We start from the raw sequence: 47,313 nt of genomic DNA on the forward strand, positions 1-47,313 counted from the left end.
CGAGTACCGCGCCCTCCTCGATGAAATCTTCACGAAATTGACCGACCGACTGAGTTTCGCAGGCTCGTGGATTGAGAATCATCTCAGCGGATTCATCCAGAAGTTACGTTAATCACTATCGGGCTGAATCTTGAACCCGTATCTCGTCACACCTTCCTGCGTGTAGATTCGGCGCATCGTCGTCGCAACCCGATCTCCGTTCTGGAGACTTCCGGTGTCGGTGCCGGTCACCTGCGCGGGGGCGCTCGCCACTTCGCCGTCCAGCCCGTCCAGCGCGACGACGGCAACGTCGAAGTCGCCCGACTGGGCCTGCTGTTCGGCGAACTCCGGCGGTGCACCGCCCTGCGAGATGGTCGTCACGGCTTCGACAGTCCCCGTCCCGGTCAACTGGACTTCGTCGTACTCGACCAGCGATTTACAGCCGTTGCACGCCCCTTCGGGCAGGAAGTTCAATGTGCCGCAATCTGAACATCGCCCGGCGAGCAGTCGGTGACGCTGGTCCAGTGTGCGCCGCCACGAGGGGACGCTGACGTAGGCACCACCGCCACTCGGTGGGCCGGAGGTGAGTTCGCCGCGCTTGCGGAGGTACTCGGCGTAGGTGATGGACTCGTCCCCATCGAGCGCCATCGACACTGGTACCTCGTCGGCCTCCACGAGCAAGGCGTCGGCACCCGCTCCGCTTCCGAACGACGCGGCGAGAATTCGCTCGTGACCCTCCTGGAGGGCTTTCGCCAGTCCCAGCAGGACGCTCGCCGCGCCCGTGTCGCCGAGTTCGTGGACGAGCGTTCCGGCTCGAATCTCTTCGGTGGTGACGCCGAGTGCGCCCGCCGCACGATAGGGGAGTTTCCCGTCCGGGGACTGAACCGCGGCGGCGTCGACGGCCTCGAACTCCAGTCGTTCGACCGCCCCGGCGAGCGTCTCGGAGAACGCACGCCGGTCGTAGCCGGTGACGCCGAGGCCCTCGACGGTGTCGTCGCCGGTTCGGCGGAAGCGCGTTCCGGGGAATTCGCTCGCGTACTCGGCCTGCTGGACGACGCTGGCGGGGCCGTCTTCTGCGAGGACGAACGCCGCCGCCCCCGCACCCGCGGCGTGGTCTTCGGCCGAGTCGGGGTCGCCGCGCGGGCAGTCGGCAGCGACGACCAACCCGACGCCGTCGTCCCACGGCCCAGCCGTCAGTCCGGCGGAGAGTGCGCGGGTTCCGGCCCGGGTGATCCCCGTGAAGACGTGTCGTGTCGCGTCGTTCGGGACGGAGAGCAGTCCACCGAGTCGAGCGGTCAGGTCTTCTTCGGCCACTGGCGGGGTGGTCGACGCGAACGCGAGAAATGCGACGTCCGGATTCCCGGCGGCGTCGAGCGCCCGGTCTCCCGCCTCGTAGGCCATCGTCAGGGCGTCTTCGTCGGCTTCCGGAACTGCTTTCTTCTCGATTCCGGCGGCGTGGAACTGTCCCCAGGCCTCGCGGAACTCGTCCGCCGAGATGCGGAATCGCGGGGCGTAGGCTCCGACTGCGACGACGTTCGTCATTCGGCCACCTCCCCTGTTCGTTCTAGCACGTGTACCACGGCCGCGCCACCGCTTCCGCCGACGTTGTGGGTCAGACCGCGAGTCGCGCCCTCGACCTGCCGGTCGCCCGCCTCGCCGGAGAGTTGTTTGTACGCTTCGACCAGTTGTCCGACCCCCGTCGCGCCGATGGGATGGCCTTTCGATTTCAACCCGCCGGAAGTGTTGACGGGGAGGTCGCCGCCGAGTTCGGTCGCGCCGGATTCGACGAGCGTTCCGGCCTCGCCGGGTTCACAGAAACCGAGGTCTTCGTAGGCCAGCAGTTCCGCGATGGCAAAGCAGTCGTGGACTTCAGCGAAGTCTACCTCCTCGGGGGTGACTCCCGCCATCTCGTAGGCGCGCTCGGCCGCCTCGCGGGAGGCCGGAACCGAGGTGTACGAATCGCGCTGGAAGAGGCCGACTCGGTCGCTCGCAGCACCGACGCCCGCGATTCGGATGGGGTCATCGGTGTACTCGTCTACGACGTCTTCGCTGACCACGAACGCGCAGGCCGCCCCGTCGGTCGTCGGACAGCAGTGATAGAGCGTAAGTGGGTCTGCGACGACGGGTGCGTTCTGGGCGTCCTCCAGCGAGCACTCGAAGCCGAGGTGGGCGTGTGGGTTCTTCGCGCCGTTAGCGTGATTCTTGACCGCCACACGCGATAGCTGTTCGCCGGTCGTGCCGTACTCGGCCATGTGGGCGTCCGCCATCTGGGCGTAGACGCCCGCGAACGTCGTCCCCGAGAGGCGCTCCCACTCGGTTTCGCCGGAGACGCCGAGCCAGTACTTCGTCGCGTCGCTCGACGTGTCGGTCATGACCTCGACACCGCCCGCGAGGGCGACGTCCGCCATCCCGCTTTTCACGGCCTGTACCGCGTGTCTGCTGGCGAATCCGCTGGCCGCACAGGCGTTCTCGACGCGAGTGCAGGGGATGCCATCGAGGCCGACGTGTTCCGTCACCGCGGGCCCCGAGAGGCCGAGTTGTCGCCCGCCGACACCGAGCGTGCCGACGAACGCCTCGTCTACGTCGTCCGAGTCGATGCCCGCCGGGACGCTGTCGCAGGCCGCCTCAAAGGCGGTGCGAAACAGCGACCGATAGCTTTCGTCGGGGAACGACCCGAAATCCGTCTGGGCCGCGCCGACGAGATAGGCGTCTCGCATATCACGAACTGGCGGTTCTGCAGCCAAATAACTGCCGTCACTCACGCACGCCACGTTCGACGTCACCGTAGACGGGTCTCCCGACGGTCTCGACTCCGTCATCAGCCGAACGGTCGACCGTCTCGTGGTTCTCGAAACGAGCGTCGGGAGGCGTCGATAAAAATAAGTGCTGACGAGTGGTAACAGTCATCATGGAGTTCTCCGAGAAACTAGAGTTCGGCCACGAGGACCGCAAGCGAATCTACGAGTACGTGGAGCGCCACGGAACTGCGGACGCCGACGAGGTACAGAAGACCCTCCACATCGACCCGAGCGGGTTCCGCCACCACATAGCCATCCTCCGGCGCGACGGGTACATCTCGGAAGACGACGGCGTCCTGACCGTCGCGCTCGAAACCGGGGCGGAAGAGGAGTACGACACCGACGACGTGGCCTTCATCATCCGCCCCGCGCGCCAGGAAGACCTCTCGGGCATCGTCGGTGCGATTCGACAGGTCGCAGAGGAGGGAACCTACATCGTCGCCGAGAGCGTCGCCGACGAGATCGACCACCAGGAGGCGCTCCTCCGGCACAACGAACTCCAATCGCGGATGTTCTTCGTCGCGACCGTCGACGAAGAAGTTGTCGGGTGGGTCCACCTGAACGCGCCGGAACTCGACAAACTCAGCCACACCGCCGAGTTGACGGTCGGCGTGCTAGACGAGTACCGAGGCCACGGTATCGGCAGTCACCTCCTCGAACGCGGCCTGGAGTGGGCCGGTTCGAACGGCTACGAGAAGGTGTATCAGAGCGCACCCTCGACCAACCAGAACGCCATCGACTTCCTCGACGCCCACGGCTGGGAGACCGAGGCGGTGCGTCAGGGCCACTACAAGATAAACGGCGAGTACGTCGACGAAGTGATGATGGCCGTCAAGCTGTAACGTGCGACGAGTCGAGACTATTTTCGAGCACTGAGGCTCTTCGAACGCGCTTCGAAAACGGAGGCACTGTGGCGATTCGTCCGCCGACCCCACCCCCGAGCTACTGCTCGTGAACGGGGAACGCGACTTCGACCGTGGCTTTGTAGTCTACGATCTGGCCGTCTTCGACGTTCGCCGTCCAGTCTTCGACCTCGATGCCGTGAATGTCATCGATGGTCTGGTTGGCCTGTTCGACCGCCTCGCGTGCGGCGTCTTCCCACGATTCCTCGGAGGTACCGAGCACTTTGATTATCTTCACTGCCGTCATGGCACACGTTCTACGCTAGGATGGGGGTAGCGTTTTGTGGCCGGTTACTCGACCACCTCGTCGCGCGGGAGTGAACGCAGTGAACGGCGCGCGAGGGACGAGCGACGAAGGAGCGAGGAGGTTGGGGAGGCGTGTGGCGTCTGCAGGGCGGATGCGGTAGATTTGGAGCCGGCACTAGCTAGTGACTGCTCGGTTACGTCAGTCACTCCTATACCTCTGGTCAGTCCGTGTCGCTAGCTAGTGCTGACTCCAAATAACCACACCTCGTCCTCCCCAGCCTCCTGGTTCGCTCCAGCCGAGCGAACCTCGGCCGGGTTCTCGGTCGCATACGCTCCCGAGAACGTCGCTCACTGCGTTCACTCCCGCGCGCCGGGGTTTAGTGTGTGGATTAGCGTAAACGTATTCCCCACATGCCCTGCCCCGAAAAACCGAAAGGTAGTTCCACGATACCCTGATAGGAATACGCATGATTTCCATCGCGCTGGCGGGCAAACCCAACGCCGGGAAGTCCACCTTCTACAAGGCGGCGACGCTGGCCGAGGTGGACGTGGCGAACTACCCCTTCACGACCATCGACGCGAATCGCGGGGTGAGCTACGTCCGCACCGACTGCCCCTGTCTCGAACGCGAGGAGCGCTGTGGCAACGAGAACTGCCACGACGGAAAACGCTACGTCCCCATCGAACTCCTCGACGTGGCCGGACTCGTGCCGGGCGCACACCAGGGCAGGGGACTCGGCAACCAGTTTCTGGACGAGTTGACGAACGCCGACGCCATCCTCAACGTCGTCGACGCCTCCGGAGGGACGAACGAGGAGGGTGAACCCGTCGAAGTCGGGAGCTACGACCCCGTCGAGGAGGTCGATTTCATCGAAGAGGAGATGAACCAGTGGCTCGCGGGCATCATCGAACGCAACTGGGAGAGCGTCGAACGCCAGTCTCGCTCGCCCGGATTCGACATCGACGAAGCCCTCGCGGAGATGCTGACGGGGTTCGGTGCGACCGAACACGAAGTGGCCGCCAGCCTCCGCGAACTGGACTACCCCGACGACCCCCAGCAGTGGACAGACGAACACCGGGAGGCCCTGGCCCGCGACGTCCGCGCTCGAACCAAGCCCATCATCCTCGTCGCCAACAAGGCAGACGTCGCCCCGGAGGAGAACATCGAACGACTCCGCGAGACTGGCAAACTCGTTGTCCCCGCGACCGCGGAAGGCGAACTCGCACTCCGACAGGGGGTCGAGGCGGGCGTCGTGGACTACGACCCCGGCGACGACGATTTCGAGGTGGTCGGCGACCTGAGCGACCAACAGCAGGCGGGACTCGAACAGATTCGGACCGTCGTGCAGGAGTGGGGTGGCACGGGCGTCCAGGACGCCCTCGATTCGGCTGTGTACGACCTACTCGACCGAATCACGGCTTTCCCGGTGCAGAACGAATCGAAGTGGACGGACGGGCAGGGCAACGTCCTCCCCGACGCGTTCTTGCTCCCACGTGGTTCGACCCCACCCGACCTCGCCTACGCAGTTCACAGCGACATCGGCGACGGCTACCTCCACGCCGTAAACGCGAAGACGAACCGCGACATCAGCGACTCCTACGAACTCGAAGAGGGCGACGTGATAAAAATCGTCAGCACTGCGAAATAGACGCTGGTCAGAAATCATACGATGACGAACACAGACGGCGACACCACCGATAGCGACGACGAAGCCACTGGCGACGATACTACCGACGACGACTTCCTCGCTCTGCTCGACGAACTCCGAATCGTGGCGCAGGTCGGACTGGAGTACGCCGACAATCCCTACGACGAGGAACGCTACGAACGCATCCTGACGCTGGTCAGCGAGTGGTACGGTCGCTCCGTCGATCTGCCGCCCGAAGACGTTCGAGCACGGTTCGCCGAGGAGGTGGGCTACGTCACGCCGAAAGTGAGCGCCGACGCGGCCATTTTCGACGACGAGGGCCGGATTCTCCTTCAACTGCGTGCGGACGACGACACCTGGTGTCTCCCGTGTGGTTTCTCCGACCCAAACGAGTCGCCCCGCGAAACCGCCGTCCGAGAGACGCGAGAGGAGACCGGACTCGTGGTCGAACCACGCGAACTCGTCCAGATCAACACCCGAAAACCCGGCGAGTACGGCCCGAACTGTCTCGTTGTTCACGTCTACCTCTGTACGGTCACGGGAGGCGAGATGGAAGTCTCTCACGAAGGCACCGACGTTGGTTACTGGCCCATCGAGGACGTGCCCGTGTGGCACAAAGACCACGAGGAGATGGCTCGCGCCGCCTATGACCACTGGCACGGTTCGCGTTGATTTTCCTCGGACAACAGTGCGGCGAGTTCAGGCGTCCACCAATCGAACGAAATTCTCGAAGACTCGTTCCGAAGTCACGTCGTCGAACGACAGGTCGTTTTCGTGCCAGCCGAAATCCGCCGCAATCTGCGGGAGAAGTGCCGCCGTGAACTCCGGGTGGAACTGCGTCGTCCAGAGCGGGGCCGCCCGATGTCGAGTGGCGAACTGGTCGCAGTGGTCCGTCGAGGCGATCGTCTCCATCCCGTCACCGCGTTCGGTCACGTGGTCGCCGTGGACTGCCGGAACGACGGGGTTCACCCCCTCGAACAGCGGGTCGTCTTCGAGTTCTGCGCGCACCAGTTCCGCCGTCAGTCCGCGATGGTCGACCGTCCCGCCGAGAGCGTGATTGACCAACTGGTGGCCGAAACAGACGCCGAGCGTGGAAATCCCACGCTCGACCAACTGGCGTATCAGCGCGGCCTCCTCGTCCATCCACGGGTAGGTGTCTCGCTCGTACACTCCCGCCGTGCTTCCGGCGACGACGACGCCATCCACGCCCGAGAGGGAGGGTTGGCCGCCCTCGTTCGCGTAGTCGTAGACTCTGTGTTCCGGGAGATACGTCCGCATCTCACGGACGAAGTAGCGAAACGCCTGGTTCACCTCGTTTTCCAGCACGAGCAGCATCAGATGAACGTCGGTCTGAACCGGCTAAAATCTACTCCTGGATGGCCCCGGACAGACGAATCCTACTCCTGAAGGAACTCGACCAGTAGTTCGTTCACTCGCTCTGGCCGGTCGTTTTGCACCCAGTGGCTTGCGTCCGGCAGTCGCTCGATTCGGATGTCTGGCACCCATTGTTCCAGCCCCTCGGTCAACTCGATTCCGAGTGCGGTGTCGTTTTCGCCCCAGACCAGCAGTGTCGGTACCCGAACCACGGACGAACGTGCGGAACGGGGGGACGAGTCGCCTCGCGATAGGTTGTCGAACAGATTTCGGAGTTCGGTGCGCGCCTGTTCGCGGAACAGCGCCCGATAGTAGTCGATGGCCGCCGTCAACGCACCCGGCTGGGCTGCGGCTTCGACGTACCGCCGAACGTCGGCCTCGCTGAACGCATCGGGATTCTCGGTACCCTCCCGAAACAGCTCCTCGACGAGGCGATAGTTGCGTGCCGAAAGGAATCGTTCCGGAAGCCACGGAAGCTGGAAGTAGAACATGTACCACGAGCGCCGCAGTTGCACGGGATTGCGGAGTTCGCGTCGAAACGCCTCGGGATGGGGTGCATTCAGGACGACGAGTCTGTCGACGCGCTCGGGGTGACGAATCGCCGTCTCCCACGCGATGGCACCGCCCCAGTCGTGCCCGACGACGTGTGCAGTCTCCGCGTCGAAGTAATCGAGGAGTCCGAGCACGTCGCCGACCAGCTGGTCGAGTCCGTACTGTTCTACCTCGCGCGGTTTCTCTGAGGCGTTGTAGCCACGAAGGTCCGGCGCGACGACGTGGAAACCGGCCTCGGCGAGCGCCGGTATCTGTTCGCGCCACGAGTACCAGAACTCCGGAAAACCGTGGAGGAGTACGACGAGTGGACCCGAGCCAGCCTCGACGTAGTGGAGTCGGACCCCGTCGACGACCGCCTCGTCGTGTGTCGTCTCGGTCATTGCAGTCACTTGCGTACCGACGGTGTTTTCGTGGATAAGCGTTGACGTGTTCTCGTGTCCGAACCGTTCGTCGTTCCGCTGGCCGACGTGCAACCCAGCCAGTTGTATGTGAACGGGCTGAAACTGTCCCTGGTCACGCAGTGGTTCGACTTCGAGTCGCCTAACTACGACCCGCTTCCGGTTCGGAAACTCGACGACGACTGAATGCTGACCGACGGCCACACCCGCGCGTTCGTCGCCTATCTCGCAGGCGCGGACGAACTCCGCGTCGTCCGGAATACGGACGATGTCTCGATGCCGGCGTACGAACGATGCGTCTCGTGGTGCGAAGACGAAGGCGTGACCGACGTGTCCGACCTCGCGGGGCGCGTGGTCACGAACGAGACGTTCGAGGAGCAGTGGGTCGAGCGATGTCGCTCGCTCGAAGTCTAATCAGTCGAGTATCCGGCCGAGATAGTCGTCCATATCTCGCGCGAGGGTCGACGCGTCGGGGCGAATCCAGTAGTAACTGTAGACGATGCCTTCGTCTTCGCCGTCGCCGGTGACGGTGTGTCGCCACTCGTCGCAGCTCTCGTCGGCTTCGAGATGGAAGAAGTGACGACGGTAGGCTTTCGGCTTCTCGTGGTGCTCCCACACGTCCGTCGTAATCGAGCGAACCGACTCGAAATCGGTTAAGCCACTCTCCTCTCTTACTTCCCGGATGACCGCCTGCCGGGGGTCTTCCCCGTCTTCGATGGTTCCTTTCGGCACCTGGACGCCGACGTCCTGGTTCGCGTGTTCGAAGACGAGCAGTTCTGTCTGTGTACTGGCGCGGGTAACGTAGGCGTATGCTTTCTCCGCAGTTACTGGAGGTTCGTTCACGGGTATATCCCCAAAACGACGAGGAGTGGTGTAAACGTTATCTCAGTCAGGTGTCCGATTCGGTCAGCGTCTCGGTCTCCCACTCGTCGTCCGGGATTTCGGCTTCCACCTCGATCTCGACCACAGCGCCGTCCACGAGGGATGCGACGCCGACCATCGTGCTCGCGGGGTAGTGAGGGAGTTCAAAGAGCGCCGAGCGAACCTCGTGTATCAGCGTCCGGTTTTCCGGCGTCAGCACGTCGTCTCGAACGAAAAATCGCAGCGACGTCACGTCGTCCATCGAACCGCCGAGGTCATCGCAGACGACTTCTCGGACGTATTCGAGCACCGTGCGCGTCTGGTCTTCGAGTCCGCCTTCGGGCCAGAGTGCACCCGAGAGGACGACCTTTCTGTACCCCTCGCGGTGGGTGACGACGCCGAGCGAGGATGCTGTCGTGTCGAGTTCGTCGGAGTCGATGTCGGCGTACTCGGGCGCGAGAACTGTCTTTTTCATACGGGCGTTATTGTTATCACTTTGATAAATATGCGCCGGTCGGGCCGGGAATATCAGGAGAGTGGTCGGAACCAGACCGCTGCCAGAAGAAGTGCCAGAAAGACGTACGACCCGCGGATGAGCAACATCGTGGCGAGTTCCGGCCCAGTTCGACGTGCGACTCCGCCGACGACCGCGAACGCCAGCACCGCGATGAGGGTGCTCGGCGGGAAGATCCGCGTCACCGCGAAGCCGAGCACGCCGAACAGGGCAAGCGTCATGAGCGCGTACGCGGCAGTTCGAGCGCGTTCGCGCCCGAGCACGACGGCGACGGTTCGTTTCGAGATGGAGCGGTCGTACTCGTAATCCTGTGCGTCGTCGATGACTTTCACGCCGGAGAGGAGGAGAAGGAAGACGACGGCGAACGCGAGCGCGACTGGTGCGAGCACACCCGTCTGGGTGTAGTAGCCGCCGAGGATTGCCAGCGAGATGCCGAGGGGATATCCACCGGTCGCGGTGACCGGATGCATGTCGAGTTGCGGTGCGTGGAAGTAGCCGATGAACCACCCCGGGAGCGTGATGAGGGCCGCGCCCGGCCCGACGACGACCCAGAGTCCGACCAGACAGGCGAAGAACGCTACGGTCGCGCCAGCGAGGAGATATCTGCACCCAGTCGCCGTGAGCGGGTGGTCGTCGTCCTCACTCCGGACGTAGAAATCGACGTAGCCGTCTTTGACGTGAGCCGTGTAGACCGAAGCGAAGATGGCGGTCATGTGGAGCGCACCCGTCAGAATCGAGAAGTGCCCGGCGAGCATGCTCCCGAACCACGACGCAGCAATCGGTGGAAGCATGAACACCGGATGCACTTGTGAGGTGATAGCGCTGATAGCAGGAACTGCGCCGGTACCGCGGCGCGAGATGGGCATATGATCCAATCACGTGGGGAGAGAAGATAAAATCTCAGGCCGGCGGGAGGAGCGCAAAACGAGTGTTCGAAAAGAAAGGTCAGTTACCGGTCCGCGGTTCCGACGGTCGGGCACTGCGTCGTCTCCGTCCGTCTCGTTCCGGTGGTGAACCCGTCAGTGCCAGTGGTGAACGTGCCACCGTCTGTGCGAGTGGTGACGGTTCCCGTCGTTCCGGTCGTGTCGAACCCGTCAGCCGTGGTGTCCGTCGTCCCAGTCGTATCGAACCCGTCAGTCGTCCGGGTCGTTCTCGTCGTTTCCGTTCGATTACGGTCTGTGGTGGTGAGCGTGTCGTTCGTCCCGACCGTGGTCCGGGTCTAGTCCGTCCCGACCGTGGTCTGCATCCCGCCGAATCCCCCGTCTGTCGTTCCGACGGTCGGGCACGGATTCGTCGTATCCTGGTTCACGTGGACGCCTCCGGCGAACGGGACTGTGTGCCCACCGACGACGCTCAACAGAGATGCGGCGACGACGACAACAACGAGGGTAGTCAGCGCTGGTGATGAGTTGGTCATGTAGTAGCGAAAAACGAGCGTGGGGAACGTCAGTAGGGACAGTCGTTTTTTCCGTTTATCCGATTCGTTAACGGTGTTCGACACCCGTGAGTGGGCGTCCACTGTAGCAACAGAGGAAATCTATCGCTACGACTCAATCTATTCTCGATTACCGACTGGAACACGTCTCACTCCGCTCTTTCCGCGAGTAGTTCTCCATTCGAGAGACGTTCCGGAACTGCCACCCGGGAACGGAGGGAACGAGCCCCGTCTCGACCGATGGTCGCCGTCTTCGTCGTGTTCGCTCGGTCGAAAAAACGAGAGTTACTCTCGTGTGAAACACGTCGACGCGGACGGACGTTCGTACATCACCGATTATCGAACCGCGCGCGCCGCGTCGCCCATGATTTCGAGCGCTTCTTTGATCTCCTCGATGCCCGTCGCGTAGGAGATGCGGGCGTAGCCAGCGCCGTTCTCGCCGAACGCCTCGCCGGGGACGACGATGACCCCGCGCGAGAGCACTTCGTCCGCCCACCCATCGGGAACTTTCGGCATCGCGTAGAACGCGCCCGAGGGAGTCGGCGTTTCGAGTCCGATGTCGGAGAGCCCATCGAGGAGCACGTCGCGGCGCTCCTCGAAGGCGGTTACCATCTCCCGGACCGGGTCCTGTGGGCCGGAGAGGGCAGCCTCCGCGGCGAACTGCGCCGGGGCGCTCGCACAGGCCTGGACGTACTGATGAACCCTGAGCATGCGCTCAATTCTTCGCTCGCTCGCCGCGACCCAACCGAGTCGCCACCCCGTCATCGAGTAGCTCTTCGAGCAGGCGTTGACGACGACGACGTTGTCCGTCTCGGCGAATTCCATCGGCGAGTAGTGGTCGCCGTCGAAGACGATGTGTTCGTACACCTCGTCGGTGATACAGAGCACGTCGTGTTCGTCCGCGATACGGGCGAACTCGTGGACGTCTTCCTCGCTGGAGACCGCACCGGTCGGGTTGCCGGGACTATTGACGACGAACGCGGCGGTGTCTTCGGTAATCGCCTCCTCGACGGTTTCGGGGTCGAGGGTCAGGTCCTCGCGGACCGGCACGGGTTTCGGCGTCCCGCTAGCGATGTGGGTCAGTGCGTCGTAAGCGACGAATCCGGGGTCGGGGAAGATGACTCCTTCACCCGCGTCGACGTGCGCCTCCATCGCGAGGTGGAGGGCCTCGCTCCCGCCCGCCGTGGCGATGAGGTTCTCCGGAGGGACGTCGAGGTCGTTGTCTCGCTCGTGTTTCGCGCTGATGGCGTCCCGAAGTTCTGGAAATCCCTTGTTCGGCGTGTACGCGTCCGTTTCACCTGATTCAATGGCGTCGAGGGCGGCGCGTCGAGCGTGGTCCGGTGTCGGGAAGTCGGGTTGCCCGATACCGAGGTTGATAGCGTCCTCGCCCGCGGCCTCGAACACTTTCCGAATCCCACTAATCGATACCTGCTCGACCCTGTCCGAGAAGCCGGTCATACACCCCAAACGACGGAACGTGGGGCGATAATTCTTCTCCTCTTGGGACGAGCGATTTTACCATCCCTCGTCTCTCCCGATTCGACTACTCGACCTGTGAGCGAAGCGTTTCGACGTGGTCTTCGAGCACGGAGAGAGCCGCATCGGCGTCCATGTAGCCGTTGTCGTACTCGGAGTACACCTTGTCCACGTCGCGGAGGAACTGCTGGAGGTCGACGGTTTCGGCGTCGGTCGTGTCGCTCGCATCAGCGTCGGTCATATCTCCGAGGAGGCGATTCGTGCTGAAAAAGACGACGGCTTCGAGGCACAGATTCGCCTGCCGTCGTGCTGTCGCAGGTAACACGACCGCCAGGAGTCAGCAATCGACACCACCGCCGGAAATCTGCTGGCGACACGACCGCCAAGATTCGCCCGCCAACGCAACCGCCAGAAACCGGCTTTTCTGTGCGGTCGAGAACACTACAGCACAGCAGGAGGCGCTAGGGCAAAACACCGCAACCGCATGCGGACGGACGGCCAGAACCGCCGGGGCGCCCGTCCTCGGCGTCCCCGTGCCTCCCCGGTGTGCGTGCGCCTGAGCCAGCGGTCGGCGAAGGCGCACGCACTGCGCGACCAGAAAGCGACTGGATAGCTTGCCGCCGCGCTGTAGCAGACGACACAACCACCGGAAGTCAGCAAGCCACACAGCCGCCAGAAATCGGCCGGTGACACAACCGCCAGAGGCTAGCACACTCTCGGCGAGCGAAGGAGCGACGCGACTGAGCGAGTGGGCCGACGAACCCCCGAAGGGGGTGAGGAGTGTCTTCGTGAGCGACGCGAGCGAATGGCTCGGAAGTCGCACGCCCGCGGAGCGTCAGCGAGCAGGAACGTCTTCCGGTGCTTTTGATGAACCTTTTACGACGGTCGAGGGGGCGCGGTCGCGCGCGACCGTCGTAAAAGGTTCGTCGTAAAAGGTTCAGTGGAACATCCGGAGCGGTCGCGCCTGCGAACTCTCCTCGTCTTCGGCTTGCTGCATGCGCTGGGCGAGTTCTTCTTTCTGCTGGCGGATGTCTTCTGCGCGGTCTACGAGGTCGTCCGTGTCCACCTCGATGCCGGCGATCGGGGCGATACCGTCCTTGATGAGGACCCGGGCAGCCTCCGGGTCGGGAAACTGCGCGTCGGATTGAACGATGAGACCGACGGAATCGAGTTCCATCCGTCCGGCCTGGTGGAGGAGCGCACCGGTCGGTCCGCTGACCGCTCCCGTCTCCCGTGGCGTGCCGATGTCGTGTTCGTCGAGCAGGTGTCCTGCGTCACCGGTGGCGACGCCGTACATCTTGGGTACCTGGTCGGCCTTCTTCTGGCGTGGCAGGCCACTCAGGTACAGCGGCGTGGCGTCGAACGAATCGACCCACCCGGTGATACAACCCGCGAACTCCGAGGCGGTGGAGACCGAGATGGGAACGTCGCTTCTGAGAGCGACCAGATTTCGCTCCTCGTCGGCGTAGAACCGGACCGGCGGTCTGAGCGTTCGGTCGTCGGCTTCGTACACCGATATCTGTGGCACGCCTTCACAGTCCAGCGCCGCGAAGTAGGTCATGTCGAGTTCCTCGATGAGGTGGTCGGTAGCAATCTTCCCGACCAGCCCCAGTCCCGGCAGTCCCTCGACCAGCGTTGGCGCGTCCAGTTCTACGGCGTCGTCGACCACGTCGATGGTGCTCATAGGTGGTCATTCGGGCGGATTCGTCTTAAAAAGGAGGGGACGCGAGAAACCGAAGTTGTGGCGACGCTCCGAAACCCACAAACGCCTCTCGCTCACACTCCCGAGTAATGGATACACTGGAGCGCTACGAACCCATCCTCGACGACTTCGAGGCGTTTCTCGCCGCCTGCGAGCGCCCGCTTCCGTCGGTCGTCAGGGTGAACACCATCAAATCCGACCGAGAGCGAGTCACCCGCGCGTTCGACGCGGCGAACGTCGAGTGGACGCCGCGCGAGTGGAACGAGAACGTCCTCGAAATCGACGGCAGTCCGGGCAACACGTGGCCCTCGTTCCACGGGTGGACCCACGGACAGGAGGAGGTCTCCTCGATTCCCGCGTTCGTTCTCGACCCCGAACCGGGCGAGCGCGTGCTCGATTCCTGTGCCGCCCCGGGGAGCAAGACGACCCAACTCGCCGCACTGATGGACGACGAGGGCCTCGTCGTGGCGAACGACAGCAACCTCGGTCGCCTCTCGGCGCTTCGGTTCAACACCGAACGACTCGGCGTCACCTGCGCCGCGGTCACGAACCAGGACGCGCGAAACTTCTCGCTCAAGCCGTTCGACGGGCGGACGTTCGACGCCGCGCTCGTGGACGTCCCCTGCTCGTGCGAGGGGACGATTCGGAAGAACCCGACCGCGCTGGACGACTGGAGTCTCGACCACGTCGAAGGCGTCGCCGGCGTCCAGAAGGGCATCCTACGGCGGGCGGTGCAGGCCACCAGGGAGGGTGGAGAGGTCGTCTACTCGACCTGTACGTTCGCGCCCGAGGAGAACGAGGCCGTTCTCGACCACGTCCTCGCACGTGAAGACTGCCGACTCGTGGCGTACGACGTCGGCCTCGAATCCGACCCCGGACTCACCGAGTGGCAGGACGACGAGTACGACGAGAGCGTTCGAAAGGCGAAACGATTCTACCCGCATCATAACGACACGGGCGGGTTCTTCTGTGCGAAACTGGAGGTAGGGACGTGAGCGACGAATCGCACAGCGGCGACAAGACGAACGACGGACAGCGATTCGACCGCCTTCCAGCCACGTCTGAAGAGCGCGAAGTGTCTGGTCGGGCGACCAGACGGGAAGTCGTCGACTGGTGGGAAGAACGGTTCGGCATCCCGCCGGAGACGTTCGACGACTACACCTTCTGGGAGAAAGGGAAAGGGAAAATATGGGTGTTCTTCGGTGACCTCGAGTCGCCGGTCGGCATCGAGGCGCTCGGAATGACGTTCCTGCGAACGCGACAGAAACACTGGAAGCCCACGACGAACGCGGCTCAGCGATTCGGTCGCCACGCCACGAAGAACGTCGTCGAACTTGACCTCGAACGGGCGCGACGCTTCGCCCGCGGCGAAGACCAGTCGCTCGACTGGGACGGCGACTGGGGATATCTCATCGCCTCTCACGAACTCGCGGGTGAGGTGGAACCCCTCGGCGTCGGTCTGTTTCTCCACGGCGAACTCCAGTCGCTCGTCCCGCAGGGCCGCCAGCGCGACCTCTAACCTTTCCTCACCGTACCGCCACTCAGTCCGTCCCATTCGACGGAGTAGCCGAGTTTCGAGAGGACGGCACTGGCGTCGTCGATGCCCACGTCCGCGAGCGCCGACTCCACTGCCGAGTAGGCCATGCCGTCTTCGAATTCGTCGGAGAGGGCGGCGAGAACGGCCGGACGAACCAGCGTTCGGCCGACCCGCTCGTGTTCCGGAAACGACTTGTCTTCTATCGCATCCTCGCTCACCTCGTACTCGGCGGCCAAAGCGGCCAGCGAGACACTGTCGGCGTCCGGGGTAAGTTCGTCCGGGAGCGAGTCGGCGCTGTCAGCGACGAGGTCGGCCTCGTAGCGTCGGAGGGCGTCGCGTACGTCCTTGACGCGAATACTCCCCGAGTAGGGGATGGCGCGGTGGTCGCGCGCCGCGATCTCCTCGCCGACGCCGAGGGATTCGTCCACCGCCACGAGCAGTTCCACGTCCTCGACGGTGTCCAGTTGCGAGAGTTTCTTCTCGACGTATTCGGGGGTCCAGAAACCCATTATCTCGAAGAAGATGCGAAAGTCAGCATACTCGTAGTCGAACGCGAAGTCAGGAATCATCACCGCGGCACCTGCCTCGAGCGGTTCGGGTTCGCGTACGAGCGTCCAGTCCAGGTCAAGAGCCTCGAACCGGGTAGCGAACTCGCGTTCGACGCCGCTGTCGAACGACACGTCGCTCACGGGTTCCGTACCGGGTGGGCGTACGGAGTCGGCGTCGGTGAGGACGAGTTCGCGCTCGGTTCCGTAATCGTCGATGTCGGCAGTGAGTCGCCATTCGGACGGTTTCACGACTGTCCGGAGGAGACGCGCGAACCGCGTTCCGTACCGGCGCGTCGAGCGAAAGAGCGCGTCGGGGCCGGTGACGACCACTTCACGTCCGGCCTCCGTCTTTCGAATCTCGTACATCAATCGCAGGCGCTTTACGGCGGAGACGAGCGCCTTCGGGTCCGAACTCCGCACTCGGAGTTCGGTCGCGTCGAAGAGGGCCGTCTGGGCGAGCGAGAGGTTGTACTGGGCCAGCAGTTCGTCGGGGTTCCAGCGCGAGTCGAAGGCGGTGAGAATCTGGCGTTCCTCTAAATCGGCGTACAGCGACGTTACGATGTCGTCGGGAGTCGCGCCGAGACGCTTCGTCGCCCGCTGGAGGGCGGTTTCTCGGTCGGCGTCGCTGACGACGCCGACGGTCTCTGCCTCCTCGAACGTGATTTTTCGGGCGCGTTCCGGGACCACGGCGGCTTTGGTTTCGAACGTCGCTTCGCGTTCGAGTAGTTTCGCGAATCCCCGAACGAGTTTGAAATCCGGTGCCTCGGTTTCGAGGTCCGAGAGGGCAGCGTGGAGTTCGGAACGCGGTTCGCCGACGTGTCCCTGGTACGTGCCGAGGACGCGTGCGGCGAGGGGTCGGTGTTCGCGGCCCGCGAACTGCGGGTGATAGCCTCCCCCGGCGCGGGACACCCGGAGCAGGTCTTTCGTGAGCACGATTCACAGTACGACCGGAGAATACAAAAGGAATCTGAATGAGAAGATTCATTCCGGTTGACCAAGTGGAAAGAGTATGCGCAGACGAGAAGCCCTCCAACAGTTCGGACTCGTCGCTACTCTCGCCTCCACTGGCGGGTGTGCGGCTATCCTGCGCGGCGGCAGTCAGACCCCGAAAGACGGCGATAGGCGACGAGCGGGAAGCCTGAAAACCCAGAATTTCCGCGTCGAAGAAGGCGAGAATGGAAAACTCGTCATCGTCGCCACCGTGAAGAACGACGGCGAGAAGAAGTCGTCGGCGACGCTCAAAATCTCCGTCACCATCGACGATTCGGTTCACGAAAAACGACCGAAGGTGACCGTCCCTGGAGGAGAGGAAAAAGAGTTCTCCATCGTGATGCCGGTCGATTATTCGAGATACGAGAACGCATCGCGGACGAGCACCGACCTCAATCTGCAGTAACTATCGGCGTCGGTTCGCAACGCGAACTTCTGCGGTCTCTTCGCTCACAACTTCGTAGAGAATCGCCCGCCCTCCGTCTTCTTTTGCGCGTAAGATTCGTCCGAGTCGCTGCGTGAACTCGCGTTCGCTCCCGCTTCCGGAGAGGACGACTGCCACGTTCGCGTCGGGTACGTCCACACCCTCGTCCAACACGTTCGACGTGACGACGCGCGAGTACGCGCCGCGGCGAAATCGGTCGAGCACCTCGCGGCGCTCTTCGGTGGGCGTCTGGTGGGTGATGGCGGGGATGAGAAATCGCTCGGAGAGACGGTAGACGAGGTCGTTGTGTGCGGTGAAGACGATGATTCGGTCGTTTCGATGCTGGTCGAGAACGTCCGCGAGCGCCGTCACTTTTCCCTCGCTGTTCATCATGATATCTCGCGCACGTTGCTTGGCGAGGAGGGCGGCGCGGGCCTCCGGGTCGTTGCCCGACCGCTTGACGAGTTCCTGATAATCGCTTCCGCTCCGCATCTGGATGTTCGACCGGGCGAGATAGTCGGTGAAAACGTTCTGTGCCGTCTCGTAGCGGTCGCGTTCCTCGGGGGTGAGTTCGACCGACAGGCGTTTCACGTCGTAGGGTGCGAGATACTCGCCCGCGAGTTCGTCCACGTCGACGTCGAACACCTTCTCTCCGATGAGTTCGCTTACGACGTCGTGTGCCCCGTCGGGTCGTTCGAACGTCGCCGTCAGCCCCATCCTGGCCGGGGCGGCGAGCAGTCGTCCGATTTCACGGTAGCCCTCGCCGCCAAGGTGGTGTACCTCGTCGAAGACGACGAGACCGAAACGGTCGCCGATGTCGTCGGCCCGAAGGTAGGCAGAATCGTAGGTCGAGACGGTGAGGGCTTCGAGGCGCTGTTCGCCGCCACCGAGTTGGCCGATGGGAACGTCGAACTCCGTTTCGAGGATTCGACGCCACTGTTCGAGCAAGTCGATGGTCGGGACGACGACGAGCGTCGGCGTCTGGCAACGCTCGATAGCTTCGACACCGATGACTGTCTTTCCGCTTCCCGTCGGGAGTTCGAGGACGCCCCGTTTGCCGGCGTCGTCCCACGCGTCGAGGGCGTCCGCCTGATACCCTCGGAGTTCGTAGGCCGAGTGGAGCGGGGGGAGGTCCAGTAAGTCGAGGACGGAATCGTCGACCGTGACGCCGTCGAGTGCGTCGCGAATGGCGGCGTAGCGGAAGGCGGGGGCGCGGTGAGTCTTCGAACGTGGGTCGGATTCGGTGTACGGCACGTTGCGGTCGGTTTCGACCCGAAGAGTACCGTCCTCGAACGAGAGTGTCACGTCGGCCACACCGAACGTGGGGTGGGGACGACCTAAAATGTGCCGAGGCTCGTCTGAAGGCTTCTGTCGGTCGCGCCGTGTTCGAGTTCGTATCCCACCAGGTCGCGCATGTCGGTCGCGTAGGTCGTGCCCGCGCGTTCGAGCACGAGCACGCGGCCCTGCGTCCCGACGACGGTGCCGCTGGCCAGCGTCTCGTGGACGGGGGCGGAATCCAACTCGAAACCGTACTCGAACGCGAACGTCTCGAGAGGGTCGAACGAGGACAGAGCGTCTCGCCACGCCGCTTCGTCCACCGCCCGATTGAGGTCTCGAATCTTCGCGGGGACGCGGACGCGGTCGGTGAACGTCTCGGCGATTTCGGCTTCCATCTCGCGGGCGATTCGTCCGTCTTTCACGGTCCGGAGGTGGGCAGCGCGGTCTGCTCCTTGCTCGCGGAGGCGGGTTTGGAGTCGCCACTCGCGGGTGACGCCGACTTTGAACGTCGCGGGTGCGAACGCGGCGAGATAGATGGCGTGTTCTTCGTGACAGTCCATCTCGTCTTTTAGACAGGTTCCGGTACAGCGGGCACAGACCCACGTGCTCGTATGGGCCTCACAGTACGGCGTTCCGGAGCGGGAACAGGAGCGGTGGGTGTCACCGTCGAACGTGCCGGCGCAGTGGCGCTCTCCGAGGGTGTATTCGAGTTCGTCGCCGTCGACTAATCGTTCGCGTACGAGCGAATCGTCGTCGCTCACCAAGAGGGACGGCGGTCCATCTCCCGACACACCAGTTTCGTACCCGACGATTTGCACGAGGAGAGTTACGTTCCGCTCGATTGAAAGCCGTACCGATTGACGCGAGAACCCGATAATATCACATATACTATTTGTTTTGCCAACATGTTGATACATGATGATTTGGAGAAATTTGAAGGTAGGGGAAATCTTTTAATAACCAGTGGTTCGTATTAACATACCGTGCCGAACAGTGCCACAGGGAACACCGAGTGGGAGGTGGTCGAGGTGAAGGTCGGTTTCGATGGGTCGTCGGGTCGCGAGGCGGCGTTGGACTGTTTTGTGGAGGTCGTGAGTGAGTTCGAATCGCTCGACGTCGTTACGATTCGAGTCCCACGCGAACGTACGTCAGAGCTGGCTGCCCATACAGCGGTTCACTACGTCGAAGAAAACGAACGAGCGTTTACGCTCGACGATTGAAATGGCCGCTTCCGGAGTAAGGAGCGGTTAGAAACTTCTAATTCATAATTTAATTAAAATAGATTAGTAAATTATTTAAATTAGTACTAACTTATGATTAGTTGCATGGCAAGGAAAGCCAATGGTGTCTCGAGGCGGAACGTACTCAAACTGACTGGTGGTTCACTGGCAATGACGGGGGTGGCCGGACTCGCGGCGGCCAGCCCCGACGACACGGTCGAAGTCAACGTCGGCTTCGAGAGCGGACGTGGGCGCTCGGCGGCGCTGAACGCGGCGAGCGAGGTCGTTCGTGACTTCAATTCTATCGACGTCGTGACGATTCGGACGGCGAAAAAGGCCATCTCGGGGCTTCAGAACGACCCGAACGTGCGGTACGTCGAGGAGAACGGCACGATGCACGCCCTCGCGGAGACCGAACCGTGGGGCATCGAACGGGTGGACGCCGACGTCGCCCACCGCAACGGCGAGACCGGCGCTGGTGCCGACATCGCCATCATCGACACCGGCATCGACTCCGACCACCCGGACCTGCAGGCCAACCTCGGCGCGGGCAAAGCGTTCGTCGCCTGCAAAGGCGGTCCGAAGAAGTGTCGCTTTGCGTGGGACGACGACAACGACCACGGCACCCACTGTGCCGGAATCGCCGACGCCGTGGACAACAGCCAGGGCGTCATCGGCGTCTCCACCGAGGCGACGCTCCACGCCGTCAAAGTACTCGACAAGCGCGGTAGCGGGACGTACTCGGACATCGCGGCGGGTGTCGAGTACGTCGCCGACCAGGGCTGGGACGTCGGCAGCATGAGCCTCGGTGGCTCTTCGGGCTCCCAGACGCTCCACGACGCGGTCCAGTACGCCGTGAACAACGGCGTCTTCCTCGTCGCGGCGGCGGGCAACGACGGACCCTGTACCGACTGTGTCGGCTATCCGGCGGCCTACTCGGAAGTCATGGCCGTCTCCTCGACCAACAAGAGCGACGGTCTCTCGGGGTTCTCCAGCACCGGACCGGAGGTCGAAATCGCAGCACCGGGGTCGAACATCTATTCGTCGATTCCCGGTGGGTACGACACCTTCTCGGGAACGTCGATGGCGTGCCCGCACGTCGCAGGTGCGGCGGGTCAACTGATGGCCAACGGGTCGTCGAACACGCAAGCGCGTGATACGCTCAAGCAGACAGCCGAAAGCATCGGTCTCGCATCCAACGAGTCCGGTTCGGGCTTGCTGGACGTGGCGGCCGCGCTCGGTCTCGACTCCAGAGACGACACGTAACTCGTCGAAGTACGGCTATCACGGTTCATTTTTTGGACTCAATCAAGTCGATACGCTGGTGTAATTTACTTCCAATCTTTTTATAATATCATTATCCCACCCAATGATTATTTAGTTCTGTATGCCATAATAATAATATGCATGTCACGGAAAGCCAATGGTGTTTCGAGGCGGAACGTACTCAAACTGACTGGCGGTTCCCTGGCAACGGCCAGTGCGAGCGGTCTCGCGGCGGCCAGCCCCGACGACACGGTCGAAGTCAACGTCGGCTTTAGCAGTGAACGCGGCCTCTCGGCGGCGCGTGACGCCGCGACCGACGTGGTTCGTGAGTTCAACTCCATCGACGCTATCACGATTCGCACGAGCCAGAAAGCGGCGACGGGTCTGGAGAACAACCCGAACGTGCGCTACGTCGAGGTGAACGGCACGATGGAAGCCCTCGCGGAGACGCTCCCGTGGGGTATCGACCGCGTGGACGCCGAGGTGGCACACGCGAACGGTGATATGGGTGCAGGTGGTGACATCGCTATCATCGACACCGGTATCGACGACGACCACCCGGACCTGCAGGACTACCTCGGCACGGGCAAGGCGTTCGTCTCCTGTGGAAACGGCGGGTACTTCGGAAACTGCGCGTTCTCAGGAAACAGCAACTCGTGTAACGTCTCGTGGTCGGACGACAACGATCACGGCACTCACTGCGCCGGTATCGCCGCGGGCGACGACAACACCGAAGGCGTCGTCGGCGTCTCACCACACGCGACGCTCCACGCCGTGAAGGTGCTCGACTGTGGCGGCAGTGGTTCGTACTCGGACATCGCGGCGGGTGTCGAGTACGTCGCCGACCAGGGCTGGGACGTCGGCAGCATGAGCCTCGGCGGCTCCTCGGGCTCCCAGACGCTCCACGACGCGATTCAGTACGCGTACAACAACGGCGTCTCGCTCGTCGCGGCGGCGGGCAACGACGGGCCCTGTACCGACTGTGTCGGCTACCCGGCGGCCTATCCGGAGACCATCGCAGTCGCGTCCTCGAACAGCAGCGACGAACAGTCGTCGTTCTCCAGTCAGGGGCCCGAAGTGGACATCATCGCGCCCGGTACGGACATCTACTCGACCGTCCCTGGCGGCTACGACACCTTCTCGGGAACGTCGATGGCGACCCCCCACGTCGCCGGTGCGGTCGACATGCTCATGGCGAACGGCTACACTGCCCGTGACGCGGAAGACCAGATTCTAAGCACAGCCAAAGACATCGGCCTCTCGAGCAACGAGCAGGGACAGGGTCTCCTCGACGTGGCGGCGGCAGCGGGCTACGATTCGAGCGACAACTGACCACGAACTGCGGTTCCGTCGGCATTTTTTCGCATTCCCGTTCGACTACTCGATAGTTCTCCCCGGGTAGACGAACGACGGGGCACGAAGTGAGCTAAAGAGGACGGCCGGAGACGTCCGTCTGGCGAGCAACGAACGCTGGTCGGGGCTGCTCTACGTGGTGGCCCACTCGGGGTCTTCCAGCGATAGCACGCGACGCCTCGGGCGGGGCAACCTTTTCGAATCACCACGCCGAAACGGGAATCAATGACCCTCGAAAGCGACGTGACCGTAACGACGACGGATGGCACCGTCGAGTTCGAACTGACGGTCCGAAACCCGGACGCCGACCCGGTCGACGTGACCTTCCGAAGCGGTCTGGAGGCCGACTTCGCCGTGTTCGAAGGCGACAGGGAGGTCTGGCGGGCGAGTGCGGGGCGAATGTACACACAGGCACTTCGGTCGAAGACGTTCGACCCCGGTACCAAGGAAACCTACACCGAGGGGTGGGCCGACCCGACGCCCGGTCAGTACACCGTCGTCGCGACGCTCGAACTCGTGGAAGAAGACGTAGAAGCCCGAACGGATTTCTCGGTGTAGTTCGCGGATTACAGTCGTTCGAACAGTTGTTCGGCCGCCTCACGAACCGCCTCGTCGCTGCTCTGGGAGGGTTGCCAACCGAGCGCGGAGAGTTTCTCGATGGAGAGGCGCATCTTCGGCACGTCGCCGGTCCAGCCGCGGTCGCCGCCGGTATACTCGTACTCGGGGTCTACCCCCATCACGTCGGCCACGATGTCGGCGATGGTGTTGACGGACGTGGTCGTTTTCGTGCCGAGATTATAGGTGTTCATCGCGTCGTCTGCGTTCTCTACGACGTAGCGAATCGCCTCGGTACACTCGGTGACATGCATGTACGACTTCTCCTGGAGACCGTTGCCGAGAATCGTGAGTACGTCCGGATTCTCGTCGAGTTTCTCCACGAAATCGGGCACGACACCGGCACCGAAGCGCGGACCGACGATGTTCGCGAAACGGAAGTTCCACACCGTGAAATCGTAGGAGTGAGCGAACGTCGAGAGCAACGCTTCCTCGGAGAGTTTCGCCGCACCGTAGATGCTGATGGGTTCGAGCGGGGCGTAATCCTCCGGCGTCGGGCGGGGGGCCTCGCCGTAAACGGTCGAAGACGAGGTGTAGACGAGATTTCGCACTCCCACGTCGTCCATCCGTTCGAGGATGTTGTAGGTCATCTCGCCGTTGTCCTCGAACTGCGGGCGTGGGTCGTCGGTGTTGACGTACTTGTCCGCCGCCGCGAAGTGGAAGACTGCATCGAGGTCGCCGTCGATGACCTCCGCAACGGCAGTCTCGTCGGTTAAGTCTGCCTGCACGAACTCCGCTTCGTCGGGGACGGACGACCGAATCCCGTTGGAGAGGTCGTCTGCGACCATCACGTCGTTCGCTGCGACGAGGTCCGTGACCATCTGAGAGCCGACCAGTCCGGCACCGCCGGTTACCAGCACTCGCTTACCGGAGAGTTGCATGCACGAATCTGTGCAGGTAGCCGGGAAGTGTGTTCCGGTCTCTCGCGTCATCGAAACCCCCTAACTCCCCCGCCACCATCTCTCGGCCATGCAGAACGAACAATCGGTCACCGTCGTTCGGCTCGGCCACCGACCCGGACGCGACGAGCGGATGACCACGCACGTCGGTCTCACGGCCCGCGCGCTGGGGGCAGACCGCGTCGTCCTCCCCGACAACGCGGGGAAATCGCGCGACACCATCGCGGACATCACCGACCGGTTCGGCGGCCCCTTCGAAGTCGAATGCTCCGGGAGCCAGAAGGCGCTCATCCGAAACTGGGAGGGCCGCGTCGTCCACTTGACGATGTACGGCGAGCGGATTCAGGACGTCGAAGCGGACGTTCGAGCGGCGCACGCCGACCGACCGCTCCTCGTCGTCGTCGGTGCCGAGAAAGTCTCGTTCGACGTGTACGAGGCCGCCGACTGGAACGTCGGCGTGACGAACCAACCGCATTCGGAGGTCGCAGGGTTGGCGGTCTTCCTCGACAGGTTGTTCGAGGGGCGAGAGCTGGACAGAGAGTGGGTCGACGCAGACCAGCGAGTGATTCCGAAACGAACCGGGAAACGAGTGGAATCGGTCAAAAACGAAGAGTAGACGGTGGCACAATCTGACCGAACCCGACCGCTGGAACCGGTCGACACGATCGCCTCGAAACGAGAATCCCGACGAACCTGCTGGAGATAAGTGGCCCGGGCGAACACCACCACACATGACCGACGACCCTTCGAACGACGACGCGACCGACGGTTCTTCGGACGCACTGACGGTTCTCGTCCTCCGGCGTGGAACCCACGGGATGCCCATCACCGAGTACGTCGCGGAGCTCCGAGAACGGCTACCGGAACACGAGATTCTCCTCGCCCGAACGCCGGACGAAGAACGCGAGCTAATCGCAGACGCCGACGTCGTGACTGGCATGACCATCGGAGAAGAACTGCTCGGCCACGCCGACGACCTCCGTCTGTTCGCCTGCGCTTACGCCGGAACGGGCCACCTGCCGCTCGACGCGCTCGAATCAAGGGAGGTGGCGGTGACGAACGCCTCCGGGGTTCACGGGCCGAACATCGGCGAGTACGCCCTCGGGGCCATCCTGACGTTCGTCCGGGGTTTCCTCCGAGCACGACGCCAGCAGTCACGGCGAGAGTGGCGGCACTTCCAGGCGGGAGAGTTGCAGGGGAGCACGGTGACCGTGGTCGGGATGGGTGCCATCGGCCAGGCGGTCGTCGAGCGTCTGCAGGGGTTCGGCGTCGAGACAGTCGGCGTGCGCTACTCGCCCGAGAAGGGCGGCCCGACCGACGAGGTGTTCGGCTTCGACGACGTTCACGACGCACTCGCCCGCACCGACTACCTCGTGCTGGCCTGTCCGCTGACCGACGAGACGCGCGGGCTCCTCGACGCTGCGGCGTTCGACACCCTCCCGCCGGACGCCGTGCTGGTGAACGTCGCACGGGGCCAAGTGGTCGAGACGGACGCGCTCGTGTCGGCACTCCGTGGCAACGGGATTCGCGGCGCGGTGCTGGACGTGACCGACCCGGAACCGCTGCCGGAAGACCACCCGCTCTGGAACTTCGAGAACGTGCTCGTCACGCCACACAACGCCGGGCACACGCCCGAGTACTACGCTCGGCTCGCGGACATCGTCGCCGAGAACGTCCGGCGGATTTCGAAATCCAGTCGGACCGACGACCTCGAAAACGGGGTCGTGTAGACGGGGCTCGATTACTCACTACCGAGTACTACCGTCGAAAAAATCCGCGTCCGAAAGTTGGCTTACCAGAGCTGTGCGGCAGGTGTCTCGCAGTCGTCGCAGACGGCTGCTTCGTTGCCTTTGTACGTTCCGCGTTTCAGTCGGCCGTCGTGACACCAGTGGCATTCTCGTCCTACGAGGCGTCCGATGACGCTCGACTCAGTCGTCGAACTCATATCTCGATTCGAGATTCCGCCCCCCGCGCCATGAACTTGCTGGCCCACCTTGCAGGCAGTTTATCCTTCAGGAGCCGCTACGAATCAGTATGAGCGAACGAACCGACCTTCCCGAGAGCGAAGCGGAGTGGCGCGAGCGACTGAGCGACGAAGAGTACCGCATCCTCCGCGAGCAGGGAACCGAACGACCGCACACCGGCGAGCATCTCGACCGGAAAGACGACGGCACCTACGTCTGTGCCGGCTGTGGCGCGGAGCTGTTCGACTCGGACACGAAGTACGACTCTCACTGCGGCTGGCCGAGTTTCTACGACGTGCCCGACGGAAACGTCGAGACGCGAACCGACACCAGCCACGGGATGGTGCGAATCGAAGTCGTCTGTGCGACCTGCGGCGGGCATCTGGGCCACGTCTTCGAGGACGGCCCGGAACCGACCGGGAAACGCTACTGTATCAACAGCGTGGCGCTCGATTTCGACGAAGAGTAGTTCGCGAGGGCTCGACGAGAGCCAGTCGACCGCGCGATTCGACAGACTCGACTGCCTGACCGCTGTCATTTTCACCTCCCTTTTCGACGTTCTGAAATGGACGTAACAGTGCTCGGTTCGGGGGGTAACTTCCCGCTGCCGATGCCGACCTGCGACTGTCGGGTCTGTGTCGAAGCGCGCGAGAACGGACTCCCGCACTCTCGGGCCGGTAACGCGACGTTCGTCCACGACGCAAAGGCGCTCGTGGACGCCCCCGAGATGGTCTGGCAGATGTTGAACCGCGAGCGAATCTCGGACGTGGAGTACGTCTTCGTCTCGCATCACCACAGCGACCACGTCCGCGGTCTTCGGGTCGTGCAGGCGCTCGGCCGCGAGGGCTTTCCGATGTCCACGTGGGAGAAGACAGCGCCACCGACAATCGTCGTCAGCGAGAACACCTACCAACTGCTCGAACGGGCACACGGAATCGTCGCCGACTACGAGGACTGGGGGTTCGCCGAGTTCGAACGTCTCGACGACGGCGAGACGATGGACTGCAACGGCGTGGAAGTGACCAGCCTCGGCTGGGAGATGGAACCCGACGGCGAGAATCTCATCTTCGGATTCCAGTTCGACGACGGGGACTCCGAGACCCTCGTCACGCCCGACGAGACGAAGTTTCTCGACACCGACCGACTGGCAGACGACCTCGACCTGTGGGTTCAAGAGTGTGGTCTGTTCCGGAACGACCCCGAAGGAAATCCCATCTTCCACGACGACCTGTGGGAGCAGGAGACGGAACTGGAGATAACCTTCGAGGAGACTCTAGAGCAGGTGCGTGACGTTCGCCCCGACAGGGCTGTCCTCACCGAGATAGACGAACTGTTACAGCGAAGTTACGACGATTTCTGCGATCTCGAAATGGAGTACACGGACCTGAACCTCAGATTCGGCTACGACGGGATGAAGATATCCGTCTGACCTGACTATCTCCAGAACCTGACCACCTCGCCATCGTACCGCCCGAACGACACGCCTTTCCCACCGCCCGAGAAAATCACGGTCATGGATAGAAAGCGAGAGCTTTCGAGCATCGACCTCGCCGCTGTCGTCCGCGAACTCGGTTCATACGAGGGCGCGAAGGTCGACAAAGCGTACCTCTACGGCGACGACCTCTTGCGTCTCAAGATGCGGGATTTCGACAGCGGTCGCCTCGAACTGCTCGTGGAAGTGGGCGAGATAAAGCGGGCGCACGTCTCTGCGCCGGAGCACGTCCCGGCCGCACCAGGCAGGCCGCCGAACTTCGCCATGATGCTCCGCAACCGCCTGAACGGGGCGGACTTCGCGGGCGTCGAACAGTACGAGTTCGACCGTATCCTCCAGTTCCACTTCAAACGCGGAGACGGCGATACGACCATCGTCGCGGAGTTGTTCGGCCAGGGTAACGTCGCCGTTCTGGACGAGAACAACGAAGTCGTCGACTCCCTCGATACGGTGCGACTCAAGTCCAGAACCGTCGCACCGGGGTCACAGTACGAGTTCCCTGACTCGCGGGTGAACCCCCTCACCGTCGGCTACGAGGAGTTCGCCGCCCGGATGGACGACTCGGACACCGACCTCGTCAGAACGCTGGCGACACAGCTCAACTTCGGCGGCCTGTACGCCGAGGAGGTCTGTACCCGCGCCGGCGTCGAGAAGGCCAAAGACATCGCCGAGTCGGGCGAGGAGGAGTACGAACGACTGTACGACGCCATCGAACGACTCAAAGAACCGCTGGAGACGGGGCAGTTCGACCCCCGGGTGTACTACGAAGACGACACCCGCGTCGACGTGACGCCGTTCCCCCTAGAGGAGTACGAGGGCCGGGATTCGGAGGCGTTCGAGTCGTTCAACGCCGCCGTGGACGACTACTTCACGAACCTCGATTTGACCGAAGACGAGGGAACGCAGGGCGCACAGGAGCCACAAAAACCCGACTTTCAGGCACAAATCGAGAAACAAAAACGCATCATCGAACAGCAGGAGGATGCGATAGAGGGCTTCGAACGGCAGGCACAGGCCGAGCGCGAGAAGGCCGAACTGCTCTACGGCAACTACGGATTCGTGGACGAAATCCTCTCGACGATTCGGGCCGCCCGCGCCGAGGACACGCCGTGGGAGGAAATCGAAGCCAGATTCGAGGAGGGGGCAGAACGCGGAATCTCGGAAGCCCAGGCAGTACGGGTTATCGACGAACGCGAGGGAACCGTCACCGTCGAAATCGACGACACCGAAATCACTCTCCGTCCGGAGGACGGCGTCGAGAAGAACGCGGACCGCATCTACACGGAGGCGAAGCGAATCGAGGAGAAGAAGGCGGGCGCACAGGCCGCCGTCGAGGACACCCGCGAGGAACTCGAAGCGGTCCGCAAGCGGCGAGAAGAGTGGGAGGCAGAACCGACACCGGACGACGACGAGGAAGAGTCGGCGGAAGTCGACTGGCTATCGCGGGCGTCCATCCCCATCAGAAAACAAGAACAGTGGTACGAGCGATTCCGCTGGTTCCGAACGTCGGATGGCTTTCTCGTCATCGGCGGGCGCAACGCCGACCAGAACGAAGAACTCGTCAAGAAGTACATGGACAGAAACGACGTGTTCTTCCACTCACAGGCCCACGGCGGTCCGATAACCGTCCTGAAGACGTCCGACCCGAGCGAACCCTCGACGGACGTGGAGGTTCCAGACCAGAGCAAACGGGAGGCGGCCCAGTTTGCCGTCTCCTACTCGTCGGTGTGGAAAGACGGTCGGTTCTCGGGTGACGCCTACCAGGTCTCACCGGACCAGGTGTCGAAGACGCCGGAGAGCGGAGAGTATCTGGAGAAGGGCGGGTTCGCCATCCGCGGCGACCGTACCTACTTCCGCGACGTGCCGGTCGGCGTCGCGGTCGGAATCACCGTCGAGCCGAACACCCGCGTCGTCGGTGGCCCTCCCTCGGCCATCGAGGGGAAGGCGGTCACGACCATCGAGGTCGAGCCGGGACAGTACGCACAGAACGACGCCGCCAAGCGACTCTACCGGGAGTTCCGCGAGCGATTCGAAGATACGTCGTTCGTTCGGAAGGTCGCCAGTCCCGATTTGATTCAGGAGTTCCTCCCGGCGGGCGGCAGTCGGATGGTGGACTGATCCCTGTTCTAGAGTATTCGATACGTACTGTTTTTGTCGAGAACTGTTAAGCAGGTAGACGGCGTCTATCTACGTAGGTCGGGCGTTCTACTCGGTCGTAGACCCGACTGTGGGGGCAATCATGTTCAACGATAGCATAAACTACCTGAAAGACAGCGACGACGCCGCGATAACGGTACTCATCGGCGGTTTGCTCGGAATCCTCGGCTTTCTCGTCGTACCGGCGCTGATCGTGGAAGGATACGTCATTCGCGTCCTTCGACGCGTGTCGGCCGGCGACACGGACGCACCGAAGTTCAGCGACTGGACGACGTTGACCGTAGACGGTCTGAAAGCCGTCGTCATCGGCATCGTCTACCTCGTCATCCCGGCGCTCATCGCTGCCGTGTTCGTCGGTGGTGGCGTGACGCTCGCGAACGACCTGCCCTTGGTCGGTGGATTAATCGCCGTCCTCGGCGGGGTGTTGACGCTCGTCGCCGGACTCGCGGTCTGGTACGTGATTCCTGCGGCGTTCGTCCGGTTCGCGGAGAAGAACGCGTTGGGGGCCGCGTTCGATTTCGAATCGCTCACGCCCATCCTTCGAAACCGCGAGTACGCTACCGGATGGCTCCTCGCACTGGGTGTCCTCGTCGTCGCCTTCGTGCTCGCGAGCGCGGTCTCTGTCGTCCCGCTCGTCGGCTGGCTGGCGGCGGTGCTGATTGGCTTCTACGCGCAAGTGACGGCGGCGTACATCTACGCCCGGTCGTACGCGGAAGCGAACGAGCACCGACTTCGGAGCGGGCCGGAGATGGAAGACGGTCGACCCGCAGTCTGATTTTTTCTTCGAACCGTGACAGATGGCTACTCTGTGGATACTCGACGTTCGACGTGAAAACGGAGACGGGCGAGTTCGACCTCAGTTCATCGGCGTCGCGGCGGACCCCGGCGACTGACTCTGCTGGTGGGTCGCCTCGCCGAACGCAGTGCCGAACATGTAGCTTCCTGCGAGATAGAGCCAGAAGTAGAAGAACGGGAACAGGAGATACCCGAGACCGAGCGTGACGAGTGCGAGGACGTTGGCCAGCACTCCAGCGACGAACGCGACGAGGAACACGGTCACGACGACGATGTAATCTCTGCTCGTCAGTACCGGGGTGAGCGTGTCGAAGTCGAATGCGGCACCGATGTTTCCGGCGCGACCGAAGTTCGTGAGTGCTACCGGAAGGACGTACTGGATGACGAACGCGAGTATCATCGCGAGGAAGATACCAAGGAGACCCAATCCAGTGAAGAGATCTCCTGCGTCGCCGCCTGCACTGCCGCCGATTCCGATGAAGGCGGCCATCACTCTCATCATGATTATCGGGACGATGGAGTAGGCGAGGACGACGAGCGTCGCCTTCAGTCCATCGACCAACAGGTCGCCCCAGTCCTCGAAAGCGGGCGGTTCCGTTTCACTGCGTGAGGCTGCCACCAACGCTCGTATCATGTATCCCAGCACGATGAAAGCCGGGATGAGCAGAAACGAGAACACGATCAGGACGCCGCCGATGATGTTTCGTGCTATCTTTCTGCGAGGAGAGAATCCCGCCGTTTACGGCGGGAGTGAATGCGACAACCTCTGACACAATCCACCGTCGATGGCAGGCTGGATATTCAACATTAATCTATACCATTAAGTAGATTTATCTACATAAGCTATGTATGGCGATTGAAGTCACGCGCACCTACATTGGTTCCATCCAGAACCACCGGCAGGTGTGTGATGGCCTCGATTCGCTCGGATATTCCGCCTCAAAAATCTGGAACGTCGCACGATGGACAGCAGACCGCGTATGGGATGAGATTGGCGAGATCCCCGACGAAGCCCCGCTCAAATCGTACATGAAGAACCAAGCGTGCTGGAAAGACCTGAACGCACAATCCAGTCAGAAAGTCATCGAAGAACTTTCCGACGCTTTCCAGTCGTGGTTCAACCTGCGACAGAAAGACCCAGAGGCAAATCCACCCGGCTACCGCAAACACGGTGACAACCGCCCTCGTTCCACGGTCATGTTCAAAACAGACGGCTTCAAGCACGACCCCGAGAACAACCACGTCCGACTCTCAAAAGGCTCGAACCTGAAAGAACATTTCTCAGACTTCCTGCTCTGCGAGTACCAAACTCGCCCCGACGTTGACCTCGGTGAGGTCAACAAGGTGCAGAACGTTCGCGCCGTCTGGAATGGTGACGAGTGGGAACTGCACTTCGTCTGCAAAGTCGAACTCGAAACCAACGACTCCGCAGGCGATGGCGTTGCAGGCATCGACCTCGGCATCACAAACATCGCTACGGTCGCTTTCCCCCACGAATACGTGCTTTATCCCGGTAACTCGCTCAAGCAGGACAAGCACTACTTCAAACGTACCGAGTACGACACCGGGGGCAAGAACGGCCCGTCCGAGAAGTCGATGTGGGCACGTCGGAAACTCGCAGACCGTGAGACGCATTTCTACCACGTTCTCACGGACACCATTATCACCGAATGTGTCGAACGCGGTGTTGGCACGCTCGCGGTGAGTTGGCCCGAAGACGTGCGAGAGTCAGACTGGGGCAAGACCGGCAACAAGAAGTTGCATACGTGGGCATTCGACCGCATCTACCAGTACCTCGCATACAAAGGTGAGATACGTGGCGTCGAGGTACTGAAAGAAAACGAGTGGGACACCTCAAAGACCTGCTCGCGGTGTGGTGACGACACGAAGTCGAACCGTGTCGAACGTGGCTTGTACGTCTGCTCGTCGTGTGAGTTGGTGGGTAACGCGGATTGTAACGGGGCGGAGAATATGCGCCAGAAGATAACTCCGAGTTCTCATGGAGAGGATAGGAGTAACGGTTGTGTGGCACAGCCATCGACATATTTGTTCGACCGCGAGAGCGGGATGTTTCACACGAGAGAACAGGTTGTGTCGTAAACCAGCAAATATCCCACCTGTGGAACGGGAAGCCCCGCCGTTTACGCCGGGGAGGATGTCACTCCGTCGTCACCGTTCGTCGGATACGAGAGTGCGTCTTCTAACATACGAGACAACTATTCTAATCAGAGTATTTAGTGATATTTGATAGTTTCTGTAATCTGTGGTGAACTCCGAATAGTAGGGCACTTACCGGCGGGAAACACACTGCCATGCATGCAGATTCACGATCGAACGTCCCTCGACGGGAACAGAGAGCGAATCACGCTCGTTCCCGAGAGCCTGGACGACCTCTGGCATCTCACCTACCTCCTCGAACCGGGTGACGAAGTCGCGGGAGATACGACTCGACGCATCCAGCGACCCGACGACCAGATGCGCGATACGGGCGGCGAGCGAGAGCACATGCACGTCACGATAGACGTAGAGGACGTGGAGTTTCATCGGTTCGCTAATCGTGTTCGGGTCGGGGGCGTCATCGCCGACTGCTCGCGCGAAGACCAGTTGGGTCTCCACCACACGCTCAACGTCGAAGAACGGGACAAAATCTCCATCACGAAGGTGTGGAAACGCGACCAGCTAGACCGACTGGACGACGCCGTCGAAGCGACCGACAGTCCAGACGTCGCCATCGCCACGGTTGAAGAGGGCCAAGCACACATCCACACCGTCGCCCAGTACGGAGCGGACGAGTACGCTTCGTTCACGGGGACGACGGGAAAAGGCGAGTACGCGGGGGGACGCACCGAACTGTTCGACCAGTTGGGGTCGGCGCTCACGCACCTCGACGTGGACGCCATCATCCTCGCGGGACCGGGGTTCACGAAACAGGACGCCTACGACCACATCGTCGATACGTACCCCGACCTGACTGAGAAGATGACGCAGGTGGACGTGAGTGCGGTCGGCGACAGAGGTGTTCACGAGGTGCTGAAACGCGGTGCCGTCGCAGACGTACAGGAGGAGACGCGAATCGCGGAGGAGGCGGAACTCATCGACGAACTCACGAAGCGCATCGCGGAGGGTGCAAAAGCCGCGTACGGTATCGAAGAAGTGGCACGCGCCGCCGACTTCGGAGCGGTCGAACACCTGCTCGTGCTGGACGAGCGACTTCGGATGGAGCGCGGCGCGACCGGCGAAGAGGAATCCGGTGGCGAGTGGGCCATCGACGTGAACGAGGTCATCACGGACGTCGAGCGAAAAGGCGGTGACGTCACCGTGTTCTCTCACGAGTTCGCACCGGGCGAACAGCTGTCGAACCTGGGGGGTATCGCGGCCCTGCTCCGCTATCGATTGGAGTAGTCTCGCCGGTAGAGATACGCCGCCAACCCCGCGATGCCGAAGAAGCCGACGACCAGCGCTCGAACGAGGGGAGCGGATTGCTCGCGCCGGGTCGACTCGCGGTAGACATAGTAGCCGGCGGTCGGCCAGAAGACGAGGAGATAGAGCACGAGACGGACCACTGCGCCATCGCTAGCACCGAGGACGTCCATACCTGCGTATTGCTGGCCCACGGGATAGGTTTACCGCACCGGCAAGAACGCTTAACCGCCGCGCGGCCGGAATTTCGGTAGGATGTTTCTGTATCTGGCGGGGAAGTTTGCCATCGTCGCGGTGTACTATCTCGTCAGGCTCGTTCCCGTCGCCGGTCTCAAACTCTCCGATCGCTACGAACACCGGATGTTCGGCCCCGTAGTCGAAGACGTCTCGGTGACGGACGTCCGGGGCGAGCGGTCGGGACGGTCGGTCGTCGTCGAAATCGAGTTCGACAACGACAGCACGCTCAACGCGCACATCGTCGGTGGGAACGTCAGGCTGGGACGCGAACGGGACGGTGAGACGGTCTGTAACCTCGTCTGGATGGACGACCTCGCCTCGACACCGAAGAACGTCGAGGCGTCGAAAATCGAGGCCGAAGGCACCGGTACGCTCCGACTCGAACGCAGCCTCGACGCCGACGAACTCTGGGTGGATGGTCAGCTGCGGTTGCGTCGAATCGTGACGGTTCGGGAGCGAGAACTGCCGTTGGGCGTCACGACGTTCACCCTGCCGGACGAATCGGTCGGCGTCGAACCAGACCACGAAGACCAGCGAACCGCAGCCGACTAGAGAGTCACCGACAGCAGGTCTTCGGCGAAGCGAACGTCGCCGTCGTAGTGGGTGGCGATAGAGTCCAACATCGCCTCGTGTTTGCCGTCCGTGTGGGGGTAGAGGTGCGTGAGATAGACGCGACCGATGTCCACGTCCGAGAGCGCCGAACCGAGCTGGTCGGGCGTCGGGTGATTCGACACGTCGACCTCGTCGGGGAACGAGCAATCGTGGACGAGAACCGCAGACCCGTCGGCGAAGTTCGCCAGGCCGGAGAACGCCTCGCTGTCCCCGCTGAACGTGAACTCGTCGCCGAACCGGTAGGCCAGACAGATCGAGGAGTGACGCGTCTCGAACCCTTCCACGTCGAAGCCCGCCACGGAGAACGCCTGCGTCCCGACCTCCCGAACCTGGAGGTCGATCCGCCCGTCTAAATACTCGTGGACGGACAGCAGTCCATCGAGGAGGGATTTCGTCCCTTTCGGCCCGACGACTTCGAGGTGGTCTTTCCCCGCGAGCCAGCGAGCTTTGAGCAGCGGGAGGAGGTCGGCGACGTGGTCTACGTGATGGTGGGTCAACAGGACGGTCGAGACGTTCTCGTAGCCCACTCCTGACTGCTGAAGGCGGTGGAGGACGCCGCTGCCACAGTCCACGAGGAGGCGACGCCCGTCGTCTTCGAGGACGATTCCGGTCTGAAACCGCTCGCCGGTCGGCATCGCACTTCCCGTGCCGAGGAACGTGACTCGCATGTGTACATGGGCGTGGAGGAGGGTGAAAAAGCTTCATTCCGTGTGCGTCGCGCGACCCCCGTCCCGGATTTTCGTCGACGTGCGACGGATGGGACGCCGACAGCGAGGCCCCATCGCTCGTGTCACGAAAGGGTAAGCCTCAAGTTTTAGGTCTGCCTAATCTCGTCAGCGATGGAGTTGACTCGTCGGGACGCACTGGCAGCCCTCGTCGCGAGCGGGGTCACGGTCGCGGGAGGCGCGGCCTTCCTCGACGCTCGCGAGTCGGACGAGGCCGACGATGCGACGCTGTCCGAACGCGACGTCGAGACCCTCGTCGCGGTGGCCCGCGTGGTCTATCCCTCACAGGTCTCGGGGGTCAGGAAGTTCGTGGAGACCTACGCTCTCGGACGCGTCGACGACCGACCCGCGTACCGCCGAGGGATGGCCGACGTTGTCGCCACGCTCGACGACTACGCGACCGATTGGCGCGACGGACACTTCTCCGCCCTCGATTCGGAGGGTCGGGACACGCTCCTCCGAGAGATGGGGGTCGCCTCTGCGACTCCCGACCCGGAGGGCACCGACGCCGAGCGCATCCGCTACTATCTCGTCAACGACCTCCTGTTTGCGCTCTACACCTCGCCTGCGGGCGGCGAACTGGCGGGCATCGAGAACCCGCAAGGACACCCCGGCGGACTCGAAAGCTACCGGCGGGGGCCGAACCGATGACCGACAGAACGCCATCGAATCGCGTCGACGTCTGCGTCGTCGGTGCCGGTCCGGCGGGTGCACTGGTCGCCCACACGCTCGCACGACGGGGTCACGACGTGGTGGTCCTCGAAGCGGGCGAACGATTCGAAGTCGAGGACAAGAAACGCCGGATGGAACGGGCGATACGACCCGCCCACGGGGCGCTTTCAGTCTGGGACATGGGTGGAAAACGGGACGCCTACACCTCTGTGGGGGAGGAATCGTACCCCTTGAACCACACTCGCGTCAAGGGGGTCGGTGGCACCACGCTCCACTGGCAGGGGATGGTGATGCGCCTCCACGAATCTGACTTCGACGCGTGGCCCATCTCCTACCGTGACGTGCGGCCGTACTACGCCCGCGCCGAATCGGCGCTGGGGGTCGCGGGTGCGAACGACAACCCCTTCGCACCACCCCGAAAGCGACCCTTCCCCCTCCCCGCGTTCCGCCCCTCGTACAGCGACTCCCTCTTCGCCGACGCGTGTGAGAGCCTCGGCGTCACGATGCACTCGGTGCCGAACGCGCGCAACTCCGAACCGCACGACGGACGAAGCCAGTGTGTCGGTTTCGGCACCTGCAAACCGGTCTGTCCCTCCGGCGCGAAGTACAGCGCGGACGTCCACGTTCGAAAGGCCGAGGCCGAGGGAGCACGAGTCGTCGACCGCGCCGCGGTGCAGCGCCTCGAACACGACGCGTCGGGCGACCGAATCGAGGCCGCCGTCTACGCCACGCCGGACGGCGAACACCACCAGGAGGCCCGCCAGTTCGTGCTCGCAGGCGGCGGGGTCGAGACGCCACGTCTCCTCTTGCTCTCGGCGTCCGACCAGTACCCCGACGGGTTGGCGAATACGAGCGGGGCAGTCGGTCGCTACTTCATGGAGCACCTGTTCGCGGGGATGGGTGGGCGACTGGACGAACCCACCCGCCAGAACCACGTCGGCTTCCTGACCAGCGAGTGTCACCAGTTCTACGAGAACCCGTCGGCGGGCACGAAGGGAATCGACGCGTGGTCCGGCAGCGAACTCGCCCCCCTCAAACTCGAATTTCTGAACTACGCTGGCCCCTCGCCCGTCGAAATCGCGCTCGATGCGAACGAGTGGGGCGACGACCTGCTCGGGTCGATTCGGGAGACGTACGGCAACGCCATCGGCGTGGGTGCGCTGGCGGGGCAAGCACCGCGAGCGGAGAATCGAATCACGCTCGACCACGTGACGAGAGACGACCACGGCAATCCCGTCCCCGAAATCCAGTGGCGCGTCGACGAACGGACGAGAGCGACCCTCCGCCGGGCGAACGAGATTCAGCGCGCCATCTTAGAGGAACTCGACGCGGAGATTACGTGGCAGGTCGGTCCCGAGGACACCGGTCCGGCGTTCCATCACATGGGGACGACCCGGATGGGAACCGACCCGGAAGAGAGCGTCGTGAATCCACGTCTGCGGACACACGACCTGGAAAACTGCACCATCGCGTCGAGCAGCGTCTTCGTCACGAGTGGGGCGATGAACCCGACCCTCACCATCGCGGCACTCGCACTGAAAGCCGCAGACCACGTCCACGACCGACTTTAGCCGTCGTCTTCGACAGTCTCGTCGGTCCCGTCGGCTTCGGCGTCGCTCGCTCCGCTCGCGTCTCTTTTCGGGAGTACCGACGTGTTCGACGCGTCCGTCTTTCGCCGTCGCCAGAGCGTGACCGCACCGCCGACCGGAATCCCGAGAACGACGAGATACGGCACGAGGTACGCTGCACCGACGACCGTCGCCCGGAGTACGACGACCGTGCCATCGACCGAATCGAGGAAGGCGGCCAGTACGCCGGTATCGTACCACGACTTCTGGTCGGCGGTTCGCGCGTCGTTTTCCGGTCGAGGTTCGCGCATCTCCACCGTGACCGTCGAGTAGGCGACGCGGTTTTCGAGCGACTGCTCTCTTGCTTCGAGGCGCTCGATTTCGGACTGAACCTCGGAGAGTCGCTTCTGTACCGCCAGCACGTCCTCGGTGTCGCTGGCGTTCTGGTAGAGCTCACGGAGTTTCTCGCGTTGTGACCGGAGATTCGACAGGCGGGCTTCGAGGTCGACGAGTTGGTCGGTCACGTCCTGCGTTCCGGTACTCGATTCTACGACCTCACCTTCCCGTTTTGCCTCCTCGAAGAAGGTCGAGAAGTTCTCCTTCGGAACCCGGAACACGACGGTTCCGGTGGTCCACGTCTCGTTTCCGACGCGGTGGACGCGCTGGGTGGAGTCGCTGACGAACCCGCCCTGTCTGCGTGCCAACCGGGTGAGATTCCGACTCGACGTGTCGAAGCGCTCGACGGTCAGCGTGACGTTGCCAGTTCGGATGAGTGCCCGCTGCTGGACAGCGAGCGCCGACCGCTGTGAGTCCGTGGCGGTCGCGTCGGCTTTCGACTGCGAACCGCCGTCTGCGACCGTGTTCTTGGCGTCGCTCGCGCTGTCGTTCGACCCGGCACACCCGGCGAGTGCCACAAGGACGACCAGCGAGAGCACCACCACCACTCTTCGTGTCCGTGCTGTCATACTACGTACTGATAATTCAATCGACAAAGCTATTGGGTAGAGTGAAAGAGCCGTTTCACCCTTCTCGACTCGTCTCGCCGGACGGTCCATACACGTGAATCCGGTGTCGCGGAAGCAACGCCTTTCCCGCTGGCACACCCACGCGGAATCGTGACCGCCGACCAATCCACTTCCCGCGATTCGTCTACCGAACGGGACTCGTCCACGCCACGCGACGGTTCGTCGCCGCGAATCCTCGTCTCGGGTGAAACCCTCGTGGACTTTCTCCCGGAGCGTCCCGGTCCCCTCTCGGACGTTCCGTCGTTCGAACGCAGACCGGGCGGTGCGCCCGCGAACGTCGCCGTCGCTCTCGCCCGACTGGACGAGACGCCGTGGTTCTGGACGCGAATCGCCCGCGACCCGTTCGGCGACTATCTCACCGACGCGCTCGCCGACCCACTGCCGGACCGATTCGTCGAACGTGACCCGGACGCGAAGACGACGCTGGCGTTCGTGACCCACGACGAGGCGGGCGACCGGTCGTTCTCGTTCTACCGCGACGGGACGGCCGACACCAGACTTCGCCCCGGCGGCGTCCCGGACGAGGTGCTCGCCGAACTGCCGTGGGTGTACGTCGGCGGCGTGACGTTGGCCTCCGAACCCGCACGCACGGCAACGCTCGACCTCGCCGAACGCGCCCACGACGCCGGATGTACCGTCGTCTTCGACCTGAACGCCCGCCCCGAACTCTGGCCCGAGGGCGGATTCGCCGAGGCGGTTCGGGAGATGTTGGATTTCGCCGACGTCGTGAAAGCGACTCCGGACGACCTCCGGATGGCCGGATTCGAAGCCGACCCGTCGGGCGACACCGACGAGAGCGCCGACCTCGCGTCGGCCGTCTGCGAAGCGGGCCCCCACACCACCCTGCTCACGCTCGGACGGGAGGGAGCGTACGCGCAGGCGACCGAAGACGCTCCGTGGGGTGCCGGAACCGCGAGTCACGCGGGCTACGACATCTCGGTGACAGACACGACCGGTGCCGGGGACGCGTTCACTGCGGGTGCGCTCGCCGCACTCGCGGAGGGAAACCCGCTCTCTGACGTGCTCGCGTTCGCCAACGCGGTGGCGGCCCTCACGACGACCGAACCGGGTGCGATGACGGCGCTTCCGGACCGCGCGTCCGTCGGGACGTTTCGAGAATCGCAACAGTCTTCACGTGATTCGTAACGCCACTTTTATGCCATCTACGAGGAATCCGAGAGTAGACCACGACTGAGAACACATGGCTGATACAACAGGCGATACGACACAGGATTCGGCGCTCGAAGAGGCGTCGTTCGTGGAGTACGGTATCGAAGACAAACCACCGCTCGGGGAATCGATTCTGCTCGGCTTCCAGCACTACCTCACGATGATCGGTGCGAACATCGCCGTCCCGCTGGCGCTGGCGGGGGCGATGGGCATGCCGGCAGACCAGACGGCGCAGTTCGTCGGCACCTTCTTCGTCGTCTCCGGAATCGCGACGCTGGCGCAGACGACCTTCGGCAATCGCTACCCCATCGTGCAAGGGGCGACCTTCTCCATGCTCGCACCGGCGCTGGCGATCATCACCGTCATCGGCGGCGGGTGGCGCGTCACGTTGCTCGAACTGCAAGGTGCCGTCATCGCGGCAGCCTTCGTCGAGGTGGTGGTGGGCTACCTCGGACTGATGGGCTGGCTGAAAAGGTACCTCTCGCCGGTCGTCATCGCGCCGACCATCGCACTCATCGGGTTGTCACTGTTCGGCGTACCACAGATTACCGACGTGAACCTCGCCGCCCCGGGCGCACAACAGAACTGGTGGCTCGTCGGCCTCACGCTGGGTCTCATCGTCCTCTTCTCACAGTATCTCGACACCCATCGCGCATTCCGTCTCTTTCCCGTTCTGCTCGGCGTCGTCGCGGCGTGGGCCATTGCGTTCGTGCTGTCGTGGACGGGGTTCTACGCCCCCGGAACGCCGGGCTACGTGAACTACGGGCAGGTCGCCCAGGCCCAACTCGTCCAGCCCGTGATGCCCCTCCAGTGGGGGATGCCCCGGTTTACGCTCCCGTACATCATCGGGATGTTCGCCGGCGTCGTCGCCTCGATGATAGAGAGTTTCGGTGACTACCACGCCGTCGCCCGCCTCTCGGGCGTCGGCGCACCGAGCAAGAAGCGAATCAACCACGGCATCGGGATGGAGGGTATCGCGAGCGTCTTCGCCGGAATCATGGGCACCGGAAACGGGTCGACCTCCTACTCTGAGAATATCGGCGCAATCGGCCTGACGGGCGTCGCCTCGCGCTACGTCGTCCAGATAGGCGCGGTCGTCATGCTCGTCGTCGGCTTCGTCGGCTACTTCGGCCAGCTCGTGGCGACCATCCCCGGCCCCATCGTCGGCGGCCTGTTCATCGCCATGTTCGGGCAGATCGCCGCCGTCGGCCTGTCGAACCTGAAGTACGTCGATTTGGACTCCTCGCGCAACCTCTTCATCGTCGGCCTGGCCCTGTTCGCAGGACTCGCCATCCCGGCCTACATCGGGAACATCGGCACCGGGATGGAACAGAGCGGTGCCGACCTGTTCCAGCAGGGGATGCGAGACGTCGCGGTGCTCGGTCCGGTGCTCGGTTCCGACCTCGTTTCGAACACGCTCTACGTCATCCTCGGAACGGGGATGGCGGTCGGCGGCATCGTCGCGTTCGTCCTCGACAACACCATCGAGGGAACTCGAAAAGAGCGCGGTCTGGAAGCGTGGGAAGCCATCACGGAAGACGAGAGCGACTTCCAGAACGCCTTCGAGCGGTTCGGCTCCGGTAGCGGCTCCGACCCGACGAAAGCCGACTGAGCCGACGACGGCTTTTTACTCGTCTCATCGACTACCCACAGCCTTTTGTTCTCGTCAGTCCTGACTACTGGTAGCACGGAACAGAGATAATTCTATGACGGCAAACGAATCCGAGACGACGACCGAATCGTCCGCTGGTGACCCGGAGTCCCCGAGCGACGATGCAGAAGAACAGAGCGACGAGGCAGATATCGAAACGCTCCGCGAGGAACTCGAAACCACGAAAGAACGACTCCGCATCGCCGAACGGAACCTGCGATGGATAGCACAGCAGCAGGCGGCAGAGACCGGAAAGAGCGTCTGTCCGCAGTGTAACTCCGGCGGGGCGCTCGGGGTCGAACGAACCGCGACCGGAAAGAAGAAAGTCGAGTGTACGAACTGCGGAGAGCGGTTCATCTGACGACGACCCGGCGCGTTCGAGGGCCGTCACACTCCACGAACAGTATCGACTGCCACGTTCCCAGTAGGAGGTCGCCGTCCTCGACGGGAATCGTCACGTGCTCACCGAGGAGCATCGCCCGCAGGTGTGCGTCTGCATTGTCGTCCAACCGGTCGTGCTGGTAGTCCGCACCTTCCGGAACCAACTGCGATAGCACGCCTTCGAGGTCGGAGAGCAGGCGACCCTCGTTCTCGTTGACCACCACACCCGCAGTGGTGTGTGGGACGTAGACGGTGCAGGTGTCGGCGTCGTCAGCGACCCCTTCTGCGACTCGGTTCGTGATGTCGACGATATCTACCCGCTTCGAAGTCTCGACGTCGAGTTCCATACGCTGACTTCGACGCGTGAGGTCTAATACCTCGGGCTGAAACGAAGGATGGGAAACAGACTGTCACGCGATTTCTCGGCGAACACGCGATGGACCGCCGGCCACCGTCGACGAAGGACGGTCGCGAATCGAGGACCGAAGTGAGAGGAAGTCTCGACGAGATAGCCAATACCAATGATACAAATTAACACACTCAAATGTAGAACAATGACGTACAGATGGGCCCGAAACCCACAAATTACAAAATTGATAGCTATTAATATAAAATATTTAACATCACCATTAGTCGTAACTGTGAATAACACTTGACGTATCGAGAAGAGGATGTCTACGGTTAGCAGGGGGGACGCTTCCGGCCGCCGGCGCGCTTTCGGGCTGTCTCGGTGGACAGTTGAGTCGGTCGCCGATTCATTTCGGGGCACTGTTACCCCTCTCTGCGTCGGGATTCCTCGGTACTATTGCGGAGCATCATCGACACGCGGTCGAACGAGCGGTCACCGACGTCAACCGCGCAGGCGGATCACTCGACCGTCCCATCGAACTCACGGTCGAGGACACCGAACTCGACCCCAAACGAGCGAAGAAGGCCTTCGACTCCCCCGTCGATGCGGGAGTCGTCGGATTCGTTGGGCCGGTCGTCAGCGACATCTCGCTCGCGCTCTCCGAGAAATTAGCCAGCGACGGCGTCATCGGAATCAGTCCGTCTAGCACGCACCCGGCTCTCGCGACGACGGCCACGGCGAAGGGCACGAAGTACTTCGCCCGCACCGCTGCGAACGACAACCACAGGCGCTCGTGATGGCCAAAGTCCTCAACAGCGACCGCTACGTGGTGGCCGAGAAGGTCGCCATCGTCCACGTCGACAACCGATTCGGCGAGGGACTCGCGGAGACCATCGACGCCGAAGTCTCGGGCGACGTCGTCGCCACGATTCCGCTTCCGCCGAGGCGAGAGACGTACGCCAGACGAATCAGGGAAGTCCTCCAATCGGGAGCGGACGCGGTCGCCTTCGCCAGCGAACCCGGCAACACGAGGATACTCGAACTGCTGTCGAAACAGTCGTACGACAGCGAGTACGTCCTGAGCGCAGGTCTCGTCCCGAGCGAGATTTTGCCGCACATGGAAGGGATGTACAGTGCGTCCGTGGCGTCTACGAGCACGAGCGGCGGAACGAGCCGGTGAAGCCAGTTCGAACGCTATCAGCAAGAACCTCGTCTCGGTATCGGGAGGTCGCGGACAGACCGTCTCGGTCGGAGACTTCGACCGTGCGAAGACCCTCATGAACGCGGGACGGGAAGTGAACTATCAGGGGGCGTCGAGTTCCGTCGACCTGAACGAGAACCTCGAACCGCTCAACGCCTACTTGACATCCTCCCCGCGCTAAAGCGCGAGGATTCCTCGAAGAGGATATTAAGGTTGCGCGTTTCCTCGGGATCGAAGTGCGCTTTCGCGTCCTCCCTCAACGGTTGCCGTCCAATTATGACCAGGGACGTGCGTTCCAGCGCGTATAGCCGTGTCAAGCGGCCTTCCCACCCATGTTCAATGGGCGGTTCATCGGGACGGAATACCGTCCGTCCCTCTGCGACAGGGTATTCAGCCTGCTGGGTACCACCAGCAGCGTCAGACGACCTGGAGTCCCGGACGTGGTGGACTGGGCTTCGACTTTCTTACCCGGGCGAGTGAGACGACGAAGCCGTCGAACGGTCGAAGACCGGAACTCGAAACCGGGGAACGTCGGTAGTATAGATACGGCGGGAGAACGCTTAATCTTACCGTTCGTGGAATATCCGGCCCTGCTATCGGCGGCGGTTGTCGAGTACTTTGTCGGATTCATCCCCGCCCAAAAGGGCGAGGCTTTCTCCTCGATTCTACGTAATCGAACGAGTGGAGAACGGAAATGCCGCCCAACTCGAACTGTTGCAAACATCGTTCTTCGAAGGGAGGGAGCGATGACGGGGTCGGACGGCTCCCGTCGAAAGACGCTCGTGACTCGGGTCGAACGACTGTTACCGACCCGAATCAGGCGAAGTTACGCCGCGAAGTTCGGAGTAATCCTGTTCTCGATTCTGATCCTCATCGCGGCAATCGGCTTCTACATCCACTTCGACACGAAGGGCCTCGTCCAGGGCGAGACGCGCTCGGAGATAAACAACGCCGCGAAAGACGAAGCCGAAGCACTCCACGGCTGGCTCACGAAAAAGCAGTCGACGACTCGCTTCCTCGCCGAATCGCTCTCCGAGAACCGCTCGGACGCACAACGACAGGCGCTCGTCGAACGCAAGCTAATCACCTTGCCGAACGACGTACAAGCCATCCACTACGTCGATAGACGGAGCGGCACGGTGCTCGCGAGTACGACCGACGAACTCGTCGGGACGACGCCGAAAGCGACCGACGCTCCGTGGGCGGACGAATCGATATCGTTTGCCGCCGCAGACGCCGTCCAGGTGACGACACCCTACGAGACGAGTGGTGAACCGGTCACCGCGTTCGTCACGCCGACGTCGAACCCGAATCGAATGGTCGTCATGACCGCCTCCCTCACCGAACGCTCGCACGCGCTCTCGGCACCGATAGCGACCGGCGATATCACGGTCGTCGACCGAGAGGGGACGGTCGTCCTCGACAATCGCAACGCCAACGTACTGAAATCGTACGCCGACGAGTCGTGGTCGCTCATCGAAGACGGTCTGGCCGGGAACAGCGGCATCGAACGGGTGTCCGGAGCGGACGACGAACGTGCGGTCATGGCGTACACGCCCGTCGTCGGAACCGACTGGGTACTGCTGTACCAGGTGCCGGTCAACTCTGCGTTCGCACTCCAGACTCACGTCACCCGCAACATCGGCCTGCTCGTCCTGATGTCCGTGCTCGCACTCGTGGTTGTCGGTCTCTCCATCGGCCGTGGAACCGCTTGCTCGCTGTCGGAGGTCTCGGGAACGGCGGACGAAATCGCCGCCGGCGAACTCGCGGTCGACCTCCCCGAGACGACCCGGGAGGACAAGATGGGCCAGCTGTTCGGTTCGTTCGAGTCGATGCGCGAGTATCTGAACACGGTCAGCAAACAGGCGGATGCCCTCGCCCGGAAAGAGTTCGACGCGCCGGTGTTCGACGAGACGGTTCCCGGCGAGTTCGGCGAGTCGTTAGAAAAGATGCGCGAGGACCTTCGGACGATGGTCGCCGACATCGAGCGTGCGCGTGCCGAAGCCGAATCCGCACAGGCGGATGCTGAGACAGCACAGGCGCAGGCCGAAGAACTCAACGCGGCGCTCCAACACAAGGCTACCGAGTTCGGCACCGTGATGGAGCAAGCCGCCGATGGCGACCTCACTTAGCGAATGTCGACGGAAAGTCCGACGTAGTCGATGACCGAAATCGCCCGCGAGTTCAACGCGATGATGGCCGAACTCGAATCGACGATACGCGACGTCAACGAGTTCGCCGAAACGGTCGCTGCGGCGAGCCAGGAGGTCACGGCGTGCACACACGAGATAGAACAGGCGAGCGAACAGGTGACGGAATCGATGCAGGTGATGTCGACAGGGACGGTCGAACAGTCGGACCGACTCGAACGGACCGCCGGAGAGATGAGTGAACTGTCGGCGACCATCGAGGAGATTGCCGCCTCCACAGACCAGGTGGCCGCGACCGCCCGACATACCGAGAAGCTCGGAGAGAACGGTCGTGACGCCGCACAAGCGGCCATCGCGGAGATGAACGACATCGAGTCGGATGCCGAGACGACGGTCGAACAGATGGAGGAACTGGAGGCCGAAATCGCTCGTATCGGCGACGTGGTCGAACTCATCCGCTCTATCGCCGACCAGACGAACATGCTGGCGCTGAACGCGAACATCGAAGCCGCGAGCGCCGACGGTTCCACCGAAGGCTTCGAAGTCGTCGCCAACGAGGTCAAGGAACTGGCGAACGAGACGAAAGAAGCAGTCGGTGACATCGAACGCCGCATCGACACCGTCCGGAAGCAGGCGGAACTGACCGTCGACGACATTCGAGAGACGCGCAACGCTATCGCCGACGGGACGGGGACGGTTCACGAGGCACAGGAGTCACTCCGAGACATCGTGAATAACGTCGAAGAGACGAGCGTCGGCGTCAGCGAAATCAACGAGGTGACCGACGACCAGGCGGCGACGACGGAGGAGGTCGTCGCGTCGGTGGACGACGTGACGCGAATCAGCGAAAAGACTGCGTCGGAGGCAGAGGACGTGGCGGCCGCGACGGAAGAACAGACCGCCTCACTCAGCGAAGTATCGCGGAGTGCCGAATCATTCGCACAGCAAGCGGAATCGCTCGCCGCCACGGTCGGTGACATCCTCCCCGTCGTAAACGACGGGGCTTCCCACAACAGTGGGATTCCGGCAATGCCGTAGGTTTCAGTCCGAATACGCCGAAAGCGTCATCTGTGCGGGTTTCGCACTCGTCTTCCGGTGGACTGTGGCGGTGTCACAACCGCTCCCGTCCTGTGGCGTGTCATCGCGCTCCGGTTTCCAAGGAACGCTCTCACCCCACGGGTCTACGCGACCAGCGATATTCGCCGCCGCGTTAATATCTGCTTGGAATGTCGATACGTGGCAGTCTTCGTTTGCACAGCGGAACTCCGCTTGTGAACTCCGTCGCCCGATGTGGTCGCAGACGTGGCACGTCTTCGAGGTGTACGCCGGATTCACGAACCGAACGGGGATGCCCAATTCGGTTGCTTTGTCCGCGATACGACCCTGCAACCGTGCAAACGCCCACGCGTGAAGACGCCGATTCATGTACTTGCCGTAATCCAACCGCTCGCGGATGAATGACAAGTCTTCGAGGACGATAACCGGATTCTCGAACTGTCGGGCGTATTCAACAGCGTTCCGAGACGCCTTTTCAACGATGTCCGTCAAAGCGTTCTGGTAGTGGTCGAATCGTTCATCAATCCGCCACTCGGACGCGTCTCGTCGTTGAAGGCGTTTCAGGGTCGTGTACATCTCTTTGCGGAGGTGTCGGGCACGACTGCCACTTTCGAGCATCGGTTTCGTCGGTGTGTTGCGCTTGAGGGCACAGCCCGTAATCAACGCGGATTC

General features: G+C 62.6%; 53 protein-coding genes. 30 read left to right on the forward strand and 23 right to left on the reverse strand.

Features of this window, described 5'->3' with window-relative positions:
• Positions 1 to 108 precede the first annotated feature (108 nt).
• Complete coding sequence (locus tag ACR3FF_RS14020; protein ID WP_458188702.1) at positions 109 to 1,521, reverse strand: zinc ribbon domain-containing protein; 1,413 nt, start codon at positions 1,519 to 1,521, stop codon at positions 109 to 111.
• Positions 1,518 to 2,696: a thiolase domain-containing protein gene (locus tag ACR3FF_RS14025; RefSeq protein ID WP_458188703.1), complete on the reverse strand. Its 1,179-nt coding sequence runs from the start codon at positions 2,694 to 2,696 to the stop codon at positions 1,518 to 1,520. Before ACR3FF_RS14025 ends, ACR3FF_RS14020 begins: the two co-directional genes overlap by 4 nt.
• A gap of 191 nt (positions 2,697 to 2,887) precedes the next feature.
• Here ACR3FF_RS14025 and ACR3FF_RS14030 point away from each other — a divergent pair, with 191 nt between their 5' ends.
• Entirely contained in the window at positions 2,888 to 3,619 is a 732-nt protein-coding gene (locus ACR3FF_RS14030) for a GNAT family N-acetyltransferase (protein ID WP_458188704.1), read from the forward strand.
• Between the two features lie 100 nt (positions 3,620 to 3,719).
• Here ACR3FF_RS14030 and ACR3FF_RS14035 read toward each other — a convergent pair whose 3' ends face one another.
• Positions 3,720 to 3,926, reverse strand: a complete 207-nt coding sequence (locus tag ACR3FF_RS14035; protein WP_458188705.1) for a dodecin family protein — start codon at positions 3,924 to 3,926, stop codon at positions 3,720 to 3,722.
• Between the two features lie 466 nt (positions 3,927 to 4,392).
• Between ACR3FF_RS14035 and ACR3FF_RS14040 the strand changes: the two genes are divergently transcribed.
• Both ACR3FF_RS14040 and ACR3FF_RS14045 read left to right on the forward strand, forming a co-directional pair.
• The gene (locus tag ACR3FF_RS14040; RefSeq protein ID WP_458188706.1) at positions 4,393 to 5,574 is read left to right on the forward strand and encodes a redox-regulated ATPase YchF; all 1,182 of its coding nucleotides are present in this window, start codon (positions 4,393 to 4,395) and stop codon (positions 5,572 to 5,574) included.
• 21 nt (positions 5,575 to 5,595) lie between these two features.
• Positions 5,596 to 6,246 carry an NUDIX hydrolase N-terminal domain-containing protein gene (locus ACR3FF_RS14045; protein WP_458188707.1) on the forward strand — a complete coding sequence of 217 codons (651 nt, stop codon included), beginning with the start codon at positions 5,596 to 5,598 and terminating at the stop codon, positions 6,244 to 6,246.
• A gap of 27 nt (positions 6,247 to 6,273) precedes the next feature.
• Here the strand turns inward: ACR3FF_RS14045 and ACR3FF_RS14050 are convergent, their stop codons facing one another.
• Together ACR3FF_RS14050 and ACR3FF_RS14055 are read right to left on the reverse strand one after the other, a co-directional pair.
• A complete protein-coding gene (locus ACR3FF_RS14050) occupies positions 6,274 to 6,909 on the reverse strand; it encodes a type 1 glutamine amidotransferase (RefSeq protein ID WP_458188708.1) in 636 nt (211 codons plus the stop codon).
• A gap of 62 nt (positions 6,910 to 6,971) precedes the next feature.
• Complete coding sequence (locus ACR3FF_RS14055) at positions 6,972 to 7,880, reverse strand: alpha/beta fold hydrolase (RefSeq protein WP_458188757.1); 909 nt, start codon at positions 7,878 to 7,880, stop codon at positions 6,972 to 6,974.
• 54 nt (positions 7,881 to 7,934) lie between these two features.
• Between ACR3FF_RS14055 and ACR3FF_RS14060 the strand changes: the two genes are divergently transcribed.
• Positions 7,935 to 8,084: a hypothetical protein gene (locus tag ACR3FF_RS14060; RefSeq protein ID WP_458188709.1), complete on the forward strand. Its 150-nt coding sequence runs from the start codon at positions 7,935 to 7,937 to the stop codon at positions 8,082 to 8,084.
• A complete protein-coding gene (locus ACR3FF_RS14065) occupies positions 8,085 to 8,312 on the forward strand; it encodes a hypothetical protein (RefSeq protein ID WP_458188710.1) in 228 nt (75 codons plus the stop codon).
• Here the strand turns inward: ACR3FF_RS14065 and ACR3FF_RS14070 are convergent, their stop codons facing one another.
• The 7 genes from ACR3FF_RS14070 to ACR3FF_RS14100 form a co-directional block, all read right to left on the reverse strand.
• Positions 8,313 to 8,741 (reverse strand): NUDIX hydrolase, encoded by a 429-nt coding sequence (locus ACR3FF_RS14070; RefSeq protein WP_458188711.1) that lies wholly within the window; start codon positions 8,739 to 8,741, stop codon positions 8,313 to 8,315.
• A gap of 46 nt (positions 8,742 to 8,787) precedes the next feature.
• Complete coding sequence (locus ACR3FF_RS14075; RefSeq protein ID WP_458188712.1) at positions 8,788 to 9,234, reverse strand: RidA family protein; 447 nt, start codon at positions 9,232 to 9,234, stop codon at positions 8,788 to 8,790.
• Between the two features lie 53 nt (positions 9,235 to 9,287).
• Positions 9,288 to 10,139 carry a UbiA family prenyltransferase gene (locus tag ACR3FF_RS14080; RefSeq protein ID WP_458188713.1) on the reverse strand — a complete coding sequence of 284 codons (852 nt, stop codon included), beginning with the start codon at positions 10,137 to 10,139 and terminating at the stop codon, positions 9,288 to 9,290.
• A 353-nt stretch (positions 10,140 to 10,492) separates the two neighbouring features.
• A complete protein-coding gene (locus ACR3FF_RS14085; RefSeq protein ID WP_458188714.1) occupies positions 10,493 to 10,690 on the reverse strand; it encodes a hypothetical protein in 198 nt (65 codons plus the stop codon).
• A 354-nt stretch (positions 10,691 to 11,044) separates the two neighbouring features.
• Positions 11,045 to 12,166 carry a pyridoxal phosphate-dependent aminotransferase gene (locus ACR3FF_RS14090; protein WP_458188715.1) on the reverse strand — a complete coding sequence of 374 codons (1,122 nt, stop codon included), beginning with the start codon at positions 12,164 to 12,166 and terminating at the stop codon, positions 11,045 to 11,047.
• A gap of 85 nt (positions 12,167 to 12,251) precedes the next feature.
• A complete protein-coding gene (locus tag ACR3FF_RS14095; RefSeq protein ID WP_458188716.1) occupies positions 12,252 to 12,425 on the reverse strand; it encodes a hypothetical protein in 174 nt (57 codons plus the stop codon).
• A gap of 696 nt (positions 12,426 to 13,121) precedes the next feature.
• Positions 13,122 to 13,868, reverse strand: a complete 747-nt coding sequence (locus ACR3FF_RS14100) for a proteasome assembly chaperone family protein (RefSeq protein ID WP_458188717.1) — start codon at positions 13,866 to 13,868, stop codon at positions 13,122 to 13,124.
• Positions 13,869 to 13,975: 107 nt separating this feature from the next.
• Between ACR3FF_RS14100 and ACR3FF_RS14105 the strand changes: the two genes are divergently transcribed.
• Positions 13,976 to 14,881, forward strand: coding sequence for an RsmB/NOP family class I SAM-dependent RNA methyltransferase (locus ACR3FF_RS14105; RefSeq protein ID WP_458188718.1), 906 nt, complete (start codon positions 13,976 to 13,978; stop codon positions 14,879 to 14,881).
• A complete protein-coding gene (locus ACR3FF_RS14110) occupies positions 14,878 to 15,405 on the forward strand; it encodes a DUF7122 family protein (protein WP_458188719.1) in 528 nt (175 codons plus the stop codon). The genes ACR3FF_RS14105 and ACR3FF_RS14110 overlap by 4 nt, the downstream gene beginning before the upstream one ends.
• On the opposite strand, the gene ACR3FF_RS14115 is transcribed toward ACR3FF_RS14110, so the two are convergent.
• The gene (locus ACR3FF_RS14115) at positions 15,402 to 16,904 is read right to left on the reverse strand and encodes a DUF790 family protein (protein ID WP_458188721.1); all 1,503 of its coding nucleotides are present in this window, start codon (positions 16,902 to 16,904) and stop codon (positions 15,402 to 15,404) included. The genes ACR3FF_RS14110 and ACR3FF_RS14115 overlap by 4 nt on opposite strands.
• 76 nt (positions 16,905 to 16,980) lie before the next feature.
• Between ACR3FF_RS14115 and ACR3FF_RS14120 the strand changes: the two genes are divergently transcribed.
• Positions 16,981 to 17,367 carry a hypothetical protein gene (locus tag ACR3FF_RS14120; protein WP_458188723.1) on the forward strand — a complete coding sequence of 129 codons (387 nt, stop codon included), beginning with the start codon at positions 16,981 to 16,983 and terminating at the stop codon, positions 17,365 to 17,367.
• On the opposite strand, the gene ACR3FF_RS14125 is transcribed toward ACR3FF_RS14120, so the two are convergent.
• Together ACR3FF_RS14125 and ACR3FF_RS14130 are read right to left on the reverse strand one after the other, a co-directional pair.
• Positions 17,368 to 18,699 (reverse strand): DEAD/DEAH box helicase family protein, encoded by a 1,332-nt coding sequence (locus ACR3FF_RS14125; protein ID WP_458188724.1) that lies wholly within the window; start codon positions 18,697 to 18,699, stop codon positions 17,368 to 17,370.
• 23 nt (positions 18,700 to 18,722) lie between these two features.
• Positions 18,723 to 19,481, reverse strand: coding sequence for a DUF2797 domain-containing protein (locus ACR3FF_RS14130; protein WP_458188725.1), 759 nt, complete (start codon positions 19,479 to 19,481; stop codon positions 18,723 to 18,725).
• A 165-nt stretch (positions 19,482 to 19,646) separates the two neighbouring features.
• On the opposite strand from ACR3FF_RS14130, the gene ACR3FF_RS14135 reads away from it, so the two are divergent.
• From ACR3FF_RS14135 to ACR3FF_RS14150, 4 genes are all read left to right on the forward strand, one after another.
• Positions 19,647 to 19,883 carry a hypothetical protein gene (locus ACR3FF_RS14135; protein ID WP_458188726.1) on the forward strand — a complete coding sequence of 79 codons (237 nt, stop codon included), beginning with the start codon at positions 19,647 to 19,649 and terminating at the stop codon, positions 19,881 to 19,883.
• 171 nt (positions 19,884 to 20,054) lie between these two features.
• Positions 20,055 to 21,149, forward strand: coding sequence for a S8 family peptidase (locus ACR3FF_RS14140; protein WP_458188727.1), 1,095 nt, complete (start codon positions 20,055 to 20,057; stop codon positions 21,147 to 21,149).
• 141 nt (positions 21,150 to 21,290) lie between these two features.
• Positions 21,291 to 22,481, forward strand: coding sequence for a S8 family serine peptidase (locus ACR3FF_RS14145; RefSeq protein WP_458188728.1), 1,191 nt, complete (start codon positions 21,291 to 21,293; stop codon positions 22,479 to 22,481).
• A 246-nt stretch (positions 22,482 to 22,727) separates the two neighbouring features.
• Positions 22,728 to 23,060, forward strand: a complete 333-nt coding sequence (locus tag ACR3FF_RS14150; RefSeq protein WP_458188729.1) for a BsuPI-related putative proteinase inhibitor — start codon at positions 22,728 to 22,730, stop codon at positions 23,058 to 23,060.
• Positions 23,061 to 23,068: 8 nt separating this feature from the next.
• Here ACR3FF_RS14150 and ACR3FF_RS14155 read toward each other — a convergent pair whose 3' ends face one another.
• Positions 23,069 to 23,998, reverse strand: a complete 930-nt coding sequence (locus ACR3FF_RS14155) for an NAD-dependent epimerase/dehydratase family protein (RefSeq protein ID WP_458188730.1) — start codon at positions 23,996 to 23,998, stop codon at positions 23,069 to 23,071.
• An 88-nt stretch (positions 23,999 to 24,086) separates the two neighbouring features.
• Between ACR3FF_RS14155 and ACR3FF_RS14160 the strand changes: the two genes are divergently transcribed.
• The gene (locus ACR3FF_RS14160; protein WP_458188731.1) at positions 24,087 to 24,632 is read left to right on the forward strand and encodes a tRNA (cytidine(56)-2'-O)-methyltransferase; all 546 of its coding nucleotides are present in this window, start codon (positions 24,087 to 24,089) and stop codon (positions 24,630 to 24,632) included.
• A gap of 115 nt (positions 24,633 to 24,747) precedes the next feature.
• Positions 24,748 to 25,746 carry a D-2-hydroxyacid dehydrogenase gene (locus tag ACR3FF_RS14165; protein ID WP_458188732.1) on the forward strand — a complete coding sequence of 333 codons (999 nt, stop codon included), beginning with the start codon at positions 24,748 to 24,750 and terminating at the stop codon, positions 25,744 to 25,746.
• A 62-nt stretch (positions 25,747 to 25,808) separates the two neighbouring features.
• On the opposite strand, the gene ACR3FF_RS14170 is transcribed toward ACR3FF_RS14165, so the two are convergent.
• Positions 25,809 to 25,961: an HVO_A0556 family zinc finger protein gene (locus ACR3FF_RS14170; RefSeq protein WP_458188733.1), complete on the reverse strand. Its 153-nt coding sequence runs from the start codon at positions 25,959 to 25,961 to the stop codon at positions 25,809 to 25,811.
• 89 nt (positions 25,962 to 26,050) lie between these two features.
• On the opposite strand from ACR3FF_RS14170, the gene msrB reads away from it, so the two are divergent.
• The 4 genes from msrB (at position 26,051) to ACR3FF_RS14190 (ending at position 30,404) form a co-directional block, all read left to right on the forward strand.
• Positions 26,051 to 26,449, forward strand: coding sequence for a peptide-methionine (R)-S-oxide reductase MsrB (gene msrB, locus ACR3FF_RS14175; protein WP_458188734.1), 399 nt, complete (start codon positions 26,051 to 26,053; stop codon positions 26,447 to 26,449).
• A 96-nt stretch (positions 26,450 to 26,545) separates the two neighbouring features.
• A complete protein-coding gene (locus ACR3FF_RS14180) occupies positions 26,546 to 27,409 on the forward strand; it encodes an MBL fold metallo-hydrolase (protein ID WP_458188735.1) in 864 nt (287 codons plus the stop codon).
• 84 nt (positions 27,410 to 27,493) lie between these two features.
• Entirely contained in the window at positions 27,494 to 29,590 is a 2,097-nt protein-coding gene (gene rqcH / locus ACR3FF_RS14185) for a ribosome rescue protein RqcH (protein WP_458188736.1), read from the forward strand.
• Between the two features lie 121 nt (positions 29,591 to 29,711).
• Positions 29,712 to 30,404 carry a DUF4013 domain-containing protein gene (locus tag ACR3FF_RS14190; RefSeq protein ID WP_458188737.1) on the forward strand — a complete coding sequence of 231 codons (693 nt, stop codon included), beginning with the start codon at positions 29,712 to 29,714 and terminating at the stop codon, positions 30,402 to 30,404.
• 81 nt (positions 30,405 to 30,485) lie between these two features.
• On the opposite strand, the gene ACR3FF_RS14195 is transcribed toward ACR3FF_RS14190, so the two are convergent.
• On the reverse strand, positions 30,486 to 31,103 hold the full coding sequence (locus tag ACR3FF_RS14195) for a DUF4013 domain-containing protein (RefSeq protein WP_458188738.1): 618 nt from the start codon (positions 31,101 to 31,103) through the stop codon (positions 30,486 to 30,488).
• Between the two features lie 170 nt (positions 31,104 to 31,273).
• Here ACR3FF_RS14195 and ACR3FF_RS14200 point away from each other — a divergent pair, with 170 nt between their 5' ends.
• Positions 31,274 to 32,524, forward strand: a complete 1,251-nt coding sequence (locus tag ACR3FF_RS14200; protein WP_458188739.1) for an RNA-guided endonuclease InsQ/TnpB family protein — start codon at positions 31,274 to 31,276, stop codon at positions 32,522 to 32,524.
• A 216-nt stretch (positions 32,525 to 32,740) separates the two neighbouring features.
• On the forward strand, positions 32,741 to 33,826 hold the full coding sequence (locus ACR3FF_RS14205) for an mRNA surveillance protein pelota (RefSeq protein WP_458188740.1): 1,086 nt from the start codon (positions 32,741 to 32,743) through the stop codon (positions 33,824 to 33,826).
• On the opposite strand, the gene ACR3FF_RS14210 is transcribed toward ACR3FF_RS14205, so the two are convergent.
• Complete coding sequence (locus ACR3FF_RS14210; RefSeq protein WP_458188741.1) at positions 33,811 to 34,017, reverse strand: hypothetical protein; 207 nt, start codon at positions 34,015 to 34,017, stop codon at positions 33,811 to 33,813. The genes ACR3FF_RS14205 and ACR3FF_RS14210 overlap by 16 nt on opposite strands.
• Positions 34,018 to 34,099: 82 nt before the next feature.
• Between ACR3FF_RS14210 and ACR3FF_RS14215 the strand changes: the two genes are divergently transcribed.
• A complete protein-coding gene (locus ACR3FF_RS14215; RefSeq protein ID WP_458188742.1) occupies positions 34,100 to 34,633 on the forward strand; it encodes a hypothetical protein in 534 nt (177 codons plus the stop codon).
• Here the strand turns inward: ACR3FF_RS14215 and ACR3FF_RS14220 are convergent.
• A complete protein-coding gene (locus ACR3FF_RS14220) occupies positions 34,630 to 35,361 on the reverse strand; it encodes an MBL fold metallo-hydrolase (RefSeq protein ID WP_458188743.1) in 732 nt (243 codons plus the stop codon). The genes ACR3FF_RS14215 and ACR3FF_RS14220 overlap by 4 nt on opposite strands.
• A gap of 171 nt (positions 35,362 to 35,532) precedes the next feature.
• Between ACR3FF_RS14220 and ACR3FF_RS14225 the strand changes: the two genes are divergently transcribed.
• Together ACR3FF_RS14225 and ACR3FF_RS14230 are read left to right on the forward strand one after the other, a co-directional pair.
• Positions 35,533 to 36,069: a gluconate 2-dehydrogenase subunit 3 family protein gene (locus ACR3FF_RS14225; RefSeq protein WP_458188744.1), complete on the forward strand. Its 537-nt coding sequence runs from the start codon at positions 35,533 to 35,535 to the stop codon at positions 36,067 to 36,069.
• Positions 36,066 to 37,661: a GMC family oxidoreductase gene (locus tag ACR3FF_RS14230; RefSeq protein ID WP_458188745.1), complete on the forward strand. Its 1,596-nt coding sequence runs from the start codon at positions 36,066 to 36,068 to the stop codon at positions 37,659 to 37,661. Before ACR3FF_RS14225 ends, ACR3FF_RS14230 begins: the two co-directional genes overlap by 4 nt.
• On the opposite strand, the gene ACR3FF_RS14235 is transcribed toward ACR3FF_RS14230, so the two are convergent.
• Positions 37,658 to 38,623: a DUF4349 domain-containing protein gene (locus ACR3FF_RS14235; protein WP_458188746.1), complete on the reverse strand. Its 966-nt coding sequence runs from the start codon at positions 38,621 to 38,623 to the stop codon at positions 37,658 to 37,660. The genes ACR3FF_RS14230 and ACR3FF_RS14235 overlap by 4 nt on opposite strands.
• A 231-nt stretch (positions 38,624 to 38,854) precedes the next feature.
• On the opposite strand from ACR3FF_RS14235, the gene ACR3FF_RS14240 reads away from it, so the two are divergent.
• The 3 genes from ACR3FF_RS14240 (at position 38,855) to ACR3FF_RS14250 (ending at position 41,865) form a co-directional block, all read left to right on the forward strand.
• Positions 38,855 to 39,829, forward strand: a complete 975-nt coding sequence (locus ACR3FF_RS14240; RefSeq protein WP_458188758.1) for a carbohydrate kinase family protein — start codon at positions 38,855 to 38,857, stop codon at positions 39,827 to 39,829.
• 55 nt (positions 39,830 to 39,884) lie between these two features.
• Positions 39,885 to 41,465, forward strand: a complete 1,581-nt coding sequence (locus ACR3FF_RS14245) for a uracil-xanthine permease family protein (protein ID WP_458188748.1) — start codon at positions 39,885 to 39,887, stop codon at positions 41,463 to 41,465.
• Positions 41,466 to 41,559: 94 nt separating this feature from the next.
• Positions 41,560 to 41,865, forward strand: coding sequence for a zinc ribbon domain-containing protein (locus tag ACR3FF_RS14250; protein WP_458188749.1), 306 nt, complete (start codon positions 41,560 to 41,562; stop codon positions 41,863 to 41,865).
• Here ACR3FF_RS14250 and ACR3FF_RS14255 read toward each other — a convergent pair.
• Positions 41,858 to 42,232, reverse strand: a complete 375-nt coding sequence (locus tag ACR3FF_RS14255) for a secondary thiamine-phosphate synthase enzyme YjbQ (RefSeq protein WP_458188750.1) — start codon at positions 42,230 to 42,232, stop codon at positions 41,858 to 41,860. The genes ACR3FF_RS14250 and ACR3FF_RS14255 overlap by 8 nt on opposite strands.
• A 391-nt stretch (positions 42,233 to 42,623) precedes the next feature.
• On the opposite strand from ACR3FF_RS14255, the gene ACR3FF_RS14260 reads away from it, so the two are divergent.
• From ACR3FF_RS14260 to ACR3FF_RS14275, 4 genes are all read left to right on the forward strand, one after another.
• Positions 42,624 to 43,031, forward strand: a complete 408-nt coding sequence (locus ACR3FF_RS14260; RefSeq protein ID WP_458188751.1) for an ABC transporter substrate-binding protein — start codon at positions 42,624 to 42,626, stop codon at positions 43,029 to 43,031.
• Positions 43,031 to 43,414, forward strand: coding sequence for a type 1 periplasmic-binding domain-containing protein (locus ACR3FF_RS14265; protein WP_458188752.1), 384 nt, complete (start codon positions 43,031 to 43,033; stop codon positions 43,412 to 43,414). The genes ACR3FF_RS14260 and ACR3FF_RS14265 overlap by 1 nt, the downstream gene beginning before the upstream one ends.
• A gap of 767 nt (positions 43,415 to 44,181) precedes the next feature.
• Positions 44,182 to 45,567 carry a HAMP domain-containing protein gene (locus ACR3FF_RS14270; RefSeq protein ID WP_458188753.1) on the forward strand — a complete coding sequence of 462 codons (1,386 nt, stop codon included), beginning with the start codon at positions 44,182 to 44,184 and terminating at the stop codon, positions 45,565 to 45,567.
• 30 nt (positions 45,568 to 45,597) lie between these two features.
• Positions 45,598 to 46,623 carry a methyl-accepting chemotaxis protein gene (locus tag ACR3FF_RS14275; protein WP_458188754.1) on the forward strand — a complete coding sequence of 342 codons (1,026 nt, stop codon included), beginning with the start codon at positions 45,598 to 45,600 and terminating at the stop codon, positions 46,621 to 46,623.
• Positions 46,624 to 46,626: 3 nt separating this feature from the next.
• Here the strand turns inward: ACR3FF_RS14275 and ACR3FF_RS14280 are convergent.
• Positions 46,627 to 47,313 (reverse strand): RNA-guided endonuclease TnpB family protein (locus ACR3FF_RS14280; RefSeq protein WP_458188755.1); only part of this gene is annotated, 687 nt, incomplete at its 5' end.

The sequence above is a fragment of the Haladaptatus ordinarius genome, from assembly GCF_054177595.1.

Excerpts from the sequence above, each read along its gene's own strand:
- ACR3FF_RS14100 (WP_458188717.1), bottom strand. The coding sequence starts at position 13,868 with ATGAGCACCATCGACGTGGTCGACGACGCCGTAGAACTGGACGCGCCA.
- ACR3FF_RS14200 (WP_458188739.1), top strand. The coding sequence starts at position 31,274 with ATGGCGATTGAAGTCACGCGCACCTACATTGGTTCCATCCAGAACCAC.
- ACR3FF_RS14065 (WP_458188710.1), top strand. The coding sequence starts at position 8,085 with ATGCTGACCGACGGCCACACCCGCGCGTTCGTCGCCTATCTCGCAGGC.
- ACR3FF_RS14025 (WP_458188703.1), bottom strand. The coding sequence starts at position 2,696 with ATGCGAGACGCCTATCTCGTCGGCGCGGCCCAGACGGATTTCGGGTCG.
- ACR3FF_RS14245 (WP_458188748.1), top strand. The coding sequence starts at position 39,885 with ATGGCTGATACAACAGGCGATACGACACAGGATTCGGCGCTCGAAGAG.
- rqcH (WP_458188736.1), top strand. The coding sequence starts at position 27,494 with ATGGATAGAAAGCGAGAGCTTTCGAGCATCGACCTCGCCGCTGTCGTC.
- ACR3FF_RS14225 (WP_458188744.1), top strand. The coding sequence starts at position 35,533 with ATGGAGTTGACTCGTCGGGACGCACTGGCAGCCCTCGTCGCGAGCGGG.
- ACR3FF_RS14265 (WP_458188752.1), top strand. The coding sequence starts at position 43,031 with ATGGCCAAAGTCCTCAACAGCGACCGCTACGTGGTGGCCGAGAAGGTC.
- ACR3FF_RS14190 (WP_458188737.1), top strand. The coding sequence starts at position 29,712 with ATGTTCAACGATAGCATAAACTACCTGAAAGACAGCGACGACGCCGCG.
- ACR3FF_RS14150 (WP_458188729.1), top strand. The coding sequence starts at position 22,728 with ATGACCCTCGAAAGCGACGTGACCGTAACGACGACGGATGGCACCGTC.
- ACR3FF_RS14165 (WP_458188732.1), top strand. The coding sequence starts at position 24,748 with ATGACCGACGACCCTTCGAACGACGACGCGACCGACGGTTCTTCGGAC.
- ACR3FF_RS14160 (WP_458188731.1), top strand. The coding sequence starts at position 24,087 with ATGCAGAACGAACAATCGGTCACCGTCGTTCGGCTCGGCCACCGACCC.
- ACR3FF_RS14205 (WP_458188740.1), top strand. The coding sequence starts at position 32,741 with ATGCAGATTCACGATCGAACGTCCCTCGACGGGAACAGAGAGCGAATC.
- ACR3FF_RS14220 (WP_458188743.1), bottom strand. The coding sequence starts at position 35,361 with ATGCGAGTCACGTTCCTCGGCACGGGAAGTGCGATGCCGACCGGCGAG.
- ACR3FF_RS14230 (WP_458188745.1), top strand. The coding sequence starts at position 36,066 with ATGACCGACAGAACGCCATCGAATCGCGTCGACGTCTGCGTCGTCGGT.
- ACR3FF_RS14155 (WP_458188730.1), bottom strand. The coding sequence starts at position 23,998 with ATGCAACTCTCCGGTAAGCGAGTGCTGGTAACCGGCGGTGCCGGACTG.
- ACR3FF_RS14095 (WP_458188716.1), bottom strand. The coding sequence starts at position 12,425 with ATGACCGACGCTGATGCGAGCGACACGACCGACGCCGAAACCGTCGAC.
- ACR3FF_RS14090 (WP_458188715.1), bottom strand. The coding sequence starts at position 12,166 with ATGACCGGCTTCTCGGACAGGGTCGAGCAGGTATCGATTAGTGGGATT.
- ACR3FF_RS14210 (WP_458188741.1), bottom strand. The coding sequence starts at position 34,017 with ATGGACGTCCTCGGTGCTAGCGATGGCGCAGTGGTCCGTCTCGTGCTC.
- ACR3FF_RS14045 (WP_458188707.1), top strand. The coding sequence starts at position 5,596 with ATGACGAACACAGACGGCGACACCACCGATAGCGACGACGAAGCCACT.
- ACR3FF_RS14215 (WP_458188742.1), top strand. The coding sequence starts at position 34,100 with ATGTTTCTGTATCTGGCGGGGAAGTTTGCCATCGTCGCGGTGTACTAT.
- ACR3FF_RS14270 (WP_458188753.1), top strand. The coding sequence starts at position 44,182 with ATGACGGGGTCGGACGGCTCCCGTCGAAAGACGCTCGTGACTCGGGTC.
- ACR3FF_RS14030 (WP_458188704.1), top strand. The coding sequence starts at position 2,888 with ATGGAGTTCTCCGAGAAACTAGAGTTCGGCCACGAGGACCGCAAGCGA.
- ACR3FF_RS14180 (WP_458188735.1), top strand. The coding sequence starts at position 26,546 with ATGGACGTAACAGTGCTCGGTTCGGGGGGTAACTTCCCGCTGCCGATG.
- ACR3FF_RS14140 (WP_458188727.1), top strand. The coding sequence starts at position 20,055 with ATGACGGGGGTGGCCGGACTCGCGGCGGCCAGCCCCGACGACACGGTC.
- ACR3FF_RS14275 (WP_458188754.1), top strand. The coding sequence starts at position 45,598 with ATGACCGAAATCGCCCGCGAGTTCAACGCGATGATGGCCGAACTCGAA.
- ACR3FF_RS14050 (WP_458188708.1), bottom strand. The coding sequence starts at position 6,909 with ATGCTGCTCGTGCTGGAAAACGAGGTGAACCAGGCGTTTCGCTACTTC.
- ACR3FF_RS14080 (WP_458188713.1), bottom strand. The coding sequence starts at position 10,139 with ATGCCCATCTCGCGCCGCGGTACCGGCGCAGTTCCTGCTATCAGCGCT.
- ACR3FF_RS14145 (WP_458188728.1), top strand. The coding sequence starts at position 21,291 with ATGTCACGGAAAGCCAATGGTGTTTCGAGGCGGAACGTACTCAAACTG.
- msrB (WP_458188734.1), top strand. The coding sequence starts at position 26,051 with ATGAGCGAACGAACCGACCTTCCCGAGAGCGAAGCGGAGTGGCGCGAG.
- ACR3FF_RS14075 (WP_458188712.1), bottom strand. The coding sequence starts at position 9,234 with ATGAAAAAGACAGTTCTCGCGCCCGAGTACGCCGACATCGACTCCGAC.
- ACR3FF_RS14105 (WP_458188718.1), top strand. The coding sequence starts at position 13,976 with ATGGATACACTGGAGCGCTACGAACCCATCCTCGACGACTTCGAGGCG.
- ACR3FF_RS14085 (WP_458188714.1), bottom strand. The coding sequence starts at position 10,690 with ATGACCAACTCATCACCAGCGCTGACTACCCTCGTTGTTGTCGTCGTC.
- ACR3FF_RS14035 (WP_458188705.1), bottom strand. The coding sequence starts at position 3,926 with ATGACGGCAGTGAAGATAATCAAAGTGCTCGGTACCTCCGAGGAATCG.
- ACR3FF_RS14120 (WP_458188723.1), top strand. The coding sequence starts at position 16,981 with ATGCGCAGACGAGAAGCCCTCCAACAGTTCGGACTCGTCGCTACTCTC.
- ACR3FF_RS14170 (WP_458188733.1), bottom strand. The coding sequence starts at position 25,961 with ATGAGTTCGACGACTGAGTCGAGCGTCATCGGACGCCTCGTAGGACGA.
- ACR3FF_RS14020 (WP_458188702.1), bottom strand. The coding sequence starts at position 1,521 with ATGACGAACGTCGTCGCAGTCGGAGCCTACGCCCCGCGATTCCGCATC.
- ACR3FF_RS14055 (WP_458188757.1), bottom strand. The coding sequence starts at position 7,880 with ATGACCGAGACGACACACGACGAGGCGGTCGTCGACGGGGTCCGACTC.
- ACR3FF_RS14250 (WP_458188749.1), top strand. The coding sequence starts at position 41,560 with ATGACGGCAAACGAATCCGAGACGACGACCGAATCGTCCGCTGGTGAC.
- ACR3FF_RS14255 (WP_458188750.1), bottom strand. The coding sequence starts at position 42,232 with ATGGAACTCGACGTCGAGACTTCGAAGCGGGTAGATATCGTCGACATC.
- ACR3FF_RS14235 (WP_458188746.1), bottom strand. The coding sequence starts at position 38,623 with ATGACAGCACGGACACGAAGAGTGGTGGTGGTGCTCTCGCTGGTCGTC.
- ACR3FF_RS14040 (WP_458188706.1), top strand. The coding sequence starts at position 4,393 with ATGATTTCCATCGCGCTGGCGGGCAAACCCAACGCCGGGAAGTCCACC.